Source organism: Devosia equisanguinis (assembly GCF_900631955.1).
Lineage (GTDB): Bacteria > Pseudomonadota > Alphaproteobacteria > Rhizobiales > Devosiaceae > Devosia > Devosia equisanguinis.
The window spans coordinates 1-57671 of record NZ_UZWD01000043.1; the positions used below are offsets into that span (position 1 = coordinate 1).

A 57671-nucleotide genomic window follows, 5' to 3' on the forward strand; every position below is an offset into this window, starting at 1 on the left:
GGCCTTTTCTCTTCAAATCTCTCCAGTGGAGAGATTTGAAGAGAAAAGGCCGGGGTGGGGTCGTTTAGCGATCCACTGATGGACCCCTCCCTCAATTCCCTCCCTCAAGGGGGAGGGAGGCGAAAGAGCCAAGAGTCCACCTCAAGTTGAAATGATCTAGAAGGCCATTTGAGCTACGCTCGAATGGCCTGGGAATGAGGGAGGGGGTCCTCACCCCAACCGCGATGCCACCCCTCCCCCTCCTTCAGGGGGAGGCTGGGTGGGGGTTCCGCAGGCCCAGCAAACTCCCAATGGCAAACGGTTTCCCGGATGGTCCCCCCGCTTCAAAGGCTTTCGCAAGCCTGCCCCTCACCGCACCGCTCTCGGGCTCAACTCGGGGGCCTGTCAGCGCGCCACAACCACAGCATCGCGCCTCAGCGCCGGACATGCCCTCGCAGCACCGCCAGCACCTCATCCGCCGGGTCCTGCCGTCCGTAATCCGCCTCGCCCGCCTGCATCAGCGTATAAAGCTCGGCAAATGCCGCCACCTGCGCTTGCCGTACCTGCTGATCCCGCACCAGAGCGAACGCAGCCCCTCCGACCGCCTCCGCGCTCAGCGATTGCGAAACCATTTCGGGCACCGCCTCGCGGCCGAGAATGATATTGGGCAGCGACACCTGCGGCCGCCCGATCTGCTCATAGACCCGCGCCTGCGGCCCATCGAGCGCGTAGATCACCAGCATTGGCACGCGGGCGAGAGCCAGCTCCAGCGTCACCGTGCCGGAGACGCAGATGGCCGCCACGGCCTGACCATAGAGCGCCTTGCGTTCGGCCCGCCGATCCTCGATGCGCACCGGCACCGGCCAGTTGGCCACCGCCTTCTCGAGCCGCCCGCGGAGCGCCGGCAATGTCGGGATCACCAGTTCAGTCACCGCCGCCTCCGCCAATAGAGAAGGCGCAATCGCCGCGAGCAAAGGCAGATGTCGACGTAACTCGCCCTTGCGGCTGCCCGGCAGCAGAACGAGCGGCCCCTGTTTCGGCGCCGTCTCGGTCAGCAGCGCCTCTCCGAGCGCCGGATGGCCGACATAGCGTGTCGGCGGCCCGCCAAGACGCTGCATCACCGCAGGCTCGAAGGGCAAGACCGCCAGCGTCGCATCGAACAACGGCCGCAGCTTGGCCGCGCGCTCGGGATGGCGCGCCCATACGGAAGGGGCAACGTAGAGGATGATCGGACCAGAATAGCCCTTGGCCCGCAAGCGTGCTGCCAATAGACGCGAAAAATCCTGCGCGTCGACCAGAACCACCATGTCCGGCTGGCTGCGCAGGATGGCACGCGCCGCCTGGCCGATGCGCCACAACAGTTTCGGCAGGTTGAGGATCACGTCGGTGACGCCCATCACCGCCAGGTCCGACATCGGGAACAGCGGCACCAGTCCCTGCCCGATCAACTCGTCACCGCCAACACCGGACAGCGCCACATCAACCTTCTGGCGCAGGCGTCCGACCAGATCTGCAGCGATCCGGTCGCCGGATGGTTCACCGGCAAGAATGAAGAGACGAAGACTCTCCCTCATGCCACCTCCGCGGCGTTCAGAATCCGTTCATTTAGCGGTCAGACTCGTGCCCGTTCTTGGGAAGCAGGATCGGCCGGTCACCGCCATCGGCGATGAACTGCACCACGTCCTGCACCAGCGCATCGTCCTTGAACAGCGCCGCCGCATCCTCGACGCGCTCGCGCAACGTGCCCTCGCTGGCAAAAATCTGCCGATAAGCGGCTCGCAGGCGATGGATAGCCTCGCGATCGAACTTGCGACGCTTGAGTCCCACCAGGTTAAGTCCAGTCAGCACCGCGCGATTTCCGACTGCCATGCCATAAGGAATGACGTCGCCATCGACCATGGACTGCGCGCCGATAAAGGCATGCGAGCCGATGCGGGTAAACTGGTGAATGACGCAGGTACCGCCGAAAATGACGTTGTCACCCACATGAACATGGCCGGCAATGCCAACATAATTGGCCATGACCACATTATTGCCGATGATTGCATCATGCGCCACATGTGCATTGGCCATGATCAGGCAGTCATTCCCAACCTTGGTCAGCATTCCGCCGCCCTCGGTTCCAGGATTGATTGTCACCGCCTCACGAATAGTGCAGCGCTCGCCGATTTCGAGGCGCGAATTCTCGCCATGATACTTTAGATCTTGCGGCTCATGACCGATAGACGCAAACGGAAAGATGCGCGATCCGGCGCCAATCGTGGTGTTGCCGTCGATCACGGCATGCGACACCAGCTCGACATTGTCGCCCAGAACCACGTTCTTTCCGACCATGCTATAGGGCCCGATGCGGACCCCACGGCCCAGCGTCGCGCCCTCGGCAACGATCGCCGTCGGGTGAACGACGGGCTCGGTCACGAATCCGCCCCGACAATCATGGCGGTGATCTCGGCCTCGGCGACCACCTTGCCATCGACAATCGCCTTGGCCTCGTACCGGCCCACATTGCGCCGGCGGTGCATCTTGGTGATGTGGAATTCCAGCCGATCACCAGGCCCTGCAGGCTTGCGGAAGCGAGCATTGTCCACGCCCAGCATCATGACGATCTTCTTGCCGTTCGCATTGCCGTCATGCTTGATGACGATGGCGCCGGCCGTCTGCGCCATGCCCTCGATGATCAGCACGCCTGGGAAGATTGGATTTCCCGGGAAGTGTCCCTGAAAGATCGGCTCGTTGAAGGTGATGTTCTTGATTCCAACGGCAGATTCGTCGCCGTTGATATCAATGATCTTGTCGATCATTAGGAACGGATACCGATGCGGCAAAGCCTCAAGGATTTCCGCAATGCTCATCGCATCGAGTTCAGTGGCTTCGGTGACGGTATCGTTCATCCCCGCTTGTCCCCCTTAGACAATTTGCGCATCACGGCGATCTCTCGCCAAAAATCTCTTATATCCTGCGCCGGTGCCCCGGCAAGTTTCGAACCGGCGGGCCAGTTCTTGGTCACCGCCGCGCGCCCATGTACGACGGAACCGGCGCCAATGGTGACATGACCCGATGTCCCCACGCCGCCGCCCATAAGCACCCCATCCTCGACAATGGTAGAGCCCGAAAGCCCGCTCATCGCCGCGATAAGGCAGTTTCGACCGATCCGGCAATTGTGCCCGATCTGCACGAGATTATCGATCTTGGTGCCGTCGCCAATGACGGTGTCACCCAAGGCACCGCGGTCGATAGTACTGTTGGCGCCAACCTCGACACGATCCTGGATGATTACCCGGCCCAGCTGCGGAATCTTGCGGTTAGAGCTGCCGAAATCGAGCCAACCAAAGCCTTCCGTGCCAATGCGGGCGCCGGAATGCAACACCACGTCATTGCCGATATGAGCACAGTCGATCGTGCAATTGGCGGCAATTGTGCAATTGCGCCCGATGGTTACGCCTGCACCGATGACCGTATTGGCGCCGATGATGGTACCGCGCCCAATCTCCACACCGGCACCGATCACCACATTGGAGCCAATGGTAACGTCGCGCTCGAAAATCGGCGCACCCAGATCATCACGACCAGCCGCAATGATCGAGCGCGTACTGGACGGATAGAGGAAATCGAGGACATCGGCGAAGGCATTGTGGGCCTTGTCGACAGCGACACCGACCGTTCCGGCAGGCACGACATCGCGCAGCGCCCCGGAAACGAAGACAGCGCCGGCATTCGTGCGGCGCAGCTCCTCGATATAGCTGGTGTGAGCGGCCAGGGCGAGATCATTGGGGCCAGCCAGATCCAATTCGGCAACGCCGGAAATGATCAGCTCGGCCTCGGAGCCATCAACCAACCCAGGAAGGCCGATCTGCTCCAGCAGGGCTCCGAGGGCAACGGGGCCCGCAAAGCGGTGAAAACGGGTATCGACCATGGTGCCACTTAAATAACGAGAGCCGCGGCGCTACCGCCCCGCGGCTCTTCAAACTCTGTCACGCGCCTTGCACTAGAGCAAGGTGGAGATGGTGAACTGGAACACCTGCGTCCGGTCGTCGGTGGACTTGTTCAGCACATGCGCCACGTCGCCGCGGAGCGGGCCGAACGGCGAGTCCCAGATGAGCGAAGCACCCACCGAGGTACGCCACGGCTGGTCCACGGATCCGGCCGAAACGCCAACCGGAGCAGCAGCGCCGGTATTGATGTTCGGCAGGTTCGAACCGTCGATCCAAGCCGCATCGGCCCAGATAGCGCCGCTCAGGCCGTAGCTTTCCGGCAGGCCGGGGATCGGAAACTCGATTTCGGCCGACACGCCAGCATACATGGTGGCGCCAAGATATTCGCCACTGGTCAGGCGCGGACCAATACCACGCGGCTGGAAGCCGCGGATCAGCTGCGAACCAGGGGTGAAAGCCTCGACGGCATGCACACCGGTATTGTTCATGCTGTTGACGACACCAGCCTGACCGCGAACGCTGGCCACGATGCCGCTGTCGTCGAGGAGCGGCATGAAGTAGCGTGCGCGCGCCTCGGTCTTCAGCAGGTTGTGGTCCCAACCGATATACTGCTGGGAGAACGTCGCATAGAGACCCTCGGTCGGGTTCTTGACGCTATCGACGCCATTCCAGACCAGGTTGTAACCGATGAATGCCTTGTTGAATTCCTGCTTGTCGGTAACCAGCGAAGACCTATACTGCGGATTGTCCTTGGTATCGGAGATGATCTTGCGCTCGTAACCAGCGAAGAGCCCAGCATTCAGCGTGCTGGTGATCGGAACGCCCAGGCGCACCTGGCCGCCAGTCACCTGCGAACCGTAGAAGGTCGTGGTCGTCTCGTCATAGATGCGGTGATACGCGTCCACGCCAGCCGACACCTTCATGCCCATAAAGCGAGGCTCGGTGAACGAGAAATCGAAAGTACGGCCAGACTGCGTCGCGCCGATGGCAGCACGCAAATACTGGCCACGCCCGAGGAAATTGCGCTCGGTGAGCGACACTTCACCCAGAATACCGTCGACCGTCGAATAACCGGCAGTCGCACCATATTCACCGGTCGAGGTCTCGGTCACATTGACGTTGAGCACGACCTTGTCGGGCGAAGATCCCGGAGCGGTGGAAATTTCCACCTTCGAGAAGAAGCCAAGTGCTTCGACCTTGCTGCGGCCACGGATAACCATGGAGCGGTTGAACGGGTCGCCTTCGCCGAATTCGAATTCGCGACGAATGACGAAGTCACGCGTCTTGGTATTGCCGGTGATATTGATGCGTTCAACATAGACGCGAGCGCCTTCATCTACCAGGTAGGTGATGTTGAACGTGCCGGTCGCGACATCACGATCCAGACGAGCGCGGACGTCAGCGAAGGAATAACCCTGCGCCGTGGCTTCGTAAGCCATGTCTTCCAGCGTCTTCTGCAGATCGGCAACCGAGTAACGACCACCCTGCCCGGTCTTCACCGTGCCCTTGAGCACATTGGTATTGAGACCGTTGATGCTGGTTTCGATATTGACGTTGCCAAATTCGTAGGGCTGGCCTTCATTCACCGTGAAATTGATGAAGTAGGCATTGCGCGAGGCATCATACTCGGCAACCGAGTTTACCTGCGCATCGGGATAGCCGCGATTGGCGTAGTAGAGACGGATACGCTCGCGATCAACCGCCAGCTTCTGCTCGTCATAGGTATCGTCGCGGAGCAACCAGCTGAGAACGCCAGTTTCCTTGGTGAGCATGGCGCCCTTGAGACTGCCGGCACCAATCGCGTTATTGCCAGTGAAGTTGATCGCCGCAATGCCTGCGCGCTCGCCCTCATTGACCTGGAAAACCACTCGCACGCGACCATCGGCAGTTGCCTCGGTCCGCGCCGTCACACCGACGGACATGAAGCCATCGCGGTCGTAAGCCTGACGGATGCTTTCGATATCAGCAGCCAGTCGCTGCTGCGAGAACACCCCGGACGAACTCAGATCGACCATTGCCAGCAATTGCTTGTCGGAGAAGCGACGATTGCCCTCGAACAAGACAGAACCGACCAATTGCTCCTGAGCGTAGGCACTTACGACACCGAAAACCGGCACACCGCCTGCGACCAGGGGTGCAGCCCCCATAAGGGCAATCGCGGAAACCGCTCCACGCATCAGCTTGGTGGGGTTGATCATATTGTTATTGCCTTCTGCGACCTGCCCAGGGAATCGCGAACACACCGCTCCCCCAAGCCAACTCCATTGAAGTGTTTTACTGTTTTTTTAACCAGGGACAAGGCGTTCATCCCGACGCGGTTAGTAATTCATTGGCGATCTGGCATTCGTGCAACACCTTGCGAACCAAGGTTAATGGCGGGTTACCGCAGAATTCCAAAGTACGAGAACACCGTATCGTTGAATACGGTGAACACCATCAGCGCCAAGACCAGGGCAAAGCCGAAGCGATACCCTATTTCCTGTACCCGCATGCTGAGCGGGCGACCACGAACGGCCTCAACGAGATAGTACATTAGGTGGCCGCCGTCGAGCATCGGCACCGGCAAAAGATTGAATATACCGATATTTAGGGAGAGCAGCGCCATGAGGTTGATCAGGGCGACAATCCCCAGCGTTGCCACTTCCCCGGAAACCTTGGCCACTTTCACCGGACCGCCCAGCTGCTCGACGTCCCCGCGTCCCACAAAGAAGTCTCCGAGGAACGCAGCCGTCCGCTGGATGATGAAGCGAATCTCCTCGAAGGTCATGCCGATCGCTTCCACCGGACCCGGCCGGTAGAGCGTGATGTCGGTATCATCGACATTGCGCGTCACCCCGATACGGCCGATGCGCTGCAAATTGCCAAACCGATCTTCGACCTGCACGGCTTCGGGCGTCAGAGTCAGTGTTTGCTCGGCACCATTGCGAACCAGGTCAACCACCACTTCGCGCGAGGGGCTGGTCGCTACATAGCGCTGAAAATCCTCGAAGCCGCGGACTGCGTAGCCATCAACCGATACGATCGTGTCGCCCGCCTGCAGCCCTGCCTCTTCGGCCACCGAACCGGCGATCACCTCGCCGACTACCGGCGGAATGGTGTAGCGCCCATAGCCAAGGAGCAGCGCATAGAGGATGAAGAAAGTCAGCAGAATATTGGCGATGGGACCGGCCGCTACGATGGCGATGCGCTGCCACACCGACTTGTTGACGAAAAGGCGCGGCGCCAGTTCTGGCGGCAGGTTCTGCGTCGCCTCAAGATCCGGCATACTGGCCGCATTCATATCGCCGACGAAGCGAACATAGCCACCCAGGGGAATCGCCGAGATACGCCAGCGCGTGCCGTGCTTGTCGTTCCAGCCGACAAGCTCCCGCCCAAAACCAACCGAAAAGGTTTGAATGGCCACGCCATTCCATCGTGCCACTAGATAGTGCCCCATCTCGTGTACGAACACGATGACGGTCAGGACAGCCAGGAACGGAACGACGTAGGACAGGAGCCAGAAGGCAAAATCAAACATGGGTCTTCCAAGCTCTGCACATCACCCGCTGGGCGCACGTGCTACCAATATAGCAGGCCCTCGGCGATCGCTCCGAATCCGGCATGCAGACTGCCCACGATCACAACGAAGATGACGCCGAATGTAAGGCTGTCGAGACGGTCCATGAGACCGCCATGGCCGGGAATGATATCGCCGCTATCCTTGATGCGGAAATGACGTTTCAGCGCGCTTTCGGCCAGATCACCCGATTGGCCCAGCACGCTGATGACGGCGGACAGTAAAAGACCGATCCAGATCGGAGAATCGGTGACCAGGAGCCAGACCACCAGGCCCGCGCCGGTACCGAGCGCCAGCCCTCCGAGGGCTCCCGACCAGGTCTTTGACGGCGAAATCTCTGGCGCCAGCTTTTCGCCACCGATCTGCCGGCCGGTGAAGAAGGCCGCCGAATCCGTCATCCAGATCACCGTACCGAGATAGACGCCTGCCCAGATACCAACCGTGCCTTCCCCGCGCATCATCAGGATGAGAAGGATCAGGCCGCCGAACAACCCGAGGCCGGCAAACCGCCAGACCAGAAGCTTTCGGTCCATGAACAGCGCCACCACACAGGCCACGAGGATAGTTGCAACGGCCCCCAACACGCCAAACAGCGGATAGGCCAGACCGGACAGCGCCACGAGACCGATCAGCACCATGCCCATGGGTGTCAGCGGCGCGCGGGAAATCATCGTTTCCCACTCCCGATAGACGCCGCCATAAACCGCGCCCACCACCGCCGCGAAGAGGTAGCTGCCGATGTAAAGCGCCGTAGCGGTCAGCGCGATGAGCACCAGAGCCGAAATGAGCCGCGGTCCGACATCTGCCCAGTTACGGCGAGTCACTGTTTTCTCGGGAGGGGGACCGTCCGGCATGCTCACGACCCTGTCGCGCCTATGCCGCCAAAGCGTCTGTCCCGCAACGAGAAGGCCTCGAGCACGCGCAGGAAGCTGGCTTCGTTGAAATCGGGCCAATGCTCGTCAACGAACACGAATTCGGAATATGCCGCCTGCCAGAGCAGGAAGTTGGAGAGCCGCTGCTCGCCGCTGGTCCGGATGATCAGATCGGGATCCGGCATGCCTTCGGTGAACAGCGAACGGGCGATGGCAGCTTCGTCGATTGCGTCCGGGTCCAGTCGCCCCGCGGCCACTTCATGCGCCAGCTGACGCGCAGCAGCTGCGAGCTCGGCCCGGCCTCCATAATTGAACGCAACCACCAGCGTCAGCCCGGTATTTCCGGCAGTCTTGGCTTCGACATCGTCGATGAGCCGCACCAGGGAGGGGTCGAGCCCCTCGCGCGTGCCGATGATCCGCACCTTGACATTGTTGCGGATCAATCGCTGCAGATCGGAAGCGACGAAGCGCCGCAAAAGATTGAAAATGAAGGAAATCTCGTCAGGAGGACGCGACCAGTTCTCGGAGGAGAAGCTGAATACGGTCAGGTACGAGACGCCGTAAGTGATGCAAAGCTCGACCATGCCGCGCAGGGCACCAACGCCCTGCACATGCCCTTCGGTGCGCCGCTTGCCGCGCGCCTTGGCCCAGCGTCCATTGCCATCCATGATTACGCCGAGATGCACCGGAATGCGCAATCCCGACGCCATCCGCGGTGTCATGCTGGCGGCCGGTTCCCCTGCCATCGACGCCCTCCCGGCGTGGATCAGCCGGTCCTTAGACCTGCATGATCTCCTGTTCCTTCTGTGCCACGATCGTATCGATCTCGGCGACGGCATCATCGGTGGCCTTCTGCACCAGATCCGACTGCTTCTTGGCGTCGTCCTGGCTCATGTCGCCGTCTTTCTCAGCCTTTTTCAAGGCATCCATGCCGTCACGGCGAATGTGGCGCACGGCCACACGAGCCTGCTCTGCATAGTTATGGGCGACCTTGGCCAGCTCCTTGCGGCGCTGCTCATTGAGCTCGGGCAGCGGCACGCGGATAACCTGGCCCTCGCCCATCGGGTTGAGGCCGAGGCCGCTATCGCGGATGGCCTTTTCGACGGCATTGGCCATGGAGCGATCCCAGACCTGCACCGACAGCATGCGCGGCTCGGGGACGGTGACCGTGGCAACCTGGTTGAGCGGCATGCGCGAACCATAGGCTTCGACGACCACCGGCTCCAGCAGGCTGGCGCTGGCCCGGCCCGTGCGCAGGCCGCCAAGCTCGTCTTTCAACGACGCGACGGTCTTCTGCATGCGGGTCTTGAGTTCCTTGAGATCGTAGTTGGCCATTGCCTGCTTCCTTCCAGTCCCTCGTCGGGCGTCGCAGAAACTGACACCCAACCTAAACTTGTTATCTTTCCGGCTGACTAATAGTGCCGAATTTTTGGTGCCTGTCAGGCATCCTTGCCGACGCGCGTGGAAAGGCCCCTGCCTTCCAGAACGCCGGAAAGCCCTGCCTGATCGTCCAGGGCATATACAATTATCGGCATGGAGTTGTCGCGGGCAAGCGCGAAGGCCGCCGTATCCATGACCTTGAGATTATCGGAGATGACCTTGTCATAGCCGATGCTGGAATAGCGCACCGCATCGGGATTGGTCTTGGGGTCTGCGGAATAGACACCGTCGACCTTGGTACCCTTGAGCACCACATCGCACTCCAGCTCGATGGCGCGCAGGGTAGCGGCCGTATCGGTGGTAAAAAACGGATTGCCGGTGCCGCCACCAAGCACAACGACAAACCCTTCTTCGAGAGCCTGCTTTGCATCGCGCGCCGTGAAGGTATCGGCCACAGACGGCATTGTCGCGGCGCTGAAGGGCTTGGACTTCATGCCCTGGCGGCTGATGGCATTGGAAAGGGCGAGGGCATTGATCATCGTGCCCAGCATGCCCATGAGATCGGCGGTAACGCGATCAGTACCATCGGCAGCGCCGGCCATGCCGCGGAAAATATTGCCGCCACCGACGACAATAGCCACTTGCGTTCCGCCGCGCGCCACATCGGCGATCTGCTTGGCGACACCCTGGAGAAAGGGTGGCTCGATGCCGAAGGAATTGTCTCCCGCCAGCGCCTCGCCCGAAACCTTGAGCAATATGCGCTTATAGGCAGACGACATTGGCGGACCTCTCGACATGTATGAGTACGGCCACCGAATCCAGCGGGGACCCGGCCGACCCTAGTGCAAAAACGCCCCACAAAGAAGGCGAAGTTGCGGATGATGAAGTTTAGGCTACAGAAATCTCGATCCGGAAATCTGCGATCCGGAGAGGAGCGGGTGGGCCATGGCCCACCCGAAACGGGTCTTACTTGACGCCTGCAGTGGCAGCGACTTCAGCCGCAAAGTCGGTCTCGACCTTTTCGATGCCTTCGCCCAGGGCAAAGCGCACGAACTTGGTCAGCTTTACCGGCGCGCCGACTTCCTTTTCGGCATTCTTGATGGCGTCGCCCACGCGGGTCTCGCCGTCGATCACGAACACCTGGCTGAGCAGCGTGACTTCTTCGAAGTACTTGCGCATGCGGCCTTCGACCATCTTCTCGGCGATGTCGGCGGACTTGCCGCTTTCCTTGACCTGCTCAAGAATGATGGCGCGCTCACGGGCAACCACTTCCTGGTCCAGCTCTTCGGGAGCAATGGCCTGCGGCTGCGCGGCAGCGATGTGCATGGCCAGCTGCTTGCCGAGTGCCGACAGGGCAGCCTTGTCACCAGTGGATTCGAGCGCGACCAGGATACCGATCTTGCCCATGCCCGCCTTGACGGCATTGTGGATATAGCTTTCCACCACGCCATCGGCAACGGTCACGGTCTGCGTACGGCGCAGGTTCATGTTCTCGCCGATCTTGGCGATAGCCTCGGTCAGTTCAGCCGAAACCGAGTGGCCGGTACCCGGGTACGGCATTTCGCCCAGCTTGACGACATCGCCATCGGCGTCGAGCGCCAGCTTGGCAATGTTGCCGACGATGGTCTGGAACTGCTCGTTGCGGGCGACGAAGTCGGTTTCGGAATTGACTTCAACGACGGCGGCCTTGGTGCCGGCAGTGGCAACGCCAACCAGACCTTCGGCAGCAACGCGATCTGCTTTCTTGGCAGCCTTGGCGAGGCCGCGCGTGCGCAGCCAGTCGACTGCAGCTTCCATGTCGCCATTGGTTTCAGCGAGGGCCTTCTTGCAGTCCATCATGCCGACGCCAGTCGACTCGCGGAGCTGCTTAACCATTGCGGCAGTGATTTCCATGGTTCACCTCTTGGCGGCCCCTCGCGGGGCTGCAATGTTCAATTGGGTTTGGCCCGAATGTCCGGGCCACGGAACGCTTTCGGGAAAGGTGGAGACCACCTTTCCCATTATCAAGCGCAACTAGACGAAGATCAGTTGACGGCGGCTTCCGCGTCGGAAGGCAGATCTTCAGCCGGAGTCTCCGCGCCGGCACCGAGATCGGCACCCAGAGCGCTCGACGAACGGCCGATGCCGTCAATGGCGGCGCGCGAGATCAGCGAGACATAGAGCTCGAGAGCGCGGCTGGCGTCGTCATTGCCCGGAATGGCGTAGTCGACGGTGTCCGGATCGCAGTTGGTATCGACGATGGCCACCACCGGGATGCCCAGACGACGGGCTTCCTTGATCGCGTTGGCTTCCTTGTTGGTGTCGATTACGAACAGGAGGCTCGGCAGGTTGCCCATGTCCTTGATGCCGCCCAGGTCGCGCTCAAGACGCTCCTGCTCGCGGGACATCATCAGGCGTTCCTTCTTGGTGCGCAGCGCCAGGTCGGCATCGCTCATAGACTCGAGCTCACGCAGGCGTGCGATCGAGTTGGAGATGGTCTGCCAGTTGGTCAGCGTGCCGCCGAGCCAACGCGAGTTCACGTAGTACTGAGCGGACTGCTTGGCAGCATCGGCAACCAGCGGAGCGGCCTGGCGCTTGGTACCAACGAACAGCACGCGGCCGCCATCGGCAACGGTGTCGGATACGAGCTGCAGAGCGCGGCTCAGGGCCGGGACGGTCTGCGACAGGTCGAGAATGTGGATATCGTTGCGCACGCCGAAGATGTAGCGTTCCATCTTCGGGTTCCAGCGGTGCTTCTGGTGGCCGAAATGGACGCCTGCTTCGAGAAGCTGACGCATGGAGAATTCTGGCAGTGCCATGATGGGCTGCTCCTTTACCGGTTTATGCCGCCACGAAGCCTTGCGACGATGCTCGTCACCGGATGGATTTCTGAACGACAGAAAGCCTGCTTCGTGTGTGTGATTGCGCCGGATCACGCCGAACGCGTGCGCCATATAGGCGAACAATGGCCCCGACGCAACCCACCTGCACCACTTCGAACTGGACGAATTTCACGGAATCGTCAGGGAACAAAGCGCTTTGGCCACGATTGACTATGCATAGACCCGCGCCTGGCACGCGGGGACAAGGGTGAAAACCCCTGAGCGGGAGAGGAAGGGCCAAGGCTCGCCTCTTCCGCGTTGTTATGTGATGCGCTCACGCGAACCGAACATCCATCACGCCATCGAGCGCTTTGATCCCGCCGGCTACCTCGGCGGTCAGCTGGTATTTTCCAGGCAATTCCAGCTCGTACTCTCGAGCGCCGCCATCCCGGATCACCACGAAACTGACGGTGCCATTACCGCCGCGCTTGAGCTGCGCACTGGTCGGCTCCAATGCTTTGGCGTCGGCCATGAAGACGGTCATCTGCCGATCCACGCGCTCAGCCATGCCCTCGATGGGCTTGGCCGAAACCAGACGCAGGCTGATACCTTCCGCCCGCTCGTCAGCACCGACCTCCAGGATCACCGAATTGCCCGGCTGCAGAATTGCGCCGAACTCGTTGATCTGCTCGGAGAAGGCAATGCATTCGAACGTGCCGCTCTGATCCGAGAGCGACAGGATCATCATCGGCGTGCCTTTTCGCGTTCGCCGATCATTGCGCCCAGAAATCGTGCCGGCGAGACGACCGGCACCCGCCCCATCCTTCACAGCCCGCTCGAAGTCGCTCCAGCGCTGCACCCGCAATTTTTCGAAAAGATCGGCATAGGCATCGAGCGGGTGCGCCGAAAGATGGAAGCCGATGGCGGCCAGTTCGCGATCCGCCCGCTCGGTCGAGCTCCAGGCCGGCACGCCGGATGGCAGCCTGAACGGCTCAGGCTCGGCGCTAGCGAACATGTTCCATTGGCCTTCATTACGCTCCGAGGTCAGCGCCTGCGCCGTGCCGATCACCGACTCGACCGCTGCAAAGGCAACTTCCCGACGCGGCACCAAGCCATCGAAGGCCCCGGCATTGACCAGTGTCTCCAGCGTCCGCTTGTTGAGGACCCGCGGGTCGACCCGACGTGCGAAATCGCCGAGATCCTTGAACGGCTCGTTGCCTCGTACCTCGACGATGTGTTCCGCCATCGCCCGGCCCACGCCCTTCACCGCCGAAAGCCCGTAATGGATGCGGTCTTCCTTGACGGAGAACACCACTTCCGAGCGATTGACGCAGGGCGGCACCACTTCAATACCCTTTTTGCCCGCTTCGCGACGGAAGTCGCTGAGTTTGTCGGTCTGCGCCATGTCGAGCGTCATCGAAGCGGCATAGAATTCGTGCGGAAAGTGCTCCTTGAGATAAGCGGTCTGGTAGGAGACCCAGGCATAGGCCGCCGCGTGGCTCTTGTTGAAGCCGTAATTGGCGAACTTTGCGAGCAGGTCGAAGATTTCGTCGGCGAGGGTTTCGCTCACCCCCTGCGGCCCTGAGCCTTCGCGGAATCGGACGCGCTGGGCATCCATTTCCGCCTTGATTTTCTTACCCATGGCGCGGCGCAACATGTCCGCCTCGCCCAGCGAGTAGCCGGACAGAAGCTGGGCGATCTGCATCACCTGCTCCTGGTAGACGATGATGCCATAGGTCTCGTCCAGCACCGTCGACAGCGCCGGATGCGGATAGCTCACCTCTTCGGTGCCATGCTTGCGATTGATGAAGCTCGGGATATTGTCCATCGGGCCAGGCCGATAGAGCGCGTTCATGGCGATAAGGTCTTCGATACGGTCGGGCTTGAGCTCCATCAGAGCCCGGCGCATGCCCGCCGATTCAAACTGGAAAATGCCGTAGGTATCGCCCCGGGCGTAGAGCTTGTAAGTGGCGGCGTCTTCAATCGGAATGGCGTCGATATCGAGGTTGATCCCGCGATTAGCCACCATCTCAACGGCATAGCGGATCGTCGTCAGCGTCTTGAGGCCTAGGAAGTCGAACTTCACCAGGCCTGCCGGTTCCACCCATTTAAGGTTGTACTGCGTAACCGGCATTTCCGAGCGCGGATCGCGGTAGAGCGGCAGCAGTTTTTGCAGTGGACGGTCGCCGATCACGATGCCCGCGGCGTGGGTCGAGGCGTGGCGGAAGAGCCCCTCGAGAGCCTGAGCAATCTCCACCAGTTGGCCGACGGTCTCGTCCTCGTCCGCCATCTGCTTGAACTGCGGCACCTCCTTCATGGTCCGTTCGATGGACCAGGGATCGGCCGGATTGGCGGGCACGAGCTTGCAGATGCGATCCACCTGCCCATAGGGCATCTGCAGAACGCGACCGACGTCGCGCAACACGGCGCGCGCCTGCAGCGTTCCGAAGGTGATGATCTGCGCCACCTGTTCGGCGCCATACTTCTTCTGGACGTAGTCGATGACCTCTTCACGACGATCCTGGCAGAAGTCGATATCGAAGTCGGGCATCGACACGCGTTCCGGATTGAGGAAGCGTTCGAACAGCAGATTGTAGCGCAGCGGATCGAGGTCGGTGATGGTCGTGGCATAGGCCACGAGCGAACCGGCACCAGAACCGCGCCCCGGTCCCACCGGGATGCCATGAGCCTTTGACCACTGAATAAAATCAGCAACAATAAGGAAATAGCCAGGGAACTTCATCTTTTCGATGATAGAAAGCTCGAAAGCCAGCCGTTCCCTGTACTCGGCTTCTGTCTTGCCCGGCGCGATGCCAGTCGTTGCCAGGCGCGCATTAAGACCGGTCTCGGCCATCTCGCGCAATGCCAATGCTTCGGCCGCAACAACAGCATCTTCGGTGTCGTGTGACCCGGCAGCGAACTTGGGCAGGATCGGGCCCCGCGTCCTCGGACGGAAGGCGATGCGCTGCGCAATCTCGATGGTGGAATCAAGCGCCTCGGGCAGATCGGCGAACAGCTCGATCATTTCGGCCCGGGTCTTGAAATAATACTGGTCGTTGAGCTTGCGCCGCTCGGTCTGTGCCAGCACGGTGCCGCCGGCGATCGCCAGCAGCGCGTCATGCGCCTCGAATTCCTTGGCCGTCTTAAAAAACGGCTCATTGGCCGCGACCAGCGGGATACCCTTGCGATAGGCGTAGTCGATGAGGCGGGGCTCAACAACCGCCTCTTGCGGCCGACCATGCCGCTGCAACTCAATATAGAGGCGATCATCGAAGAGCTCGGCCAAGCGGTCGAGCCGGCGGATGGCGTTGGCGTCCTGCCCTTGCGCGAAGGCCATATCGATGGCGCCCTCGGGACCACCTGAGAGGCAGATCACTCCCGCCAGGCCTTCGCGGGACAGCCAATCCAGCTTGACACGCGCCAACCCGTCTTCGCCTTCGAGATAGGCGCGTGACACCAGGCCGGAGAGATTGGCAAACCCCTCCTCCGACTGCGCCATCAAGACGACACTGGACTTGCCCGTCCAGGCCACGTGCCCGCGCTCACTGACGCGTTCTTCGGCAGCAGCGAAGTCGAAGGGCAGTTCCACCCCGATCAGAGGCTGGATGCCCTTCTTGGTCGCCTTTTCGGAAAACTCCAACGCGCCAAACAGATTGCCGGTATCGGCGATTCCGATCGCCGGCTGGGCATCGGCCGCTGCCAGCTTCAGAATGGTTTCGAGCTGCAGAGCGCCTTCGAGCAGAGAGAAGGCAGAATGGACATGTAGGTGAATATAGCCGGGGCCGCGCATAAGCATCTCCTGGCCGGAACATGGGCTCCTGGCGAGCCAGGGTCAAACCTTTCTCGGCCCACAATCCACAAGTGATCACGCCAAATGCGTGATGAGGTCCATCCAGGTGAGCGAGCCGATAGTGAACGCACCCAGCGTGACGAAAGCGGCGAAGTCCTTGATGAAATCGAGCATTCTTGCCTCCTGTGTTTCTGTATTGTTCTTATGCGTTCTATTTTTGTTCACGTCTAGACGGGAACAGCGGTGAAACCGGGGACAGGGGTTAACTGGTTAGGAAAGCGTTAGGACAGGTTGTTGGTCGTTAAGATTCGGCGCTGTGCGGCCCCCGGCGCGCGCTCGACGAAATTGGGATCGTGAGGGGCCGTGGAAACCGCAAAGCAGAACACCGCCCCCTTTCAGGCGCGGTGCCAAACTGCAGGTCCGGATCGACGATGCGGCCGCCACTTTGAGACGCTAGGCATTCTTCACGAACCCTAGAGGGTGTGTGGAACCACCAGACCATTACGGATCGTGACGATCCGATCCGCGCGTCGCGCGAGGTCATAATTATGCGTCGCGATAAGCGCAGCGGCGCCTTCATTGCGGATGAGGCTCTTGAGGGCCTCAAACACGCGGTCGCTCGTCTCCGGGTCGAGATTGCCGGTCGGCTCATCAGCGAGAATGACACGCGGATGATTGGCGGCGGCGCGGGCGATAGCGACACGCTGCTGCTCCCCACCGGACAGTTCAGCGGGGCGATGGGTGGCGCGCGGAGCGACACCCAAGAGGTCCAGCAGTTCCATGGCCCTGCCCTCCGCCGGCTTTTGCGTCTGACCGGCGATCAATTGCGGCATCACCACGTTTTCGAGCGCGGTAAATTCGGGCAGCAGATGATGGAATTGATAGACATAGCCAACCGTCGAGCGCCGTAATTGGGTGCGTGCGCGATCGCCCATCTGGCTGGTTTTTTGCCCGACAATTTCGATCTCGCCCGATTGCGGCGATTCCAGCAGACCGCACAAATGCAGCAATGTGGATTTGCCTGCGCCTGATGGCGCGACGAGGGCAACCATCTCACCACTGTCGACGGTCAGATTGGCAGATTCGAGCACGCGCACGATGCGCTCGCCTTCGCCATAATGCCGGTGGACGTCCTGCAGCAGCAGATGCGGCTTACTCATAGCGCAGGGCCTCCACCGGGTCATATTGGGCCGCACGCCAGGCCGGGTAAATGGTGGCCAGGAAGCTCAGTCCCAGTGCCATGCACACCACCACCGTCACCTCCACCGGATCGGTGCGGCTGGGCAGAGACGACAGGAAAAACACCTCTGGAGGGAACAGCGTCACCCCGAGGAAATCGGAGATTGCCGCGCGGATGGTTTCGGCGTTGGCCGCCACGATCAGGCCGATCACCGTGCCGGCAAGCGTGCCGATGACGCCGATCGTCGTGCCGGTGATCGAGAAGATGCGCATGATTGACCCGCGGGTCGCACCCATAGTGCGTAGCACAGCGATATCAGCGCCCTTGTCCTTCACCAGCATGATGAGGCTGGAGATGATGTTGAACGCCGCCACCAGGATGATCATCGAGAGGATAGTGAACATCACGACACGCTCGACCTGCAGCGCCGAGAAGAAGGTCTCGTTGCGCTGTTGCCAACTGGTCAGGATCATTGGCCGCAGATTGGGCATGGCCTCAATCCGCTCGCGCATCATGTTGACCGAGTCGGGATTGTCGATGAACACTTCTACGCCGCTGGCGCGCGGCACCCGGTCATAGGCGGCGTCGATTTCAGCGTCGCTCGCCATGATATCGAGCGGCGCCTGGCCAGGCTTCAGCACGTCATCGATGAGCTTGAAGTAATCCTGCGCAGGCTCGAGCGGCATGAAGATGTAGAAACTGTCGAACTCGACCATGCCCAGATTGTAGATGGCATTGACCGGATAGGACCGGATCTGTGGCGTCGAGCCGAAGGGCGTCATCGCCCCATCGGGATTGATCAACTGGACCTGGTCGCCGATGCCGACACCCAGGGTCTGCGCAAGGCGGTAGCCAATGGCCACCCCGGTGCTGTCGTCCCAGCTGTCGAACCCGCCCTGCTCAGCCGAATTGTAGAGCAGATCGAGTTTCTTGAGATTTGCCTCGTCCATGCCGCGGACAGTGGCCCCGGTCGAACTGCCCCGGCCGGACGCCAGAACCTGACCTTCGACGAAATAGACAGCAAACTTGACGCCATCGACCTGTTCGAGCGCCGACACAGTTTCCTTATAGTCGGTGAACTGGCTCTCGATGGGATAGCCGGTGAAATGACCGTTGAGCCCCAGAATCTTGTCGAGGAGCTCGCCGCGGAAACCGTTCATCACCGACATGACGACGATGAGCGTCGCCACGCCGATGGCCACACCAACCATGGTGAGGCTGGCGATGACCGATATAAAGGCTTCCTTGCGTCTGGCGCGTAAATAGCGCCCAGCAATCATCCATTCGAAACGGGCGAAAGGCCCGGTGCTCCGGCCGCCCGCTGCTTGCTGTGCGCTCTCGGTCAAATGTCGTTCATCCGCTGGGGTTCGATCAGGGCCCGCAGGCGTGCAACCGCCTCGGACAGCGGCAGCGTCTCCCGCTCACCACTTTTGCGATGCTTGATCTCGACTTCGCCGGATTTAAGGCCACGCGGCCCCAAAATCAGCTGATAGGGAATGCCTACGAGATCGGCGGTGGCAAACTTGCTGCCAGCCGGCTGGTCGCGATCGTCATAGAGCAGGTCAATACCGGCCGCGGAAAGTTCCGCATAGAGAGCATCGCATGCAGCATCAGTGTCGGCATCGCCGGCCTTGAGGTTGATCAGCACGGCTTCGAAGGGCGCCACGGATACCGGCCAGACAATACCGTTTTCATCATGGCTGGCCTCGATGATCGCCGGGACCACGCGGGTCAGGCCGATGCCATAGGAGCCCATATGCACCACGGTTTCCTTGCCATCCTGCCCGGTGACGCTGGCCTTCATCGGCTCCGAATATTTGGTGCCGAAATAGAAGATGTGCCCCACCTCGATACCGCGCGCCGACACCCGCTTGTCCGCGGGAACTGCGGCTTCATACTCGGCCTGGTCCACCATCTCTTCGGTGGCAGCGTAGAGCGACGTCCAATCGTTGAAGATCGGCTTGAGATCCCCCCGGAAATCTACATCCTTGGACGGGATCGGCTTGTCGAGCAGGTCGCGATGACAGAACACCTGGCTTTCGCCCGTTTCCGCAAGGATGATCCATTCATGGCTGAGGTCGCCACCGATGGGGCCGGTATCGGCGCGCATCGGAATGGCGGTCAGACCCATGCGGGCATAGGTGCGCAGATAGGCCACGAACATTCGCTCATAGGCGGCGACAGCACGATCCTTGTCGAGATCGAAGGAATAGGCATCCTTCATCAGGAATTCTCTGGAGCGCATGGTCCCGAACCGCGGACGCACCTCGTCGCGGAACTTCCACTGAATGTGATAAAGGTTCAGCGGCAGGTCCTTGTAGGACTTCACATAGGTGCGGAAGATGTCGGTGATCATCTCTTCATTGGTCGGGCCGTAGAGGAATTCGCGCTCGTGGCGATCCTCGATGCGCAGCATTTCCTTGCCATAAGCGTCATAGCGCCCTGACTCGCGCCAAAGGTCGGCCGACTGGATGGTCGGCATCAGCAATTCAATCGCGCCGGAGCGGTTCTGCTCCTCTTCGATGATCTTCTGCACCTTCATCAGCACTTTGTAGCCAAGCGGCAGCCAGGAATAGAGACCGGACGCCTGCTGACGGATCATGCCTGCACGCAGCATCAGCCGGTGCGAAACGATCTCTGCCTCCTTGGGCACGTCGCGCAGCACCGGCAGGAAATAGCGGGAAAGGCGCATGGGAACTCCGAAACTCGTGCTCGACTCGTAGAATTTGCTCGTGCCCACTCAAATCCTAACCGTCCATTCGATGCAAGCATGCAAGCTATGCAGAATCTACTTGGCAGACCCCAAAACTGTTGTTAGGTTCCCTCGCAATAAAGCAAAGGCGGTCTAAACCGCCGGACGTCGACAACGTCAAGGGAGGAGCGTTGGCTGCCGCTTTGTAGCGTGCCTAAGACCAGCGTATTGTCGAACAAACTCAATTCAGCAGGGCCTTAGTGCCCTGCTTTTTTGTTTGATTTCAAACAATTGTGGCTAAATTCGCGTTCGAAGCATGAGAATGCCGAACAAGGCACCACGGCACTATGACCAGCGGCCTCATACCAACGATCTATGTAGGTTTTGCGACAGACATCGAAGGCCGTCGCCTCAGGCCGTCAAAACAACTTTTGAGGTCCAGCGGAGCGAAAATCGCTCAACGATTCCAGTAAGCGTGCAGCGTCTCGTTCGACAGACCCCACAGGAGCAGGCCTGTGAACACAATGGAGAGACCGGTGGTCAAGAGTATCTTCCTGACCAGATGTGGCTTCAGCGGCGCGCCGGGATCGCTGCCCGCGACCACTTCCACGCCCGCCTCATGATGGCTGCGCGCGCCAATGGGTAATACGGCGACAAAGGTGAGCCACCAGACCACGAAGTAAACAGCGATGATCGAACCGTATTGCATGACTTGTCCTAGCCCAGAAGGCGACCGGCGCGAAAGAAGCCAACTTGTCGCGCCGGATGCAATTAAACGCGATGGACGAAGACGCTCACATTCGGCTTGCGGCCCCAGAAAGCATTGACTTCACCGCGAATGGCCTTGAACAGCGCCGAGTTCAGCACCTCGGTGTCGCTGCGGCGCTTCGGCGGCATGGACTTGATCACCCCGGCAACCGTCTGCTCGACCAGTTCGACCACGGACTCATCCTCGGTCTCAGGCAAGCCTTCAACGACGAGATCGGGCCCAGCAACAACATGGCCGCTGGAATTGACGCAGAGGCTCACCACGATCATGCCGCCGAAGGACAGGCGGCGCCGTCCCTTGACACCACTTTCTTCGGGCGTGCACAGCACGAGGCCATCCAGATAGAGTTCACCGGTCCGCACCTCGGCCGGATAGGCCATCGGTTCAGGGAAAAGACGCACCAGGTCGCCATTGCGCGCCTCGCAGACGTCGGGAATGCCTTCCTGTCGGCCGAGCTTGGCATGGGCGTCGAGATGCATCGCTTCGCCATGCACCGGCACCAGCACCTGCGGCTTCACCCAGGAATAGAGCTTGCGCAATTCGTCACGGCGCGGATGGCCGGTGACGTGGACCAAGGCGTCGTTCTGAGTGATTACCTCGACGCCCTTGTCGATCAGCAGGTTCTGGATATCGATGACTTCGCGCTCATTGCCAGGAATGGCCCATGAGGAGAAGATCATCCGATCGCCGGCATTGAGATCGATCACCGGGTGATCGCCGCGAGCAATGCGGGCAATGGCGGCCCGCGCCTCGCCCTGGCTGCCCGTGCAGACCAGCACGCACTTGTTGCGTGGGATAGACTTGTAGGCGTCCTGGTCATGGACCTGCGGCAGGCCCTCAAGCATGCCCAGCTCCTTGGCAATACCCATGATGCGGTGCAGCGAGCGCCCGGACATCACCACCTGCCGGCCGGCCTGATGCGCGGCCCGCACGATCGAGACGACGCGGCCGACATTGGAGGCAAAGGTGGTCACGGCAACGCGATTGGGGGCCTCGGCGATCAGCGCGGCCAGATTGGCGCCGACATCGGCTTCGCTCGGGCTTTCGCCGTCCTTGAGCGCATTGGTCGAGTCGCAAATCAGGGCCAGTGGCAGGCTGGTATCGGCACCGATGGCCTGAAAGCGGGCAACATCCGTGGGTGCATTGAGCACCGGAGTGGGATCGAGCTTCCAGTCACCGGTATGCAGCGCCCGCCCAACCGGCGTGGTAATAAGCAGGCTGTTAGATTCTGGAATTGAGTGGGCGACGTTGATCGCCTCGATTGTGAACGGACCGACCGTGAACGGCTTGCCTGGCTGCATGATGGTAATGTCGACATTTTCGACAATACCGTCCCCTGCCCGCTTTGCGGCCAGCATGGCAGCGGTGAATGGCGTCGCATAGACCGGCTTGTCAAACACCGGCCACAAATCAAGCACGGCACCATAATGGTCTTCGTGGCTGTGCGTCAGGATAAGGGCCAGCACGTCGTCGGCGTTTTCTTCGAGGAACTCCGGATTGGCCATGATCAGCTCAATGCCCGGCAGGTCCGGCCCGCCAAAGCTGACGCCGCAATCCACCACGATCCATTTGCGCGACCGCTCCGGACCAAAGCCGTAGGCGGCCATGTTCATGCCGATTTCGCCAACGCCGCCAAGCGGCACGAAGACGAGTTCATCCCTTTGGTTCTGAGCCATGGGTCGTTATGTCCTATCTGTCGGCGCGACGCCTAGCGAACTCTGGTCGCCGGTCGCCACGCATCATGTTGTGGTCAGCTTCGGGCGCTGGCCGTTGCCCCAAAATGCACATCGCCCGCCGTGATCGGAAAGCGCGAACCGTCATCGTCGCGAATGATCAGCCGTCCCGAGGAGTCGATGGTTTCAAAAATGCCGCGTCGGATAACACCATCCTGCTGAACCGCGACCGGCGCACCGAGCCCCGCCGCAGAACCACGCCACAGTTCGAGCACGGCGGCAACGCCCCGCCCGTCATCCCAAAGGCCGAATACTTCGACCCACGCGTCGGAAAGCGCTTCGAAGACTTCTGCGGCGCTCTTTTCCACCCCGAGAGCCCGCAAAGAGGTTGCAGGATATGGCGTGCCTTCAGGCGCCGACACGACATTGACGCCGCAGCCGACGACGATGGCGCTGCGCCCATCTGGCGTCTTGGACGCTTCGAGCAGGATACCCGACAACTTCTGGCCATCGGCCAAAACGTCATTGGGCCATTTGAGCGCAATGCGGGAACGCCCGTCAGCGCCATCCGCACCGTCTATGCCAATCCGGAACGTACCGCTTGGCAGCACAGCAGAAAGGCCCCGATTGAGCGCGACACCGGCGACAAAGCCGAGGGTTGCAATCAGTTCTGCCGACGCGTCCGGAACGATCAAAAGGCTGGCGGCAAGGTTGCCGGGCACACTGTGCCACTGACGTCCGCGCCGACCGCGACCCGCAGTCTGGTGAAGCGAGGCAAACCACACGCCGCCCGGGTCGCCCGCGGCAGCAGCCGCGAGCGCTTCATTATTGGTCGATCCGATTTCCTCAAAGCCGACCAGCCGATAACCGGCGGCCTTTGCTTTGGGGCCGAGCGCGAAGTCGGACACCTAGAACAGGCTTCCCGCAGCACTATGCGCAAAGCTGGAGAGCGGATTACCCACAGTGAAGAAATAGGTCACTATAAGGAAGCCAAACACCACCATCACGACGTTCAGCTCGGCCGGCACCGCCACGAACTCTTTTACCGGCTCGTCGAAATACATCACCTTGACGACGCGCAGGTAATAGAAGGCGCTGATGGCGGAGGCGAGCATGCCGATGACAGCCAGCACATAGAGATGCGCTTCAATGGCCGCAAGGAACACTTGCCACTTGGCGAAGAACCCAGCGAGCGGAGGCAATCCGATCAGCGAGAACATCACGATGGCCATGATCCCGGCGACGACTGGACGAGTCCGCGATGCGCCTGCCAGGTCGGCAATAGTTTCGACATAGCCGGTCTCAGTGCGCAGCGACAGGATGCAGGCGAACAGGGCGACAGTCATGCCAACATAAATCGCCATATAGATCGCCACGCCTTCGACGCCAACCTGGGTCCCAGAGGAAAGGCCGACCAGAGCAAAGCCCACATGACCGATGGACGAGTAGGCGATCAGGCGCTTGATTGACTGCTGCCCGATGGCGGCGAATGCGGCGAGCACCATGGAGGCGATCGACAGGAACACCACGATCTGCTGCCAATCCTGCGTCAGTGGCGCAAAGCTGACCATGACGAGACGGATCATCAGCGTCATCGCCGCCACCTTCGGCGCCATGGCGAAGAAGGCCGTGACCGGCGTCGGCGCGCCTTCATAGACGTCCGGCGTCCACATGTGGAACGGCACGGCCGAAATCTTGAACGCGACACCGGCCAGGAGGAACACCATGCCGAAAATGAGGCCGATCGAGCGACCTTCGCTGGCAATGGCAACCACGATCTCGGAGAGATTGGTGTGGCCGGTAAAGCCATAAACCATCGAGGCCCCGTAAAGCAGCATGCCCGATGACAAGGCGCCCAGCACGAAATATTTGAGGCCCGCCTCGGTGGCGCGGCTGTCGTCGCGCTTGATCGCAGCCATCACGTAAAGCGACAGGGATTGCAGCTCGAGACCGATATAGAGGCTCATCAGATCATTGGCGGAAACCATGATCATCATGCCCAGCGTGGCCAGCACTGCGAGGACGGAATACTCGTATTTATGCAGGCCGTTCTCTTCATCGTTGTGATGCGAAAGAACCAGTGCGAGCACCGCACCCACGATCACCAGCACCTTCATGAACCGGCCGAAGCTGTCAACGATGAAGAGCCCGTTGAACAACACCCCATCGACCGGATTGAACAACAGCACGAGGCCGGCCACGGCCAGAAGGACGATGGCACCGATAGAGACGAGCAGCGAGCGCTCCTTGTTGAGCACGATGCCCACCACAAGCAGCACCAGGGCACCGACCGCAACGATCAGTTCCGGATAAGCGGGAGCCAGGCTCGCGAAATCAGTAACGTCAGAGTTCACGTCAGTCTCCTAGTGCGAAGCAGGCGCGGGGGCCGGCTGGCTCTCGCCCGTAGGCGCGGCATAATCAAGTGGAGCGCGGGCATCAGCCAGCGAGACGGCCGGGTCAAGACCAACCGAAGCCGCATAGTGCTCGACCAGGTTGTTCACGGCGGCCGCCGTCGTATCGAGGATCGGGGCCGGATAGAAACCGAACACCACGGTCAGCACGATCAGGGGATAAAGGACGATCTTCTCACGCAGGTTGAGATCGAGAATGCCCTTGAGGCTTTCCTTGGTCAGCGCACCGAAAATGACGCGGCGATAGAGCCACAGCGCGTAGCAGGCCGAGAAAATCACACCGAACGCGGCGCCGACACCCACCCAGGTATTGACCTGGAATACACCGATCATGGTGAGGAACTCACCGACGAAGCCGGACGTGCCTGGCAGGCCGACATTGGCCATGGTGAACACCATGAAGGCGAATGCGTATTGCGGCATGCGCTCGACCAGACCGCCATAGGCGTCGATCTCACGGGTATGCATGCGGTCATAGATGACGCCAACGCAAAGGAAGAGCGCACCCGACACGATGCCGTGCGAAATCATCTGGAACATCGCGCCTTGGATACCCAGGGCATTGCCCGCAAAGATACCCATGGTCACGAAACCCATATGGGCAACGGAGGAATAGGCGATCAGCTTCTTCATGTCGGTCTGCACCAGCGCCACCAGCGAGGTGAGGATGATGGCGGCGATCGACAACACGAAGATGAAGTTGGCGAACTGCGCCGACGCATCGGGGAACATGGGCAGGCTGAAGCGCAGGAAACCGTAACCGCCAAGCTTGAGCAGAATTGCGGCCAGGATCACCGAGCCGGCGGTCGGCGCCTGCACGTGCGCTTCCGGCAGCCAGCGATGGAACGGCCACATCGGCATCTTGACGGCAAGTGAGGCGAAGAAGGCCAGCCACAGCCAGGTCTGCATGCCCACCGGGAAGTCATGAGTGAGCAGGCGCGCAATGTCGGTGGTGCCGGCGTCCCAATACATCGCCATCATGGCGAGCAGCATCAGGACCGAGCCGACAAAGGTGTAGAAGAAGAACTTGTAGGCCGCCTGAATGCGCGCCGAACCACCCCAGATCCCGATGATCAGGAACATCGGCAGCAGCGTGCCTTCAAAGAACACGTAGAACATGGCCAGATCGAGCGTGGTGAACACGCCGATCATCAGCGTCTCGAGCACCAGGAACACAATCATGTATTCCTTGAAGCGGGTCTCGACTTCCCAGCTTGCTATGACTACGGCCGGCATCAGCAGCGCCGTCAGCACCACGAATAGCACCGAAATACCGTCGACGCCGACACGATAGCCGATGCTTTCGCCGATCCAGGGCATGTTGACGACGAACTGGAAGCCGGCATCCGATGGATCGAATGCCTGCCACAAGGCCAGGGACAGACCGAACACCACGAGGGTCACCAGCAGCGAAATCCAACGGATTGCGCCGATGGCGGTCTTTGGCATGACCAGGAGGATCGCCGCACCGACGACCGGAAGCCAGGTGATGATAGTCAGAATTGAATTGGCGAAGGTCATTAGAGGAGCCCCCCGACCGTAATGGCCCAGGTCAGCAGCGCCGCAATGCCGATCAGCATGGCGAAGGCATAGTGATAGAGATAGCCGGACTGCAACTTGACCACCCAGCTGGTGACGTTCTGGACGCGACGGCCCAGGCCTTCGGCGACCTTGCCGTCGACCAGCCAGTCATCGAAGCCCTTCCAGACGGCATTGCCGATCCAGAGTGCGGGACGCACGAAGATCGTGTTGTAGAGCTCGTCGAAGTACCACTTGTTGAGCAGGAACTTGTAGAGCCCAGGATTGGCGGCTGCCAGCTTGCCCGGCAGGTCAGGACGCTTGATATACATGAACCAGGCCGACACAAAGCCAATGATCATGGCAATGGTGGCGCTCCACTTCACCCAGGTCGGCACGTGATGCGCGTCCTCGATGATCTGGTGATCGACATAGATCGAGCCAGCGAAGAAGTGCTCGATGTGCTCCACCTCGTGGAAGAACATGCCGTAGAACACCACGCCGGCCAACACTGCGCCGACAGCCAGCACATAAAGCGGCACCAGCATGACGTTGGGCGATTCATGGGCATGGTCATAGGCCGAACCGTGGTGGTGAGCATCGTCATGCGACACTGCAGCATGAGCATGATCGTCGAGATTGCTGTCGTCGATCGGCTCGTCATGGGTTTCGGCAGCGGCATGGGCCGGGTCCGGATGGGCTGTATGGCTATGCTGCGCATCGCGCGGCGAACCGTGGAATGTCAGGTGGACCAGACGCCAGGAATAGAAGCTGGTGAACAGGGCCGCGATGACGAGCATCCAGAAGGCGAAGCTGCCAATATTGCCACCGAAAGCATAGGCGCTTTCGATAATGGAATCCTTGGAGAAGAACCCCGCAAAACCGAAATTTGTACCCGGAATGCCGACGCCGGTCAGAGCCAGCGTACCGATCATCATCATTGCATAGGTGATGGGGATCTTCTTGCGCAGGCCGCCCATGTTCCGCATGTCCTGCTCATGGTGCATTGCATGGATGACCGAGCCGGCGCCCAGGAACAGCAGAGCCTTGAAGAAGGCGTGGGTGAACAGGTGGAAAACACCGGCCGAATAGGCCCCTGCCCCCAGTGCCACGAACATGTAGCCGAGCTGCGAACAGGTGGAGTAGGCGATCACGCGCTTGATATCGTTCTGCACCAGGCCAACCGTCGCCGCAAAGAACGCCGTGATGGCGCCGATGACGATAACGACCATAAGCGCGGTCTGCGAAGTTTCGAACAGCGGCGACAGACGCGCAACCATGAAGACACCGGCGGTCACCATGGTGGCCGCGTGGATGAGCGCCGACACCGGGGTCGGGCCTTCCATGGCGTCCGGCAGCCAGGTGTGCAGCAGGAACTGCGCTGACTTGCCCATGGCGCCCATGAACAACAGCAGGCAGATGACCGTCATGGCGTCCACGTCCCAAGACAGGAAGCGGATGATCGGCAGGCCGGTGGTCGCGAACTCGTCCACGGCATGGAAAGCGCCGTCGAAGTCGATGTGACCCAACACCATGAAGGCACCGAAGATGCCCAGGGCAAAACCGAAGTCGCCCACTCGGTTGACGATGAAGGCCTTCATCGCCGCTGCAGTGGCGGAGGGACGGGTATACCAGAAGCCGATCAGCAGATAGGAGGCCAGCCCCACCCCTTCCCAGCCGAAGAACATCTGCAGGAAGTTGTCGGCGGTCACCAGCATCAGCATGGCGAAGGTGAAAAGCGAGAGATAGGCGAAGAAGCGCGAACGGTGCGGATCTTCGTTCATGTAGCCGATGGAATAGAGGTGTACGAGGGCAGACACGGTATTGACCACGACCAGCATGATGGCAGTCAGCGTATCGACACGCAGCGTCCAGCGCAGGTCCATGTCGCCCACCTGGATCCAGCGCATCACCTCGACCTTGAGGACAGCCGCATGACCGTCGCCTACGGCGCCGACCAGGCCATCACCAAAGGCGACGGGGATGAACACGACCCAGCTCAGGACCGCCGAAATCAGCAGCAGCCCCGTGGTGATGAATTCAGACGGACGGTGCCCGATCTGTCGGCCCAACAGGCCGGCAATGAGCGCCCCGATCAGGGGCAAGAAGACAATCGCTTGAATAATCATAGCGGGTGCTCTCAGCCCTTCATCATGTTGACGTCCTCAACCGCGATGGTCCCACGGTTGCGGTAGAAAATAACCAGAATGGCGAGACCGATGGCGGCCTCGGCGGCAGCCACGGTGAGGATCAGCAGCGCGAACACCTGACCCTGAAGGTCCTGCAGATGCGCGCTGAACGCCACGAAGTTCAGATTGACGGCCAGAAGGATCAACTCGACCGACATCAGGATGACGATGATGTTCTTGCGATTGATGAAGATGCCGAACACGCCGAGCGTGAACAGAATGGCCGCTACGGTCAGGTAATGACCGAGCCCGATTTCCAGACCCATGATAACCCCCTATAGCCCCTGACCGCTTTTGACCTTGACGACCTTGAGCGTCTCGCCGGCCTTGCGCGCCACCTGATCGACAGGGTTCTGGCGCTTGGCATTGGTCTTGTGACGCAAGGTGAGAACGATGGCGCCGATCATGGCGACCAGAAGTACCGCCCCGGCGCCCTGGAACAGGAAGACGTAGCGGGTGTAGAGCACATTGCCGAGCTGGCGCGTGTTTTCCATCGTGTTGTCGATGGGGAGCGCCGAACCACCGGCAATATCGGGCGATATCATCGCGCTGCCAGCCACCAGCAACAGCTCAAGCAAAAGGATGGCCCCGACAAGGATGCCGATCGGCGCATATTGCAGAAGGCCCGATTTCAATTCGGCGAAATCGATGTCCAGCATCATCACGACGAACAGGAACAGCACAGCGACCGCGCCCACATAGACCACGATCAGCAGCAGCGCCAGGAACTCGGCGCCGGTGAGCATGAACAGGCCCGCGGCGTTGACGAAGGTCAGGATGAGAAACAGCACCGAGTGCACCGGATTGCGCGACGAAATGACCATGAAGGCCGAAGCCACGGCAATCGCCGAGAAAACATAGAAGAAGAACAGTGGAAGGGTCATGCTCTTCCCTCTCAGCGGTACGGCGCGTCAGCGGCCAGATTGGAGGCGATTTCACGCTCCCAACGATCGCCATTGCTCAGGAGCTTTTCCTTGGAGAAGTAGAGCTCTTCGCGCGTTTCGGTTGCAAATTCGAAGTTCGGGCCTTCGACGATGGCGTCGACCGGGCAGGCTTCCTGGCAGAAGCCGCAATAAATGCACTTCACCATGTCGATGTCGTAACGCACCGTGCGGCGCGTGCCGTCGTTCTGGCGCGGGCCAGCTTCGATGGTAATGGCCTGTGCCGGACAGATGGCTTCGCACAGCTTGCAGGCGATGCAGCGTTCTTCCCCATTCGGATAACGACGCAAGGCATGCTCACCGCGGAAACGCGGGCTGACCGGCCCCTTCTCGAACGGATAGTTGATGGTAGGTTTGGGCGCAAAGAAGTAGCGCATGGCCAGGAAAAAGGCCGAAACGAATTCCTTGAGCAGCAGCGTGTTGACGAGCTGAGTGGCGCGCATCAGGCAACTCCTCCATGCCAGCCCCAGCCGGTGAGCTGCAGGACGAAGGCAACGATGACAACCATGATCAGGGAAATCGGCAGGAACACCTTCCAACCAATCCGCATGAGCTGGTCATAGCGGTAACGGGGCACGATGGCCTTGGCCATGGCGAACATGAAGAACACCAGCGTGACCTTGACGAAGAACCAGATCACGCCCGGGATCCAAGTGAACGGCGGTAGGTCGATCGGCGACGACCAGCCTCCCAGGAACAGGATCGTGGTCATGGCGCACATCAGAAGGATCGAGATGTATTCGCCGAGCATGAAAAGGAGGTACGGCGTGGCCGAATATTCGGTCATGAAGCCGGCCACCAGTTCGGATTCGCCTTCGGCCATATCAAATGGCGGGCGGTTGGTCTCGGCCAATGCCGAGATGTAGAAGATCACGAACATCGGGAACAGCGGCAGCCAGAACCAGTTGAGGAAGCTGAGCCACGGCACGCCAAGCGCATGGGCCAGACCCATTTCGCGCTGGGCGAGGACGATGTCATTGAGGTTGAGCGAACCGACACAGAGCAGGACGGTAATGATCACGAGGCCAATGGAGACTTCGTAGGACACCATCTGCGCCGCAGAACGCACCGAACCAAGGAACGGATACTTCGAGTTCGAAGCCCAGCCGCCGATGATAACGCCATAGACGCCGAGCGAGGAAATGCCGAGCAGGTAGAGAATGCCGACATTGATGTTGGCCATGGCCCAGCCGTTATCGACCGGAATGACCGCCCAGCCGGCAAGCGCCAGGGTCGCAGTGATCAAAGGCGCCAAAAGGAACAGAACCTTGTCCGACCCGGCCGGCAGCACCGGCTCCTTGAAGACGAACTTCAAAAGGTCGGCAAAAGACTGCAGCAGCCCGAAGGGGCCAACCACGTTCGGGCCGCGACGCATCTGCACAGCAGCCCAGACCTTGCGGTCTCCCAGCAGGATGAAGGCGGTGAAGATCAGCAGGCCGACCAGCAGCGCCAGAGCCTTATAGACGAACCCGATATGCACGCCCCAACCGAGGAAGGGGATGCCCAGGAGATAATCGAGAGCAGCGAGAAGAAAGTCCATTGTGCTCCCCTACTCCGCCGCCTGCTGCAGGCCAGTGGCCAGCTGCGCGCATTCGGCCATAGTGGCCGAGGCGCGGGCAATCGGATTGCTGAGATAGAAATCGGTCACCGGCGATGCGAATGCCGCCGACTTGGTCTTGATCGCTGCCTTGGCCAGCTTGGCCACGTCACCGACAGATCCCGGCGCGACCTGATCGACGCGGGCAAGATGGGGGAATTCGGCATAGATGGCGGCACGCAGCTGGGTCAGCGAGTTGAACGCCAGCGGCTTACCCAGTGCGCCCGAAAGCGCCCGGATGATGGCCCAGTCTTCCTTGGCATCGCCGGGCGGGAACACAGCGCGGCTGGCGACCTGCACACGACCTTCCGTGTTCACATAGGTGCCGGACTTCTCTGTGTAAGCCGCACCCGGCAGGATGACATCGGCGCGATGCGCACCGCGATCACCATGGCTGCCGATATAAACCACGAAAGCCTTGCCCATCGCGGAGGTGTCATACTCGTCGGCACCGAGCAGGAAGAGAACATCGAGCTCTCCCTTGCCCGCCAGAGCAATCTGGTCGGCCGAGCAAACGCCACCGGCATGCGGCACGAACCCAATATCCATGCCACCGACCCGGCTCGCCGCATTATGCAGCATTGCAAAGCCATTCCAGCCTTCGGCGACGGTGGCGCCGGTCGCAAGCTTGACGGCGAGCGCGATAACATCGCGGCCGACCTGTTTGCCCAGCTGGGCGTTGGACACTGCGCCTTCGCCTACGATGACAAGCGGGCGCTGAGCCTTGGACAGCACCTCGGCGAAGCTACCCTTGCCCGCAGCCAATTCGGCCAGGCTCTCGAAGCCCTCGCCCAGATACTGGTACGAATAGGTGAGGTCGGCCTGTTCCCCGATTACGGCGATCGGGACGTTCTTGGCGCGCCAGGTCTTGCGAATACGTGCATTGAGCACGGCGGCTTCACGACGCGGATTGGACCCGATGATCAGGATCGCGTCGGCCTCTTCGATCCCGGCAATGGTCGGGTTGAACAGATAGGCAGAGCGCGGCATGGACGGATCGATACCGGACATGGCTGGGCGCACATCGGTCATCCCCGAGCCGATCGAGGTCAGCAGCGCCTTGAGCGCGTACATTTCCTCGACCGCGCTGAGGTCACCGGCAATGGCGCCGACCTTGTTGCCGGCCTTCTTGATGCGCGCAGCAACAGCGGACAGGGCTTCGTCCCAGCTCGCCGGCTGCAGCTTGCCGCCCTTACGGACATAGGGACGATCGAGACGCTGGCTCTTGAGCCCATCCCAGACGAAACGCGTCTTGTCCGAAATCCACTCTTCGTTAATCGCTTCATTGATACGCGGCAGGATGCGCATCACTTCGCGCCCACGGCTATCGACCCGGATGGCGGAACCGACGGCATCCATCACGTCGATAGATTCGGTCTTGTTCAGTTCCCAGGGTCGCGCGTGAAACGCGTAGGGCTTGGAGGTCAGCGCCCCAACCGGGCAGAGATCGATGACATTGCCCTGCAATTCGCTGGTCAGCGCGCGCTCGAGATACGGGGTGATCTCTGCATCTTCGCCACGGCCAAGCAAACCCAGCTCAGAAATGCCGGCCACTTCGGTGGTAAAGCGCACGCAACGGGTACAGTGAATGCAGCGGTTCATCGAAGTCTTGATGAGCGCGCCCATATACTTGTCTTCGACGGCGCGCTTGTTCTCGTGGAACCGCGAACCGGACACGCCATAGGCCATAGCCTGGTCCTGCAGATCGCATTCGCCGCCCTGATCGCAGATCGGGCAATCGAGCGGATGGTTGATCAGCAGAAATTCCATCACGCCTTCGCGGGCCTTCTTGACCATAGGCGTGTTGGTAAACATCTCGGGCGGCTCGCCATTCGGGCCGGGACGCAGGTCCTTGACCGACATGGCGCAGCTAGCCTGCGGCTTGGGCGGACCGCCCTTCACTTCGACCAGGCACATGCGGCAATTGCCCGCGACCGAAAGGCGCTCGTGATAGCAGAAGCGCGGGATCTCAGCGCCGGCCGCTTCGGCCGCCTGCATCAGCGTGTAGTAATCTGGAACTTCGACGAGCTGGCCGTCGACCTTGATGGAAGCCATAGCCCTACTCCGCAGCGATCGACGGCACGGCGCCGTCGCTGGTGGATGAATATGTATACTGCTCGATCCGCGCCTCGATGGTCGGGCGGAAATTGCGGATGAGACCCTGGATCGGCCAGGCGGCAGCGTCGCCGAGCGCACAGATAGTGTGGCCTTCGATCTGCTTGGTCACCTCGAACAGCATGTCGATTTCGCGCTTCTGGGCGCGGCCTTCGACCATGCGCTCCATGACGCGCATCATCCAGCCGGTGCCTTCGCGGCACGGCGTACACTGGCCGCAGCTCTCATGCTTGAAGAATGCCGAAATGCGCCAGATGGCTTTGATGATGTCGGTCGACTTGTCCATAATGATCATGCCGCCGGTGCCAAACGAGCTCTTCTTCTCGCGCAGCCCGTCAAAGTCCATGACGGCATCCATCATGTCCTCGGCCTTCACCACCGGACAGGAAGCACCACCTGGAATGACTGCGAGGAAATTGTCCCAGCCGCCGCGAATGCCGCCGCAATGCTTTTCGATAATGTCCTTGAAGCTCTCGCCCAGGGCTTCCTCGAAGGTCGCGGGCTTGTTCACATGGCCCGAGACCATGAACAGCTTGGTGCCGACATTGTTCGGACGGCCGATGCCCGCAAACCACCCTGCCCCGCGACGGAGAATTTCCGGCACGACGGCAATGGATTCGACATTGTTGACGGTGGTCGGGTTGCCATAGACGCCCATGCCGGCCGGGAATGGCGGCTTGAGGCGCGGCTGGCCCTTCTTGCCTTCGAGCGATTCCATCAGCGCGGTTTCTTCACCACAGATATAGGCGCCGGCGCCGTGATGAACGATGATATCCAGGTCCCAGCCGTGGATATTGTCCTTGCCGATCAGCTTGGCGTCATAGGCTTCCTGCACGGCTTCTTCGAGGCGCTGACGCTCGCGCACGAACTCGCCACGCACATAGATGAAAGCCAGATGCGCGTCCATGGCGCGGCAAGCGATCAGGCAGCCCTCGATCAGGTGATGCGGATCGTGACGCAGGATCTCGCGGTCCTTGCAGGTGCCGGGCTCGGATTCGTCGGCATTGACCAGTAGGTAATGCGGACGACCATCGCTCTGCTTGGGCATGAACGACCACTTGAGGCCGGTGGGGAAGCCCGCACCGCCGCGGCCACGCAGACCCGAAGCCTTCACCTCATTGGTGATCCAGTCGCGCCCTTGGTCGAGGAACTCCTTGGTTCCGACCCACGAGCCGCGCTCACGTGCACCTTCCAGCCGCCAGTCGTGGTGGCCATAGAGGTTGGTGAAAATGCGATCCTTGTCAGCGAGCATGATCAGCTTTTCCGCTTCAACAGATAAAAGAACCAGGCGGCAACACCAATCGCCGCCCCAGCCGCCGAAGCCAGAAAGCTCGGCAGCGCAATATTGAAAGCCGCTTCAAGACCGGACAGGACTGCTGTAGCCACCAGGGCAAAGGCCACGCCAATGGCGTAGTCTTTGAGGGTCAGCGATCCGAAGTCGATCTTGCTCTCGGCCATTTAGCGGGGGTCCTTCCCAAACACCTTGCGGTATTCTTCGACCCCGCCCTTGGCTAGCGCCTTGGCCTGCTTGACCCATTCATCGCGATCAATGCGGCCCTTGAAGTTCAGCACCTCGTCGACGCGCGTAATATCAGCCTTCTTGAACTTGGCGATCTGCTCGAAACGGGTGATGCCCAGAGCGTGCAGCTTGCCTTCAAGCACTGGACCAACGCCGGAGATCAGCTTGAGGTCGTCCGGTTCGCCCGCAGGGCGCTCGAACAGTGGCTGCAAGACATCGCCCTTCTCGGCAGTCGGCGTCACTTCCTTGGGGTTGGCGGCAGCCGCCTCAACCACGGGCTTGGACTTCTTCACCGATGCCGACGCACCGCCTTCGGCGGGCTCAGCAACCTTGGCCTTGCCGGGCGCCTTGCCCCCGTCGACCTTGGCCGCATCTGATTCAGCGCCGCTCGCACCTTCACGCATAGCCTGGTTCGGGGCGCCATCGGCCTTCGCCTCGACCGCAGCAGCCTTGCGCTCGCCCTCGGCCTTGGCTTCGGACACCTTGGCTTCCTGCGGTGTCCCCTTGAGGGCCGGAGCGTTCTCTTCGGCAACATCCTTGGGCTTGGCAGCCGTGGTAGGCGCCGGCGATGCGGCGGGCGCAGCAGCAGGCTGCTCAGCAGGAGCCGGAGGCACGAATTTCTCCCGCTTCGCCGTCGGCTTTTCGGTGAGCGTGGTCATGCCACCCTCAGCAGCGGCGTTCTGGCGGTCGATCTGCGTACCCGGCTTGATCGTGTCGCCCTTGCCCGCCGCAAAGGCGTCAATGATTTCTTCCATGCGCTGGGGCGTCAGGTCTTCATAGGTGTCATGATAGATCATGATCATCGGCGCATTGACGCAGGCGCCAAGGCACTCGACCTCTTCCCAGCTCATCGTGCCATCTTCATTGCGATGGTGCGGCTCAGGGTGGATCTTGTTCATGCAGACGTCGATGAGCTCACCGGCGCCGCGCAGCATGCACGGCGTAGTGCCGCAGACCTGCACATGCGCGCGGGTGCCGACGGGCTGCAACTGGAACTGGGTGTAGAACGTCGCCACCTCCAGAACCCGAATATAGGGCATATCCAGCATCTGGGCGACCTTTTCGATGGTCGCGCGGGTCACCCAACCATCCTGATCCTGTGCCCGCATGAGCAGAGGAATGACGGCTGATTGCTGCCGCCCGGCCGGATAAAGCGCAATACGCTTCTTCGCCCAGGCCAGGTTTTCAGCATTGAAGGCGAAACTTGCCGGCTGCACCGACTCGTCTGCAAGGCGTCGCGTAGACATCAGCGATCCACCTCTCCGAACACAATATCAATCGACCCAAGGATTGCCGTGACGTCAGCCAGCATGTGGCCGCGGCACAGATGATCCATGGCACTGAGGTGCGCAAAGCCCGGAGCGCGGATGTGGCAGCGATAGGGCTTGTTGGTGCCATCGGAAACCACATACACACCGAACTCGCCCTTCGGCGCTTCCACGGCGGCGTAGATTTCGCCAGCGGGCACCTTGTAGCCTTCGGTGTAGAGCTTGAAGTGATGGATAAGCGCTTCCATCGACTGCTTCATCTCACCGCGCTTGGGCGGCACGACCTTGCCATCGCTCGAAGCAACGGGTCCCTTGCCGTCAGGCGCATTCAGCTTGGCCACGCACTGCTTAATGATGGCATTGGCCTGGCGCATTTCTTCCATGCGGATCAGGTAACGATCGTAGCAGTCGCCATGCGAGCCGACTGGCACGTCGAATTCCATTTCGGCGTATGCGTCATAGGGCTGGCTTTTGCGCAGGTCCCAGGCCGCGCCCGAAGCGCGAACCATCACACCCGAAAAGCCCCTGCCCCACGCCTCTTCCAGCGACACGACACCGATATCGACATTGCGCTGCTTGAAGATGCGGTTCTCGGTCAAAAGCCGATCAATATCGGCGAGCGCCTTGGGGAATTCCTCACAGAAAACGCCAATGTCGTCGACCAGTGCCTGCGGCAGGTCCTGATGGACTCCGCCGGGCCGGAAATAGGCGGCATGCATGCGCGCGCCCGAAGCGCGCTCATAGAACACCATCAGCTTTTCGCGCTGCTCGAAGCCCCAGAGCGGCGGAGTCAGCGCGCCGATGTCCATGGCCTGGGTGGTCACGTTCATCAAATGCGCCAGCAGACGACCGATCTCGGAATAAAGCACGCGGATCAGCTGACCACGGCGCGGCACCTCGATGCCGAGCATGCGCTCTACGGCCAGGGCAAAGGCATGCTCCTGGTTCATCGGCGCCACATAATCGAGGCGATCGAAATACGGCACGGCCTGCAGATAGGTCTTCGCCTCGATCAGCTTTTCGGTGCCGCGATGGAGCAACCCAACATGCGGATCGACGCGCTCCACCAGCTCGCCATCGAGCTCGAGGATCATGCGCAGCACGCCGTGCGCGGAGGGGTGCACGGGGCCGAAATTGATGGTGAAATTGCGAACGTCGACTTCAGACATCAGTTCTTCGCCTTCTCGTCGCCCGGCAGCACATAGTCGGTGCCTTCCCATGGCGACAGATAATCGAACGAGCGGAATTCCTGGGTCAGCTTGACCGGCTCATAGACAACGCGCTTGCGCTCTTCGTCGTAGCGAACCTCGACAAAGCCCGTCATCGGGAAGTCCTTGCGCAACGGGTGACCGTCAAAACCATAGTCGGTCAGGATGCGGCGCAGATCCGGGTGACCGGAAAACAGCACGCCGTAGAGATCGTAGGTCTCGCGCTCGAACCAGTTCGCACCGGGATAGACGTCGCAGATCGATGGGACTGGCGTCGTGTCATCGGCCTCGAGCTTTATACGAATGCGATGGTTCAGGTGCGGGCTGAGGAAATGATAGACCACATCGAACCGCTGTTCGCGCGCGGGATAGTCCGCACCACAGACGTCGACAAACGCGATGAACCGGCACTTCGGATCGTCGCGGAGGAATGTCGCCACAGAAACGATCGAATCGCGCTGCACGGTCACGGTGAGGTCGCCATACGCCACCTCGAACCCGACGACTGCATCGCCAAGGGCGGATGCAACATGCTCGCCCAGGGTCACCAACGGATCAACTACTAGTGCTTCGTCCATGACCGGCCCTATCGCTCAATGGTTCCGTCACGGCGAATCTTCTTCTGCAGCAGCAAAATGCCATACAGAAGTGCTTCGGCCGTCGGCGGGCAGCCCGGAACATAGACGTCTACCGGCAGCACGCGATCGCAACCACGCACCACAGAATAGGAATAATGATAGTAGCCGCCGCCATTGGCGCAGCTACCCATCGAAATGACGTAACGCGGCTCTGGCATCTGGTCATAGACCTTGCGCAGCGCGGGAGCCATCTTGTTTGTCAGCGTACCAGCGACAATCAGCACGTCGGACTGGCGCGGCGATGCGCGTGGCGCCGTGCCGAAGCGTTCGATGTCGTAACGCGGCATCGACATCTGCATCATTTCCACGGCGCAACAGGCCAGACCGGTCTGCATCCACATCAGCGAGCCAGTACGGGCCCAGGTGATCAGTTGCGAAACCGTGGTCACGAGGAAGCCCTTGTCGGCCAGCTCGTTATTGACGCCCGTAAAGAACGGATCGTCCGCACCAAAAGGCTTGCCGGTCGCCGGATCAATGGCACCGGTCGGACGCGGGGTAACCAGCGTCGAAGAAGACGGGCTCAATCCCATTCCAGAGCTCCCTTGCGCCATTCATAGATAAAGCCGACGGTCAGCACGCCGAGGAAGATCATCATCGACCAGAAGCCGAACCAGCCCACGTCGTGGAACGCCACGGCCCACGGGAAAAGAAAGGCGACTTCGAGATCAAAGATGATGAAGAGAATCGACACCAGGTAGAACCGGACATCGACCTTCATGCGCGCGTCGTCGAACGCATCGAAGCCAGCCTCGAAAGCTGAGACCTTCTCAGGGTCGGGACGTCGGAAAGAAACCAGGAACGGCGCAATCAACAGCGCCAAGCCAATAACGGCAGACAACCCAATGAATAGAACTATGGGCAGGTAATCGCTGAGCAAATCAGTCATGCGGCAGCCTAACGTTCGGTCCAGCAAGGAGCCGGAAGCGCGTGAGCAAAGCAAGCAATTGGGGCGAGCGAGCCGACGCACAGGTGATGCGAAACGGCTTAGACCTTCCCCCATGACGTTTCAAGGGAAAGAAAATATGAGCAAAATAATCATATAACAACTACAGCGGTTCGGCACGGATTTCCCACAATTGGCTCGCAGGAAGCACATTCTGTTTCGCCACAAGCGCTGTTTTTGGAACGGACAGAAGAATCAACACCCCAAAACCAAAACGGCGAACCGTTGCCGGTTCGCCGAGTTGGGTTGCAAGATTAGACGCCCCGTGTTCCGGGGCGAAGAACCTTAGAAGTGGAAGCTGACGCCCACGGTCGCCTTGGTGGCGTCGAAGAAGTTAGCGTTGTTGTAGTAGCCGAGGCCAACAACCTGACCGCGAACCGAGATGGAATCGGTCACGGCGAATTCAACACCACCACCGAGCTGGTAGATGCCGTTCGAAGCGCCGCCGGTGTTCTCGATGCCGGTACCGCCGATGGCGTACACGAGCACGGAGTCGGTGACGACAGCACCGATACGGGCGTTGATCAGGAACTCGCTGCCGGAGACAGCATTGTTCCACCAGTATTCGCCGGTAGCTTCGACGCCGAGCAGGATCGGGTCAGCCGGGATGAAGTTCACGCCGACATGGCCGCCAATGACGCCGTAGGTGGTGCCGTTGAAGAACTCACCGCCGCCCTGGACGCCTGCATAGAGGCCTTCCCAGTTGAAGCCAGCCGGAGCGTAGATCGGCTGCGGGGTGGTCGGGATGATGAGGTCAGCGGCCTGAGCGCCACCAACCATGAGAGCAGCGGCTGCAACGCCGAGCGACAGAGAACGTACAAACATATCTTGCACTCCCAATAGAGTTAACCGTAGTCGGCCGATAGATGCCCCACAGGCGCGCGGCTGACAAGGTGGCAGAAAGCCATTTTCCATAGTGCGGATAAGATTTGATGACCATTTCGGGGCAGGTGTTGCGCGAATGCCCCGCAATTGGTTCAATTTGAGACAAATGCCACTTGCGAGCCGGCGAAATGCGTGCGCCCGGAGGGCCAAGGCGCCCGGATTCCCACTGTCGGCAAACGGAAATCGGGAATCACAACCAATGCAAAACGGCCCCACGAGAATACTCGCGGGGCCGTCTCAGGATGAGAATGACGGTCAGGACTAGAAGTGGAAGTTAGCCCCGACAGTGAACTGATTCTTCGGATTGCCACCCTGATTGGGGAATCCATGCAGATATTGTGCGCGCACCGAGATCGCATCCGTGACGGCGACTTCCACGCCACCACCGAGCAGGAAGTCTTCTTCCGCGGGCGGACCCAGATCGATTCCATAACCACCGGCTGCATAAACGACGACATCGTCTGTGACCACCAGACCGGCACGACCAAGGATCTGGCCATAGCTGGTATCGAGTGCGCCTCCGGTGAGACCATGCACGGCCACTTCGGCGCCAAGCAGATAGAAGTCAAACTGGGCATTCACGCCAGCCTGGATACCCAAGCCATATTGCGTGCCACCTGCGGCACTATCCTGAACGCCACCATAGACACCGGCATAAAACCCGTTCCAGTCAAACCCCGGCTCTTCATAGATCGGCATTTCGACAGGTGTGGACGTTGGGACCGTGATGAGATCGGCTGCCGTGGCGACACCCATGGTTGCGATAGAGGCAATCGCCGATGCGGCGACAATCTTGAACATGCGCATTGCTGTTCTCCTTCGTGCTGGGCCATCTGTTGGGAGGAACGCCGCGCCTCAGCACCAGTTCCCCCCAGGCTTTCAGCGCCCGGAGCGGCGAAACATGGGGTCTCCCCCTGCCCTCGCCATCCGAGCACAGGCCCGGTTTGCCTGGGCTTGCCGGCCAAAAACGGTCTTTGGGAAGGCCATAATATGACGCCAGGCAAGCGTTGCCGGATGGCAACACCTAGATATCGCCTATCTCAAAGCGTCCCGACTAGCACCGGATCGGCGCGGTATTCGGCTGGGAACATGCGCTCGAGCGAATAGATTTTCGGCAGGTCGTGGACCACGATATAGGGCCAGTCCGGGTTCAGCGTCAGGAAGTCCTGATGATATTGCTCAGCCGGATAGAACGCTTTGAAGGGTTCAAGCGTGGTGACGATCGGGCCTTCGAACAGTCCGGTGGCGTCGAGCTGAGCGATATAGGCCCGCGCTACGTCCTCCTGATCCTTGTTCAAAGGGAAAATTGTCGAACGATACTGGGTGCCGTGGTCCGGGCCCTGGTAGTTCAGCTGCGTCGGGTTGTGAGCGACGGAAAAGTAAATCTGCAGCAGCGTGCCGAAGCTGACGACAGAGGGATCGTAAGTGATCTCGACGGTTTCGGCGTGGCCGGTGTCTCCGCGCGTCGTCCGATCATAAGTGGCGGTCTCGGCTGCTCCGCCGGAGTAACCGGACACGGCATTTGTGACACCCTTGACCCGCTGAAACACGCCTTGCACTCCCCAGAAGCAGCCACCGGCCAGCACAGCGACGGCAGTCGGGCCCTTTTCGACCAGGTCCTGATCAGGCGGTGGAATCTCGACCGGCTTTTCCTGGGCAAACGCCGGGCGCGCCAGAAGCGGCATGCCGAGAATCGGCAGAACCGCCATGCCCAGCAGCAATTTGCGTCGGCCCGTGACCAGTGTTGTAAGGGATTCGGAGGAAGCCTCGGCCATGATCAGCACCTTCTGCTCAAACTCAGTTACAGCAGATACGGTAGAAAGGCGTCAAACGTTACAGCGCAACGTGCAGATCACGAGGATATGAAAGTAACAATGACCGCTCGGTCAAAAGCCAACCCAAACCGGAAACTTCAACGGTGAAGGGTGGCGCGAGAGACGGGGCTCGAACCCGCGACCTCCGGCGTGACAGGCCGGCGCTCTAACCAACTGAGCTACTCCCGCATCGGCGAACTGCTTGGCTGTTCGCTGAACGTGACGCTCATATAGCCAGCGCTTTTCGGCAGGTCAAGCGCTCGATCTGCGAATGTCGCAAAAACTTCTCACGACCCCCGTCACCTGTGGAAAACTCAAATAGCTCAACCCACAAGCTGAAAAAGCTCATGCGACGGATAAGAATTAAGGGCGGAGGGAGAAATCGGCGGGCAAACGAGAAAATGGTGGGCGATGACGGACTCGAACCGCCGACATCCTCGGTGTAAACGAGGCGCTCTACCAACTGAGCTAATCGCCCTTGCCAGACCCGGCCGGGATGGCGCCCTGATTAGGGTGCCCGATGCGCAACGTCAACAGACATTTCGCGAAACAAAAACGGCCCCGGCGTGAAACGCTCGGAGCCGATGGAGCCGCAAAGGCCGCACACGATCTTAGTTGATCGCGTCCTTGAGACCCTTGCCGGGCTTGAACTTTGCCTGGTTCGAGGCCGGAATCTGGATTTCAGCACCGGTGGCCGGGTTGCGACCCGTGGAAGCCTTGCGCTGGGAAACGGCGAAGGTGCCGAAACCAACCAGACGAACTTCGTCGCCGCTCTTCAGGGCAGCGGTAATAGCCTCGAACACTGCGTCAACCGCTTCGGCGGCCTGTGCCTTGGTGATCGTAGCCTTGTCGGCAACGACGCCAACCAGATCGTTTTTGTTCATAGCGTTTCCTCACAGTGAAAGCCCGCCTTCGCTGGCGAACCAGAATGCCGTCAACCTTTTTCGATTCTGCGCGATACGCAAGGAAATCCGGGGGTTTTCGGCGACCTGACGGTGCAAAGCTGTTAATGGACCGGAAAAATGGCCCCAGCAAGCCCACAAGTCTAGTTTCGCCCGGTTTTCCGGGAAATTGTGAACCAGATGCGGCCCTATGTCTCCGATACGCCCATGGCCGGGCGAGAGCGGCCGATGCCCAGCATGATTGGCAGGGCGAGCAGGTAAATCCCGATTGCTACCAGCCAGATCGCGCCTGGCCAGCTCCCGCGCACGCCATAATAGACGAAGCTGAACAGTAGCGGCCCGAATACCGAGGCCAGGCTCACAAGGCTGGCGAGAACCCCCTGCAATTGCCCCTGACGATCGGCATCGACCTGCCGCGTGGTCAGGGATTGCAGCGCCGGCATACCAATTCCGCCCAGCGCAAACACCGGCGCCATGACGAACAGAATCCAGCCATGGGTTGCAAAAGCCAGTGTCAACATCGCACCGACCTCGAACGCCATGCCGACGACCAGCGCCCAACGCTCACCCAGCCGCGCCACGGCCGGGCCGGTCAAAAACGCCTGCGCCAAGGCGTGGAAGACGCCAAAAGCACCAAGCGACAGGCCGATCATCAAGCCATTCCACTGGAAGCTGTCCTCGCTGAAAATGGCCCATGTCGTGCCATAGACGGTGCCGACGAGATTCATGATGAGATAAAGCGCCATCAGCGGAATCAACGCCTTGAACGTCAGCGCCCAGCGCAAAGGCTTGAAGGGGTTAAGCGTATCCCAGGTGAAGTTGGCCTCCTTCCGTCCAGGCCGCGATTCGGGCAAGACGAACAGCGCTAGGGCAAAATTCACCGCATTGAGCGCCGCAGCCACGAGAAATGGCGAGCGTACCCAGATGTCTCCCAAAATCCCGCCAAGCACCGGCCCGATAATAAATCCGATGCCGAACATAGCATGAAACAGGCCAAATCGCTTGGCGCGCTCATCTTCGCTGGAGATGTCAGTGATGTACGCAGTGGCCACCGCCATATTGGCGCTGGTGATCCCGGCAATCGCCCGCCCCACCACCAACATCCACAACTGTGGCGCAAACGCCATGATCAGATAGTCGAGCGCCGCCCCCGCCAAGGAGACCAGCAATACGGGCCGCCGGCCAAACCGGTCACTGAGCACGCCGAGAATCGGAGAAAACAGGAACTGGCACGCCGAGTAGAGCGCCAGCATGATCCCCAGCAATGTCGCAATTTCAGTGGTGTGCCCGACATCGCGCAATAGCGCCGGCAGAATGGGGAAGATGAGGCCGATGCCCACGGCATCGAGCATCACTGCGGCGAGTATGACGACAAGCGCCTTGTTCATCTTGGGCTCCGAAGGGAAAACGGCGCGCTGCACGCAGCGCCAAGGGGCGGAAGCGCATCAGCGGCAGAACTTTGCTGGTCGCCCACCGGCAACCTTAAAAGGAAAATGGATGCGCCATGCGACAGTCTCTGACAGCAGACAGGTGCTTGCCGTCCATCAAAGGCTGGCAAGCACGCCGGGGAGCAGTAGCGGCAAATCCTCGCTCATGAGACCGGGACCGCCGAAGCGGTTGGCTGCCTCGGCATGCAGCCATACACCGGCACAGGCGGCCGAAAAGCCGTCCATGCCCTGCCCCATAAGCCCGGCGATGATGCCCGCAAGGACATCACCGGAACCCGCTGTGCCAAGCCATGCCGGCGCATTGACGTTGATGGCGGCGCGACCGTCCGGCGACGCAATGACGGTGTCACTGCCTTTGAGCACGATCACCGCCCCGGAGTGAGCGGCTGCCGCCCGCGCACGCTCCAGCTTGCCACCTGGCACCTGCCCGAACAGCCGAGCGAACTCACCGTCGTGCGGCGTCAGCACCACCGGGCGATTCTTTGCCTTTATCGCAGTGAACAGACGCTCGCTGGAACTGGCGAAACTGGTGATCCCGTCGGCATCGAGCACCACCGCGGCCCCCGACGCAAGCACGGCCAGCACGCCCTGGATAGTAGTGTCACCGACCCCGGCAGCCGGGCCGATGACGACACTATTGATACGCCTATCCTCGAGCAGACTGGCCAGGTCTGCTGGCGATTCGGCGGGTTTGAGCATGATGGCAGTCACATGCGCTGCATGCACAGCAAGTGCCTCACGGCTGCCGACCAGCGACACCACCCCTGCCCCCGACCGAAAAGCGCCGAGCGCCGACAACCGCGCCGCGCCGGTTTCCAGCGGCCCGCCCGACACCACGGCGACGTGGCCACGGTCAAATTTGTGCCCATCGGCCAGCGCCGTTGGCACGGACCAGCTGCCCTGGCTGTTCTTCCAAGCCTTGGCGTCGATCCGCTCGAGGACCGATTCGGGAATACCGATCTCGGCCAGCACCACTTCGCCGCAATGCTGTCGACCCGGCAACAGGAGGTGGCCGGGCTTGAGGCGGAAGAACGTTACCGTCATATCGGCGATCATGGCCACGCCGCGCACGTCGCCCGTCGCACCATCAATGCCACTGGGGACGTCGACGCTGACTACCGGCAGGCTCGAAGCGTTCACTGCCTCGATCATTTCAGCGAATTCACCATCCACGTCGCGGTCCAGGCCCGCGCCCAGCAACGCGTCGACGACGAGATCGGCGTTCTCGATATCCTTGGCGGTCGGCGGGTCTGCCCGGCCGGTCCACTGTGCCGCCGCAGCAGCGGCATCGCCCCGCAGCGATTCGCGCTCACCGATCAGCCGAAGCTGCACTGGCCAACCTTTTTGCTTGAGCAGGCGCGCAATCACAAAGCCATCGCCGCCATTGTTCCCCGGACCACACAGCACCAGCACCGAACGCTGGTAGTAATGCTCGACGATCGCGTCGGCGACCGCCTTGCCGGCCGCATCCATCAAACGAAAGGACTTGATGCCGCTTTCCACCGCCAGCCGGTCGGCTTCCGCCATCTGCTGGGGGGTAAGGAGAATATCCGGCTGCACAGTCATCGATCGGCCTCACAAGCACCGGCGCTACGGCACGCCGACCATCCCAGTTGACGCAATTGCGCGCTCAACTCAAGCATTTGGTGACGATGCAGGCGCTGTTCCATAGGCTCCCGGGGAGAAGCGCACACTCGGCGGCGCTGCCAATTCGCCGCATATACAAACAATGCCTCAAAACAAAAAAAGGGGCCCCGCAGGGCCCCTTCTCTTTTCCGCTCTCGCGATTAGGCGGAGTAGTACATTTCGTATTCGACAGGATGCGGGGTCATTTCGACGCGGTGAACTTCCTGCATCTTGAGCTCGATATAGGCATCGATGAAATCATCGTCCATCACACCGCCAACCTTGAGGAAGTCGCGGTTCTTGTCGAGGTTTTCCAGGGCTTCACGCAGCGAACCGGAGACGGTCGGGATTTCCTTGAGCTCTTCCTTGGGCAGCTCGTACAGATCCTTGTCCATCGGGTCGCCCGGGTGGATCTTGTTCTTGATGCCATCGAGACCAGCCATCAGCAGCGCCGTGTAGGCCAGGTACGGGTTGGCCAGCGGATCCGGGAAACGCACTTCGACGCGCTTTGCCTTCGGCGACTGGCCGAAGGGGATACGGCAAGAAGCCGAGCGGTTGCGGGCCGAGTAAGCCAGCAGCACCGGCGCTTCGAAACCCGGCACCAGACGCTTGTACGAATTGGTGGTCGGGTTGGTGAAGGCATTGATGGCCTTGGCGTGCTTGATCACGCCGCCGATATACCACAGGCATTCCTGCGACAGACCGGCATACTGGTCACCGGCGAACAGCGGCTTACCGTCCTTCCAGATCGACATATGGCAGTGCATGCCCGAACCGTTGTCGCCATAAACCGGCTTCGGCAGGAAGGTTGCTGTCTTGCCATAGGAGTTGGCGACCTGCTGAACGGCGTACTTGTAGATCAGCACGTCGTCGGCCGACGCGATCATCTGCTTGTACTTGAGGCCGAGCTCATGCTGGGCGGAAGCCACTTCGTGGTGGTGCTTCTCGATGATGACGCCCATCTGGCCCATGGCTTCGAGCATTTCACCGCGCATATCCTGCGCACTGTCCAGCGGCGGAACCGGGAAATAACCCTTCTTGAGACCAATATGGTGACCGTTATTGCCGCCTTCATAGGAAGCGTCATTGTTGGTCGGCAGCTCGGCGGCGTCGATCTCGAAACCGACCTTGTAGGTGGTGGTGGAGTACTTGACGTCGTCGAAGATGAAGAATTCGGGCTCGGGACCGAATACGACGGTGTCGCCGACACCGGACGACTTCACCAGGCCTTCGGCCTTCTTGGCGATCGAGCGCGGGTCGCGGTTATAGGGCTGGTAGGTCGACGGCTCGAGAATGTCGCAGTTGATAGCGAGGGTCGAGGCGGCAAAGAACGGGTCGATATAGGCCGAGTTCGGATCGGGCATCAGAACCATGTCGGACTCATTGATGGCCTTCCAGCCGGCAATCGATGAACCGTCGAACATCACGCCATCTTCGAACAGGTCGGCGTCGACGACGGAGGCATCCATCGTCACGTGCTGCAGCTTGCCGCGCAGGTCGGTGAAGCGCACGTCGAGATACTTGATGTTCTCGTCCTTCATGCGCTGGATAATTTCGGCTCCGGTGGTCATTAGGTCTTCCCCTGTCTAATTCGGAGTTTGTTTCTGGTTGTGCAGTGCCGGCGCCTAGAGCGCGTCGTCACCGAATTCGCCCGTACGGATACGGATGGCCTGCTCGATGGAATAGACGAAAATCTTGCCATCCCCGATGCGGCCGGTTTGCGCAGCGGTGCGGATGGCCTCGATGGCCTTTTCGGCGAGCTCGTCGGGGCAAACCACCTCGACCTTCACCTTGGGCAGGAAATCCACCACATATTCAGCGCCGCGATAGAGCTCTGTATGGCCCTTCTGGCGGCCGAAACCCTTGGCCTCGGTCACGGTGATGCCCTGCAGGCCAACTTCCTGCAGCGCTTCTTTGACTTCGTCGAGCTTGAACGGCTTTACGATAGCCTCGATTTTTTTCACTTGCGCCTCCACTGGCCGTTTTCGGCAGTTACCGCCAATCGGTATGCACAGCCTATGCCAGGGTGCCAAAAATAAGAAAAGATGTTATATGAGAAAGTCTTAGCGCCAAGCACTGAGCAACAGGAAACGGCGCATACCTATGTGAGTGTCCAATTTCCGTGCGTAATGCACATTATTGAGGCAAAACATGCGAGACTTGGGTTGGAGACGGGCCAATTATGACGCTTATGACGCCACTTGAGGCGGTTCATCTGCAATTCGATGCCTACAATCAGCGCGACTTGCCGCGCTTCCTTTCGGCTTTCGCAGAAGAGGTCCGGGGCTATAGCCTTCCGGAGATGACATTGCTGCTGGACGGCAAACCGGCATTCGCCGACTTCTATGCCAACCGCCGCTTCGTGCATGAGGGCCTGCGCGCAGAGCTGGTCAGCCGTATGGAGGTTGGGGACACTGTGATCGATCACGAGCTCATCCACGGCCTGTCGTCGGAGCCGCTGGAGACTGCGGTTATGTTCGTCACGAAGGGCGGGCTCATCACCACGGTGTTCTCAATCGCCGCCAAATCGCCAAGCTAGGCTTTGACTGGCCTGCACTCTTCATATAGATGCAACCCCAACCCGGCCAACGGGGACCCAAGCGGGTGTGGCGGAACTGGTAGACGCACTGGATTTAGGTTCCAGCGCCGCAAGGCGTGGAGGTTCGAGTCCTCTCACCCGCACCATCGTGGCCCCGGCCCATAAGATCAATCATTACGGGAATAGACCCCCATGCAGGTTACCGAAACCCTCAACGAAGGTCTGAAGCGCAAGCTCAGCGTCACCATCCCGGCCCAGGATCTCGCCTCGCGCCTCGACGCCAAGCTCGAAGAGCTCAAGGGCCAGGCCAACATTAAGGGCTTCCGTCCCGGCAAGGTGCCGACCGCGCATCTCAAGAAGATGTACGGCCGTTCGGCGATGTCCGAGGTCATGACCGACGCGATCAACACCACCGTGTCCGATACCCTGGACAAGCGCGAAGAGCGCGCTGCCGCCCAGCCCAAGGTCGACCTGCCTCAGGACCAGGCCATCATCAACGACGTCCTGGACGGCAAGGCCGACCTGGCATTCGAAGTCGAATATGAAGTCCTGCCGGCTGTCACCCTGATGGACGTCAAGGGTGTCAAGCTGACCAAGCCAGTCGTCGACATCTCCGACGAAGAACTCGACGCCGAAGTAAACCGTGTCTTCGCCCAGAACCGTGGCTACACGGACAAGGGTGATGGTGCTGTCGTCGAAGACGGCGACCGCCTCGGCCTCAGCTTCGTCGGCAAGATCGACGGCAAGGAATTCGACGGCGGAAAGTCCGACCACGCTCACCTGACCGTCGGCTCCGGCGAATTCATCCCCGGCTTCGAAGAGCAGCTGGTTGGCATGAAGAAGGGCGAGACCAAGACCATCGAAGTCACCTTCCCGGCCGACTACGGCAATGCCGAGCTCGCCGGCAAGGCCGCAACCTTCGACGTCACCATCTTGCACGCCGACGGCCCGAACCAGGGCGAGCTGGATGACGATTTCGCCAAGCGCCTCGGCCTCGACAGTGTCCAGGCGCTGCGTGACGCCGTGAAGTCGCAGATGGAAGCCGCTCTCGACTCGATGAGCCGCCAGCACATCAAGCGCCAGATTCTCGATGCTCTCGATGACGGCCACAAGTTTGACGTTCCGGCTCAACTGGTCGAAGCCGAGTTCAACACCATCTGGCAGCGCGTTCAGCACGAAGTGCAGAGCCACGGCCGTTCCTTCGAAGACGAAGGCACGACCGAGGAAGAAGCCAAGGCGCAGTATCAGCGCATCGCCGAGCGCCGCGTGCGCCTGGGCCTCGTGGTCGCCGAAATCGGCAACCAGAACGAAGTCAACGTGACCGACGAAGAGCACCAGCAGGCGCTGATCGCCGAGGTTCGTCGTTTCCCGGGCCAGGAACAGCAGGTTTACGACTACTACCGCAAGAACCCGCAGGCCCTGGCTTCGCTGCGCGCTCCCATCTTCGAGAACAAGGTCGTTGACTACGTGGCCGGTCTTGGCGACATCAGCGAAAAGAAGATGAGCCGCGACGACCTCGCCAAGCTGATCCAGGCCGACGAGGACAATGTCCCCGAGGAACACCACCACTAAGGTCCAAAGGATCTGGCTGGAAATTCAAAAGCCGCCCTTTGGGGCGGCTTTTTTATTGGGCCGGCATCGGCGTGCTGTAGGCTGCGCCGCTGGCGTCTGATCAGGAATCAATCCAGTGGGCGGCGCGACGCATGGCGGCAAGGTCGCTGTCCGCCTCCATCGCCTTCTCCGCCCTTCTCACCAGGTCTCGCGCCACTGCAATTGCCGCATCGGCGAAGCCCGGCTTGCAGGCGGCGACGGTCTCGAGGCTTTTCAACATCCGCGCCACGACCTCGATGATCTGCGCGCCATCGCGGGCTATCGGGCGATAGAAATCTTCGAGCACGTCGCGCGGCAGCAGTGGAGCCACAAGAACGCGATCATTCTCGCCGCTTTTGGTTTCGTCTTCCCATTCCAGCAGCAGCCGCGTCACCGTGTCGATGACCACGATTGCCGTGCCCGGATCGTTGATACTCGCCGACATCGCCTTGTCGGCGATCTCGCCCAGCACGATGAAACCGAAACGTGGATCGGTGTCATAGGCGCGCTGATCTCCGAGGACGAAGCAATCGAGCAAAGCATCCCGCAGCTCTTCGTCGACCTGTCCCTGCACCCGCATCAATGCCCTTACCGGGGTCGCATAGGTCCCCGGACGCGCCAGAACCGCCACCGTCAATTCATGCTCCTCGGCCAGCTTCTGGATGGCACGAGCATCACAATGCTGCACATAGCCCGGTCTAGCGGCGCTGATCGGCTCCCCCTCAGCGTCGCCCTCGAGGCGTCGGCAATCCAGCAACGGGTGCTCGCTCATGCTGAGAAGCGAGCGTCGCGTCGCCGTCTCGACCACGCCGATCGTGTGTCCGACGCGACCAATAGCCGAAATATGGCCGATCCAGCGGATCAGGGAAGTCACCACCAGCACCAGCACGCCAATAGTCATGACAAACAGGAAAAGCCGGCCTGCGTCGCTGTAGAGACCAGCAGACAGCCCGATGATCCCGACGATTGAATAAAGAAACGCCCCGATGAATACAGAGATTGAAGTCTGCGCCTGCAGGTCGCCGGCAATCAGCGGAACGGCGCGTGGCGTGGTGGCACTTGAGGCCGCTGAGAACGCCCCAACCACCGTGGAAAGCGCGAACACAGCCACAGTGAGTAGGCTAGACGCCAGAATTTGCAGGATCGACTGCACCGCATTCGACGGCAGAACGAACGGCAATTCGTCGGGCGCAAAGCGCGCCAGTACATAGGCAACCACCACTGTCAGCACGGCGGCCAGGGAAAAGGCGGCGGGCAAGAACCACATGCGCTGCAGCAATTGACCAAGCTTAAATCTGAGATAGCTCACGCGCCGTCCTGGCTTGTTGAACGAGGCAAACAGGGTGAAGTGGGAGATGAACTGCCAGCACACACCGATCGTTGCATGCGGCGCTGTGAAAGCCCACTACAATCGCTGAGGAAGTGTACCGATGCGGGGATGGCGGGTAGGGAGGGATTCGAACCCCCGGAAGGCTTTCACCTTCGCCGGTTTTCAAGACCGGAGCAATCAACCGCTCTGCCACCTACCCGTTGGTGTGGCTTTAGACGTGTGCGGTGCGGCTGTCCAGAGGCAGGGCCGCACCCCACACATTTATGGCAAGAGCACCACCGAGCCGGATGTCTCCCGACCTTCCAGGGCGCGATGAGCGTCGGCAGCGTCTGACAAGGCGAAGCGGCGGCTTATCTCGACCTTGATCGCACCACTCTTGATCGCGTCGAACAAAGCTGCCGCTCCCTCAAGCAGATCTTCGCGACGAGCATAGTAGTGCACGCCGGTCGGTCGTGTGACGAATAGCGAGCCCTTGCGCGCCAGAATGCCGAGGTCGGGCACGCTTACAGGCCCCGAGGCATTACCGAAGCTGGCAAGCAGCCCCCGCGGCCTGAGACTGTCCAGAGACCCCTCGAACGTGGCCTTGCCCACTCCGTCATAAACGACATCGACGCCCCTGCCCCCCGTCAGGTCGCGGACACGAGCGGCAAAATCTTCCTGACGATAATTGATCACATGGTCGCAGCCATGCGCGCGAGCCATATCGGCTTTTTCGCTGCTGCCCACCGTTCCGATCACCGTTGCTCCAAGCGCCTTGGCCCACTGCGTGGCAATCAGACCGGTGCCGCCGGCCGCAGCGTGCCAGAGAATGGTCTCACCACGCTGCACCGCCCAGGTTTTGAACAGCAGGTAATAGGCCGTAAGGCCCTTGAGCATGACGGCTGCAGCCGTCTGTTCATCCACGCCGTCCGGCAGCGGCACCAGCTTCTCTGCCGCGATCAGCCGTTCGCTGGCATAAGCGCCGGGCACGCCCTGATAGGCCACGCGATCGCCCGGCCGGAACTCGCTGACGCCCTCGCCCACAGCATCGACAATGCCTGCGCCTTCATTTCCGGCAACAAAGGGCATTGGCAGAGGGTAGAGGCCCGAGCGTTGATAGGTGTCGATAAAGTTCAGCCCGATTGCGGTTTGGCGTAGCCGCACCTGCCCCGGACCGGGCGCAGCGACGTCCCAGTCTTCAAGCGACAGAACCTCGGGGCCACCGGTCTCGCGAACAACTATAGCTTTGGTCATTTAGGGCTCCTGGGCTTGCGAGGCGCCGATTTGGGGCGCGACTGCGCGCCGCCCGTCGGCTTGGGTCGAGGCTTGGGGCCGACAGGCGCAGGCGTCGCGAGGGCGCCAGACGTTGCCGGGGAAACGCCCCGGCCGCTCACCGCCGCGATGGCGACCTCCGGCGACACCGAGCCGGTATCCCCGGTAAATGGCGTAAAGCCGGGTTTCTGCGCAACAGCACCGGAATGACTTAGCTTGCGCTGCTTGGCGAAGATGTTGACCGCCTCGACCAGCACCGAAAAAGCCATTGCAGAATAGATATAGCCCTTGGGAATGTGGAAACCCAGACCATCGGCCACCAGGGTCACACCAATCAGCAGGAGGAAGGCGAGCGCCAGCATTTTGGTGGTGGGATGGTCAGCCACGAAGCGGGCAATCGGGCCGGACGCCACGAACATGACACCAACGGCAACCAGCACGGCGGCGATCATCACCGCGACCTGATCCGCCGGCACCATCCCCACCGCTGTGATGATGGAATCGATCGAGAACACCATATCGATGATCACGATCTGAATGAGAATGGCCTGCAGCGTCGCCTTGGCGGCATCAGCAAGCCCCACCTCGTGCGGCTCCTCGATGGCCGCATGCATTTCATGCGTGGCCTTGTAGATCAGGAAGCCACCACCGGCGATGAGGATGATGTCCTTCCAGGAAAAGTCATGCCCGAAGGCGGCAAAGACAGGGTCCTTCAGCTGTACGATCAGGCTGATCAGGAACAAAAGAATGATCCGGAAGACCAGAGCCAGACCAATGCCCAGCTTGCGGGCAAATTCGGCCTGCTCGCGGGGCAGTCGCGAAACCAGCACTGATATGAACACGATATTGTCGATGCCCAGCACGATCTCCATGATCGTGAGCGTGGCAAAGGCTACCCACACATTCGGGTCGGCCAGCAATTCCAGCATGGATAGCTCCAATTCCGATTCTCGGATCCGGGTTAATTTAGGAAGCACGCGTCAGGCGGTGAAGAGGCGCAGCAGACAAATTCGCTGCCTGCGGCAGGCCGCGGAATGGCGCTCGATCCACCCCGCTGCTATGCCGAGAACAACACATCCCGGAATCTGGTTCCTTGAGATTGGAGGCGCGCCATGAATTCCTCAAACCTTCTCCGTCTGGCAATCTCGGCCATTCAGCGCCGTTCTGCGCAAACCAATCCGGAAAGGCGCTGACGCCATGGACGAACAATCGGATGTCATCGTCGTCGGCGGCGGGCTGGCCGGGATTGCCGCCGCGGTCTGCCTGGCTCGTGCCGGGCTGGAGACTCTGCACCTCGCACCGCCTTCCCCGCCGGATCGACGCACCTCGGCGCTGATGATGCCCAGCGTCGATTTTCTCGTGGCGCAGGGGTTGATCAGCGCACCGGAAGATATCGGCCATGCTCTCACAGCCATTCGGATCATCGACGCGACGGGTCGGCTGATCAGGGCCCCGGAAACCCTGTTCGATTCCACAGAAATCGGCATGAACGCCTTTGGCTGGAATTTTGCGAACACCGTGCTGCTCGAACAATTCCAGAAGGCAGCGCCCACAACGGGCCTCACCACCGTCGATGGCGTGGTCAACACCCTTCGGCGCGAGGACGGCTTAGGCGTGGTCACCCTGTCATCGGGAGCCACTTATCGTGCCAAACTGGTCGTGGGCGCCGACGGCAAGAAATCGCTGATCCGCGCCGCCTCGGCCATAGGCACGCATGAGCACCAGTTTGAAGAGGCGGCGCTCGTCTGCGACCTCGAACTGTCACGACCAATCGGCGGGACCTCGGTAGAATTTCATTATCCGCATGGTCCTTTCACCCTCGTACCGGCGGGCGGACGAAAGGCAAATCTGGTCTGGATTGATGAAGAACCGGTATTGCGGCGCGTGCAGGCCGGCGGCCCGGAAGCACTCATCCAAGCCTTGCATCAGAAGTCCCAGCGGCTCTTCGGCAATATCTCTTTGCTGTCCCCCAGCGTCGTTTTCCCGCTTAGCTCGCTCAGCGTCGACGTCGCCGGCAAGGACGGCGTGGCCCTGGTGGGCGAAGCCGCCCACGCTTTCCCACCGATTGGCGCCCAGGGCCTCAATCTCGGCCTGCGTGACGTGTCTGATTTGGTCGACGCCGTGACCAGATCAGACCGCCGGCAACCCGATTGGGCACGGGAGGCGAGCCAAACCTATGCCGAGCTTCGCGCCGACGATCTCGCGCGCACCGGTGGCTTCGTCGACACGCTTTTCCGCTCCCTTTTGACCGAGATGATCCCCAGCCAGACTGCTCGCGCCAGCGGTCTTTGGGCGCTAAAGCTGCTTCCGCCCTTGCGGCGAAAGGCCTTTGCCCTCGGCATGGGCGAACGCAAGCTGCTCTAGAATACGAAAAAGGCGCGGTCTCCCGCGCCTTTTGGTTGTTCTGCCGTGGCAGAAGCTCTTACTGAGCCGGCGGCGGCGCAGGCTGTTCGCCAGCGGCAGGCGCAGGGGCATTCGGGGTGGCGGCGCCATCGCCGGCACTCAACTGCTGACGCAGCTGCTCGGCTCGATCCTGAAGCACCTGCTCCAGAGCATTCTCACCCGAAGTTTCCTGACGGAACTGCTCGAAAGTAAGCGCAGCTTCACCATCATAGGTCGACGTGAAGCCAGAGAGGTTGATCTCGATGGTGAGATCCTGGTTCTGGCGATTCTTGGCGGTGAGCTTGAGCACGTTGCCGCGCTTAAGCGAATTCACATACTGTTCGTTGATCACCAGCTGCGTGGCGCAGGAGGTCGGGTCGCAGAGCATGTAGGGCACGCGCACCGGCTTGGCACCGTCGATCTGCCAGGTCAGGCCGAATGGCAGCAGCACCCCGAGCGGCACGGCGGCAACGGCGAGCAGGCGGCTTTCCTGGCCCGGATCATCACGCAGCAGGAACGAGCCTAGGAACTGGCCATTGGCCAGAACCACCTGGCGCATGATGCAAGCCTGCTGGCCATCGGGCAGCGGATCGCAAACCTTGAGCCAGTTCTGCGACGCCACGCCGCCCGGTGCGGCAGCTGCTGGCGCTGCGGCGCCATCGGCAGCGGGTGTTGCCGGCGCTTCGGCGGCGGGAGCGTCGGGGGCTGGTGCAGTGGTATCCTGGGCATAAGCCGACAGCGGCGACATCATCAGCGCAGCCACCGTAAAACCGGCGACGAGGGGTTTCCTGAAATCCATTGAGTGTCCTTGCCTTCCTTGGCGGTCCAGGCGGCGTTCCGCCACCCTAGAAACTGTAATGCCCTTCAAGGGCGCAATTCGGGCAATAACATGACCGGAACCCCTTGCCAAAAGATTATGCTTTCCTGCGGCAGAGCTGCATCTGCCGAGCCTATGCTTCCGCCAGTTTCGCCAGCTTTGCCAGGATTGCCGCCGTTCCCTTCAGCCGCGCTTCCGGGGTCGGCCAGTTGCGCACGAACACGAGTTTCTGATCGGGTTTGACGCGCACCTGATTGGCCAGATCGCTCACGAGCTTCACGAGACCCGCCGGATTGGGGAACTGGTTGTTGCGCAGCGTCAGCACGGCACCCTTGGGGCCGGCATCGACCTTTTCGACATTGGCCTGGCGACACAGCGCCTTGACCAGAATGACCTTAAGCAACGCTTCGACCTCCTCCGGCAAAGGGCCGAAACGGTCGATCAACTCGGCGCCGGCCGCGTCGATATCGCGAATATCCACGAGATCGCCGAGGCGTCGATAGAGCTGCATGCGCAGCTGCAGGTCCGGCACATAGTGTTCCGGGATCATCACTGGCATGCCGAGCGAGATATTCGGGCTCCACTCGTTGCGGTCCTCGTACTCTTCCTCGCCGTTTTTGAGATTGGCGACCGCCTCCTCGAGCATGGCCTGGTAAAGCTCGTAGCCCACCTCGCGAATATGGCCCGACTGCTCGTCGCCCAGGAGGTTCCCTGCCCCGCGAATGTCGAGGTCATGGCTGGCCAGCTGGAAGCCGGCACCCAGGCTTTCGAGCGATTGCAGCACGCCCAGGCGGCGTTCGGCCGTGTCGGTGAGCTTGCGATCTGGCGGCACCGTAAAGAGCGCATAAGCGCGCGCCTTGGCCCGGCCGATGCGACCGCGGATCTGATAAAGCTGTGCCAGGCCGAAATTGTCTGCCCGGTGCACGATCAGCGTATTTGCGTTGGGAATATCGAGCCCCGACTCCACGATCGTGGTCGCCAAGAGCACGTCGAACTTGTTGTCGTAGAAGGCGTTCATGATGTCGTCGAGCTCGCCCGGCGGCATCTGGCCATTGGCCACGACGAAGCTGACTTCCGGCACCTGTTGACGCAGGAACTCGGCGATATCGGCCTGATCCTTGATGCGCGGCACGACATAAAAACTCTGCCCACCGCGATATTTCTCGCGCAGCAGAGCCTCGCGGATGGAGAGCGGATCGAAGGGCGAGATGAAGGTACGGATGGCCAGGCGGTCGACCGGCGGCGTTGCCAGGAGGCTGAGATCGCGCACCCCGGTCAGCGCCAGCTGCAGCGTGCGCGGAATTGGCGTCGCCGTTAGCGTCAGCACATGCACATTAGCCTTGAGTTCCTTGAGGCGCTCCTTGTGACCGACACCGAAATGCTGCTCTTCATCGATGATCAGAAGGCCAAGATCCTTGAACTTGATCGACTTGCTCAGCAGGGCATGGGTGCCGACGACAATATCCACCTGCCCGTCGGCCATGCCCTCCTTGGTCGCCTTAAGTTCGGCCGCAGGCACCATGCGCGAAGCATGGCGCACGCGAACCGGCAATCCTTGGAAGCGTTCGGCGAAAGTCTTGAAATGCTGGCGCGCCAATAGAGTGGTCGGCACCACCACGGCAACCTGCTTGCCGCTGAGCGCCACCGCAAAGGCGGCGCGCAGGGCCACTTCGGTCTTGCCGAAGCCCACATCGCCGCAAACCAGCCGGTCCATGACCTTGCCCGAGGTCAGGTCGTCGAATATCGCACCGATGGCGTTAAGCTGGTCCTCGGTCTCCTCATAGGGGAAGCGCGCCGCAAATTCCTCGTAGGCGCCGGGATTGAGATCGACCACATCGGCCTTGACCAGGAGACGCTGCGCCGCAAGCTTGATGAGCTGCTCGGCCATTTCGCGGATGCGCTGCTTGAGCTTGCTCTTCTTGGCCTGCCAGGCGACGCCGCCCAGCTTGTCCAATGCTACCGAAGAATCGTCCGAGCCGTAGCGGGTCAGAAGCTCGATATTTTCGACAGGCAGATAAAGTTTGGTGTCGCCGGCATATTGCAGTTCGACGCATTCATGCGGCGCACCACCGGCTTCGATCACCTTGAGCCCGATAAAGCGGCCGATGCCGTGATC

General features: G+C 60.7%; 50 protein-coding genes and 4 tRNA genes (1 of these 54 running past the window's edge). 4 read left to right on the plus strand and 50 right to left on the minus strand.

Annotated elements, in window-relative coordinates:
• Window positions 1–413: 413 nt before the first annotated feature.
• The 44 genes from DEVEQU_RS17205 to DEVEQU_RS17420 all read right to left on the minus strand — a co-directional run bounded on the left by DEVEQU_RS17205 (window position 414) and on the right by DEVEQU_RS17420 (window position 47610).
• Entirely contained in the window at window positions 414–1553 is a 1140-nt protein-coding gene (locus DEVEQU_RS17205; protein WP_126151836.1) for a lipid-A-disaccharide synthase, read from the minus strand.
• Window positions 1554–1584: 31 nt separating this feature from the next.
• Window positions 1585–2397, minus strand: a complete 813-nt coding sequence (gene lpxA, locus DEVEQU_RS17210; RefSeq protein WP_126151837.1) for an acyl-ACP--UDP-N-acetylglucosamine O-acyltransferase — start codon at window positions 2395–2397, stop codon at window positions 1585–1587.
• Complete coding sequence (gene fabZ, locus DEVEQU_RS17215) at window positions 2394–2870, minus strand: 3-hydroxyacyl-ACP dehydratase FabZ (protein WP_164550468.1); 477 nt, start codon at window positions 2868–2870, stop codon at window positions 2394–2396. Before fabZ ends, lpxA begins: the two co-directional genes overlap by 4 nt.
• Window positions 2867–3892 (minus strand): UDP-3-O-(3-hydroxymyristoyl)glucosamine N-acyltransferase, encoded by a 1026-nt coding sequence (gene lpxD / locus DEVEQU_RS17220; protein WP_126151838.1) that lies wholly within the window; start codon window positions 3890–3892, stop codon window positions 2867–2869. Before lpxD ends, fabZ begins: the two co-directional genes overlap by 4 nt.
• Before the next feature lie 72 nt (window positions 3893–3964).
• Complete coding sequence (bamA, locus tag DEVEQU_RS17225; protein WP_126151839.1) at window positions 3965–6109, minus strand: outer membrane protein assembly factor BamA; 2145 nt, start codon at window positions 6107–6109, stop codon at window positions 3965–3967.
• 182 nt (window positions 6110–6291) lie between these two features.
• Complete coding sequence (rseP, locus tag DEVEQU_RS17230; RefSeq protein ID WP_126151840.1) at window positions 6292–7428, minus strand: RIP metalloprotease RseP; 1137 nt, start codon at window positions 7426–7428, stop codon at window positions 6292–6294.
• Between the two features lie 41 nt (window positions 7429–7469).
• Window positions 7470–8291: a phosphatidate cytidylyltransferase gene (locus DEVEQU_RS17235; RefSeq protein WP_164550469.1), complete on the minus strand. Its 822-nt coding sequence runs from the start codon at window positions 8289–8291 to the stop codon at window positions 7470–7472.
• 32 nt (window positions 8292–8323) lie between these two features.
• Entirely contained in the window at window positions 8324–9085 is a 762-nt protein-coding gene (locus DEVEQU_RS17240) for an isoprenyl transferase (RefSeq protein ID WP_126151842.1), read from the minus strand.
• Window positions 9086–9116: 31 nt separating this feature from the next.
• The gene (gene frr / locus DEVEQU_RS17245; RefSeq protein ID WP_126151843.1) at window positions 9117–9674 is read right to left on the minus strand and encodes a ribosome recycling factor; all 558 of its coding nucleotides are present in this window, start codon (window positions 9672–9674) and stop codon (window positions 9117–9119) included.
• A gap of 104 nt (window positions 9675–9778) precedes the next feature.
• Window positions 9779–10498: a UMP kinase gene (pyrH, locus tag DEVEQU_RS17250; RefSeq protein ID WP_223214281.1), complete on the minus strand. Its 720-nt coding sequence runs from the start codon at window positions 10496–10498 to the stop codon at window positions 9779–9781.
• A gap of 187 nt (window positions 10499–10685) precedes the next feature.
• Window positions 10686–11612 (minus strand): translation elongation factor Ts, encoded by a 927-nt coding sequence (gene tsf / locus DEVEQU_RS17255; RefSeq protein WP_126151845.1) that lies wholly within the window; start codon window positions 11610–11612, stop codon window positions 10686–10688.
• A 131-nt stretch (window positions 11613–11743) separates the two neighbouring features.
• Window positions 11744–12517, minus strand: a complete 774-nt coding sequence (rpsB, locus tag DEVEQU_RS17260) for a 30S ribosomal protein S2 (RefSeq protein ID WP_126151846.1) — start codon at window positions 12515–12517, stop codon at window positions 11744–11746.
• 337 nt (window positions 12518–12854) lie between these two features.
• Window positions 12855–16310 carry a DNA polymerase III subunit alpha gene (gene dnaE / locus DEVEQU_RS17265; protein ID WP_126151847.1) on the minus strand — a complete coding sequence of 1152 codons (3456 nt, stop codon included), beginning with the start codon at window positions 16308–16310 and terminating at the stop codon, window positions 12855–12857.
• A gap of 473 nt (window positions 16311–16783) precedes the next feature.
• Window positions 16784–17470 (minus strand): ABC transporter ATP-binding protein, encoded by a 687-nt coding sequence (locus tag DEVEQU_RS17270; RefSeq protein WP_126151848.1) that lies wholly within the window; start codon window positions 17468–17470, stop codon window positions 16784–16786.
• A complete protein-coding gene (locus DEVEQU_RS17275; protein ID WP_126151895.1) occupies window positions 17463–18770 on the minus strand; it encodes an ABC transporter permease in 1308 nt (435 codons plus the stop codon). Before DEVEQU_RS17275 ends, DEVEQU_RS17270 begins: the two co-directional genes overlap by 8 nt.
• A 62-nt stretch (window positions 18771–18832) precedes the next feature.
• A complete protein-coding gene (proS, locus tag DEVEQU_RS17280; protein ID WP_126151849.1) occupies window positions 18833–20182 on the minus strand; it encodes a proline--tRNA ligase in 1350 nt (449 codons plus the stop codon).
• A 457-nt stretch (window positions 20183–20639) separates the two neighbouring features.
• Window positions 20640–20891 carry a DUF1467 family protein gene (locus DEVEQU_RS17285; RefSeq protein ID WP_126151850.1) on the minus strand — a complete coding sequence of 84 codons (252 nt, stop codon included), beginning with the start codon at window positions 20889–20891 and terminating at the stop codon, window positions 20640–20642.
• 62 nt (window positions 20892–20953) lie between these two features.
• Complete coding sequence (locus DEVEQU_RS17290; protein ID WP_126151851.1) at window positions 20954–22627, minus strand: ribonuclease J; 1674 nt, start codon at window positions 22625–22627, stop codon at window positions 20954–20956.
• A 74-nt stretch (window positions 22628–22701) separates the two neighbouring features.
• The gene (locus tag DEVEQU_RS17295; protein ID WP_126151852.1) at window positions 22702–23532 is read right to left on the minus strand and encodes a biotin--[acetyl-CoA-carboxylase] ligase; all 831 of its coding nucleotides are present in this window, start codon (window positions 23530–23532) and stop codon (window positions 22702–22704) included.
• Window positions 23533–24978, minus strand: a complete 1446-nt coding sequence (gene nuoN / locus DEVEQU_RS17300) for an NADH-quinone oxidoreductase subunit NuoN (protein ID WP_126151853.1) — start codon at window positions 24976–24978, stop codon at window positions 23533–23535.
• Window positions 24979–24987: 9 nt separating this feature from the next.
• Window positions 24988–26556, minus strand: a complete 1569-nt coding sequence (locus tag DEVEQU_RS17305; RefSeq protein ID WP_126151854.1) for an NADH-quinone oxidoreductase subunit M — start codon at window positions 26554–26556, stop codon at window positions 24988–24990.
• Window positions 26556–28682 carry an NADH-quinone oxidoreductase subunit L gene (nuoL, locus tag DEVEQU_RS17310; RefSeq protein ID WP_126151855.1) on the minus strand — a complete coding sequence of 709 codons (2127 nt, stop codon included), beginning with the start codon at window positions 28680–28682 and terminating at the stop codon, window positions 26556–26558. The genes DEVEQU_RS17305 and nuoL overlap by 1 nt, the downstream gene beginning before the upstream one ends.
• Window positions 28683–28693: 11 nt before the next feature.
• Complete coding sequence (nuoK, locus tag DEVEQU_RS17315; protein ID WP_126151896.1) at window positions 28694–29002, minus strand: NADH-quinone oxidoreductase subunit NuoK; 309 nt, start codon at window positions 29000–29002, stop codon at window positions 28694–28696.
• 15 nt (window positions 29003–29017) lie between these two features.
• Window positions 29018–29626, minus strand: a complete 609-nt coding sequence (locus DEVEQU_RS17320; protein ID WP_126151856.1) for an NADH-quinone oxidoreductase subunit J — start codon at window positions 29624–29626, stop codon at window positions 29018–29020.
• Between the two features lie 11 nt (window positions 29627–29637).
• Window positions 29638–30126, minus strand: a complete 489-nt coding sequence (gene nuoI, locus DEVEQU_RS17325; RefSeq protein WP_126151857.1) for an NADH-quinone oxidoreductase subunit NuoI — start codon at window positions 30124–30126, stop codon at window positions 29638–29640.
• The gene (nuoH, locus tag DEVEQU_RS17330; protein ID WP_126151858.1) at window positions 30126–31223 is read right to left on the minus strand and encodes an NADH-quinone oxidoreductase subunit NuoH; all 1098 of its coding nucleotides are present in this window, start codon (window positions 31221–31223) and stop codon (window positions 30126–30128) included. The genes nuoI and nuoH overlap by 1 nt, the downstream gene beginning before the upstream one ends.
• A 9-nt stretch (window positions 31224–31232) precedes the next feature.
• Window positions 31233–33335 carry an NADH-quinone oxidoreductase subunit NuoG gene (nuoG, locus tag DEVEQU_RS17335; protein ID WP_126151859.1) on the minus strand — a complete coding sequence of 701 codons (2103 nt, stop codon included), beginning with the start codon at window positions 33333–33335 and terminating at the stop codon, window positions 31233–31235.
• Between the two features lie 4 nt (window positions 33336–33339).
• A complete protein-coding gene (gene nuoF, locus DEVEQU_RS17340) occupies window positions 33340–34647 on the minus strand; it encodes an NADH-quinone oxidoreductase subunit NuoF (protein ID WP_126151860.1) in 1308 nt (435 codons plus the stop codon).
• 2 nt (window positions 34648–34649) lie between these two features.
• Window positions 34650–34853 carry a hypothetical protein gene (locus tag DEVEQU_RS17345; RefSeq protein WP_126151861.1) on the minus strand — a complete coding sequence of 68 codons (204 nt, stop codon included), beginning with the start codon at window positions 34851–34853 and terminating at the stop codon, window positions 34650–34652.
• A complete protein-coding gene (nuoE, locus tag DEVEQU_RS17350) occupies window positions 34854–36161 on the minus strand; it encodes an NADH-quinone oxidoreductase subunit NuoE (RefSeq protein ID WP_126151862.1) in 1308 nt (435 codons plus the stop codon).
• Window positions 36161–37351: an NADH-quinone oxidoreductase subunit D gene (locus DEVEQU_RS17355; protein WP_126151863.1), complete on the minus strand. Its 1191-nt coding sequence runs from the start codon at window positions 37349–37351 to the stop codon at window positions 36161–36163. Before DEVEQU_RS17355 ends, nuoE begins: the two co-directional genes overlap by 1 nt.
• On the minus strand, window positions 37351–37968 hold the full coding sequence (locus DEVEQU_RS17360) for an NADH-quinone oxidoreductase subunit C (RefSeq protein WP_126151864.1): 618 nt from the start codon (window positions 37966–37968) through the stop codon (window positions 37351–37353). The genes DEVEQU_RS17355 and DEVEQU_RS17360 overlap by 1 nt, the downstream gene beginning before the upstream one ends.
• Window positions 37969–37976: 8 nt before the next feature.
• Window positions 37977–38558, minus strand: a complete 582-nt coding sequence (locus tag DEVEQU_RS17365; RefSeq protein ID WP_126151865.1) for a NuoB/complex I 20 kDa subunit family protein — start codon at window positions 38556–38558, stop codon at window positions 37977–37979.
• The gene (locus tag DEVEQU_RS17370; RefSeq protein ID WP_126151866.1) at window positions 38549–38914 is read right to left on the minus strand and encodes an NADH-quinone oxidoreductase subunit A; all 366 of its coding nucleotides are present in this window, start codon (window positions 38912–38914) and stop codon (window positions 38549–38551) included. The genes DEVEQU_RS17365 and DEVEQU_RS17370 overlap by 10 nt, the downstream gene beginning before the upstream one ends.
• 342 nt (window positions 38915–39256) lie before the next feature.
• Window positions 39257–39796: an outer membrane protein gene (locus DEVEQU_RS17375; protein WP_126151867.1), complete on the minus strand. Its 540-nt coding sequence runs from the start codon at window positions 39794–39796 to the stop codon at window positions 39257–39259.
• A gap of 321 nt (window positions 39797–40117) precedes the next feature.
• On the minus strand, window positions 40118–40663 hold the full coding sequence (locus tag DEVEQU_RS17380) for an outer membrane protein (RefSeq protein WP_126151868.1): 546 nt from the start codon (window positions 40661–40663) through the stop codon (window positions 40118–40120).
• A 233-nt stretch (window positions 40664–40896) separates the two neighbouring features.
• A complete protein-coding gene (gene msrA, locus DEVEQU_RS17385) occupies window positions 40897–41631 on the minus strand; it encodes a peptide-methionine (S)-S-oxide reductase MsrA (protein WP_126151869.1) in 735 nt (244 codons plus the stop codon).
• A gap of 151 nt (window positions 41632–41782) precedes the next feature.
• Window positions 41783–41859: transfer RNA gene (locus tag DEVEQU_RS17390), tRNA-Asp, on the minus strand.
• 213 nt (window positions 41860–42072) lie between these two features.
• Window positions 42073–42148, minus strand: a tRNA-Val gene (locus tag DEVEQU_RS17395).
• Between the two features lie 133 nt (window positions 42149–42281).
• A complete protein-coding gene (locus DEVEQU_RS17400; protein WP_035079006.1) occupies window positions 42282–42554 on the minus strand; it encodes an HU family DNA-binding protein in 273 nt (90 codons plus the stop codon).
• 206 nt (window positions 42555–42760) lie between these two features.
• Complete coding sequence (tet, locus tag DEVEQU_RS17405) at window positions 42761–43960, minus strand: Tet(A)/Tet(B)/Tet(C) family tetracycline efflux MFS transporter (protein WP_126151870.1); 1200 nt, start codon at window positions 43958–43960, stop codon at window positions 42761–42763.
• A 156-nt stretch (window positions 43961–44116) separates the two neighbouring features.
• Window positions 44117–45586, minus strand: coding sequence for an NAD(P)H-hydrate dehydratase (locus DEVEQU_RS17410; protein ID WP_126151871.1), 1470 nt, complete (start codon window positions 45584–45586; stop codon window positions 44117–44119).
• Window positions 45587–45807: 221 nt separating this feature from the next.
• Window positions 45808–47217 (minus strand): type I glutamate--ammonia ligase, encoded by a 1410-nt coding sequence (glnA, locus tag DEVEQU_RS17415; protein WP_126151872.1) that lies wholly within the window; start codon window positions 47215–47217, stop codon window positions 45808–45810.
• A gap of 54 nt (window positions 47218–47271) precedes the next feature.
• A complete protein-coding gene (locus tag DEVEQU_RS17420) occupies window positions 47272–47610 on the minus strand; it encodes a P-II family nitrogen regulator (protein WP_126151873.1) in 339 nt (112 codons plus the stop codon).
• Between the two features lie 218 nt (window positions 47611–47828).
• Between DEVEQU_RS17420 and DEVEQU_RS17425 the strand changes: the two genes are divergently transcribed.
• The 3 genes from DEVEQU_RS17425 to tig all read left to right on the plus strand — a co-directional run bounded on the left by DEVEQU_RS17425 (window position 47829) and on the right by tig (window position 49757).
• A complete protein-coding gene (locus tag DEVEQU_RS17425; protein ID WP_206437878.1) occupies window positions 47829–48185 on the plus strand; it encodes a nuclear transport factor 2 family protein in 357 nt (118 codons plus the stop codon).
• A gap of 61 nt (window positions 48186–48246) precedes the next feature.
• Window positions 48247–48331: transfer RNA gene (locus DEVEQU_RS17430), tRNA-Leu, on the plus strand.
• 46 nt (window positions 48332–48377) lie between these two features.
• Window positions 48378–49757, plus strand: coding sequence for a trigger factor (gene tig / locus DEVEQU_RS17435; protein ID WP_126151874.1), 1380 nt, complete (start codon window positions 48378–48380; stop codon window positions 49755–49757).
• Between the two features lie 100 nt (window positions 49758–49857).
• On the opposite strand, the gene DEVEQU_RS17440 is transcribed toward tig, so the two are convergent.
• The 4 genes from DEVEQU_RS17440 to DEVEQU_RS17455 form a co-directional block, all read right to left on the minus strand.
• Window positions 49858–51084 carry a DUF2254 domain-containing protein gene (locus DEVEQU_RS17440; protein WP_126151875.1) on the minus strand — a complete coding sequence of 409 codons (1227 nt, stop codon included), beginning with the start codon at window positions 51082–51084 and terminating at the stop codon, window positions 49858–49860.
• Window positions 51085–51214: 130 nt separating this feature from the next.
• Window positions 51215–51304 (minus strand) — tRNA-Ser (locus DEVEQU_RS17445).
• A gap of 62 nt (window positions 51305–51366) precedes the next feature.
• Window positions 51367–52338 carry a quinone oxidoreductase family protein gene (locus DEVEQU_RS17450; protein WP_126151876.1) on the minus strand — a complete coding sequence of 324 codons (972 nt, stop codon included), beginning with the start codon at window positions 52336–52338 and terminating at the stop codon, window positions 51367–51369.
• Entirely contained in the window at window positions 52335–53285 is a 951-nt protein-coding gene (locus DEVEQU_RS17455; RefSeq protein WP_126151877.1) for a TerC family protein, read from the minus strand. Before DEVEQU_RS17455 ends, DEVEQU_RS17450 begins: the two co-directional genes overlap by 4 nt.
• Window positions 53286–53553: 268 nt before the next feature.
• Here DEVEQU_RS17455 and DEVEQU_RS17460 point away from each other — a divergent pair, with 268 nt between their 5' ends.
• The gene (locus DEVEQU_RS17460) at window positions 53554–54720 is read left to right on the plus strand and encodes an FAD-dependent monooxygenase (RefSeq protein WP_126151878.1); all 1167 of its coding nucleotides are present in this window, start codon (window positions 53554–53556) and stop codon (window positions 54718–54720) included.
• Window positions 54721–54778: 58 nt separating this feature from the next.
• Here DEVEQU_RS17460 and DEVEQU_RS17465 read toward each other — a convergent pair whose 3' ends face one another.
• Together DEVEQU_RS17465 and mfd are read right to left on the minus strand one after the other, a co-directional pair.
• The gene (locus DEVEQU_RS17465; RefSeq protein WP_126151879.1) at window positions 54779–55537 is read right to left on the minus strand and encodes an invasion associated locus B family protein; all 759 of its coding nucleotides are present in this window, start codon (window positions 55535–55537) and stop codon (window positions 54779–54781) included.
• A 151-nt stretch (window positions 55538–55688) separates the two neighbouring features.
• Window positions 55689–57671 carry the 3' portion of a transcription-repair coupling factor gene (mfd, locus tag DEVEQU_RS17470; RefSeq protein ID WP_126151880.1) on the minus strand. Its footprint extends 1500 nt past the window's final position, so the window shows 1983 of its 3483 coding nt (coding positions 1501–3483); its start codon lies off the right edge, out of view; it ends in the stop codon at window positions 55689–55691.

Excerpts from the sequence above, each read along its gene's own strand:
- DEVEQU_RS17205 (WP_126151836.1), bottom strand. The coding sequence starts at position 1,553 with ATGAGGGAGAGTCTTCGTCTCTTCATTCTTGCCGGTGAACCATCCGGC.
- fabZ (WP_164550468.1), bottom strand. The coding sequence starts at position 2,870 with ATGAACGATACCGTCACCGAAGCCACTGAACTCGATGCGATGAGCATT.
- lpxD (WP_126151838.1), bottom strand. The coding sequence starts at position 3,892 with ATGGTCGATACCCGTTTTCACCGCTTTGCGGGCCCCGTTGCCCTCGGA.
- bamA (WP_126151839.1), bottom strand. The coding sequence starts at position 6,109 with ATGATCAACCCCACCAAGCTGATGCGTGGAGCGGTTTCCGCGATTGCC.
- rseP (WP_126151840.1), bottom strand. The coding sequence starts at position 7,428 with ATGTTTGATTTTGCCTTCTGGCTCCTGTCCTACGTCGTTCCGTTCCTG.
- DEVEQU_RS17240 (WP_126151842.1), bottom strand. The coding sequence starts at position 9,085 with ATGGCAGGGGAACCGGCCGCCAGCATGACACCGCGGATGGCGTCGGGA.
- frr (WP_126151843.1), bottom strand. The coding sequence starts at position 9,674 with ATGGCCAACTACGATCTCAAGGAACTCAAGACCCGCATGCAGAAGACC.
- pyrH (WP_223214281.1), bottom strand. The coding sequence starts at position 10,498 with ATGTCGTCTGCCTATAAGCGCATATTGCTCAAGGTTTCGGGCGAGGCG.
- tsf (WP_126151845.1), bottom strand. The coding sequence starts at position 11,612 with ATGGAAATCACTGCCGCAATGGTTAAGCAGCTCCGCGAGTCGACTGGC.
- rpsB (WP_126151846.1), bottom strand. The coding sequence starts at position 12,517 with ATGGCACTGCCAGAATTCTCCATGCGTCAGCTTCTCGAAGCAGGCGTC.
- dnaE (WP_126151847.1), bottom strand. The coding sequence starts at position 16,310 with ATGCGCGGCCCCGGCTATATTCACCTACATGTCCATTCTGCCTTCTCT.
- DEVEQU_RS17270 (WP_126151848.1), bottom strand. The coding sequence starts at position 17,470 with ATGAGTAAGCCGCATCTGCTGCTGCAGGACGTCCACCGGCATTATGGC.
- DEVEQU_RS17275 (WP_126151895.1), bottom strand. The coding sequence starts at position 18,770 with ATGATTGCTGGGCGCTATTTACGCGCCAGACGCAAGGAAGCCTTTATA.
- proS (WP_126151849.1), bottom strand. The coding sequence starts at position 20,182 with ATGCGCCTTTCCCGCTATTTCCTGCCGGTGCTGCGCGACGTGCCCAAG.
- DEVEQU_RS17285 (WP_126151850.1), bottom strand. The coding sequence starts at position 20,891 with ATGCAATACGGTTCGATCATCGCTGTTTACTTCGTGGTCTGGTGGCTC.
- DEVEQU_RS17290 (WP_126151851.1), bottom strand. The coding sequence starts at position 22,627 with ATGGCTCAGAACCAAAGGGATGAACTCGTCTTCGTGCCGCTTGGCGGC.
- DEVEQU_RS17305 (WP_126151854.1), bottom strand. The coding sequence starts at position 26,556 with ATGACCTTCGCCAATTCAATTCTGACTATCATCACCTGGCTTCCGGTC.
- nuoL (WP_126151855.1), bottom strand. The coding sequence starts at position 28,682 with ATGATTATTCAAGCGATTGTCTTCTTGCCCCTGATCGGGGCGCTCATT.
- DEVEQU_RS17320 (WP_126151856.1), bottom strand. The coding sequence starts at position 29,626 with ATGACCCTTCCACTGTTCTTCTTCTATGTTTTCTCGGCGATTGCCGTG.
- nuoI (WP_126151857.1), bottom strand. The coding sequence starts at position 30,126 with ATGCGCGCCACTCAGCTCGTCAACACGCTGCTGCTCAAGGAATTCGTT.
- nuoH (WP_126151858.1), bottom strand. The coding sequence starts at position 31,223 with ATGGACTTTCTTCTCGCTGCTCTCGATTATCTCCTGGGCATCCCCTTC.
- nuoG (WP_126151859.1), bottom strand. The coding sequence starts at position 33,335 with ATGGCTTCCATCAAGGTCGACGGCCAGCTCGTCGAAGTTCCAGATTAC.
- nuoF (WP_126151860.1), bottom strand. The coding sequence starts at position 34,647 with ATGCTCGCTGACAAGGATCGCATTTTCACCAACCTCTATGGCCACCAC.
- DEVEQU_RS17345 (WP_126151861.1), bottom strand. The coding sequence starts at position 34,853 with ATGGCCGAGAGCAAGATCGACTTCGGATCGCTGACCCTCAAAGACTAC.
- nuoE (WP_126151862.1), bottom strand. The coding sequence starts at position 36,161 with ATGTCTACGCGACGCCTTGCAGACGAGTCGGTGCAGCCGGCAAGTTTC.
- DEVEQU_RS17355 (WP_126151863.1), bottom strand. The coding sequence starts at position 37,351 with ATGTCTGAAGTCGACGTTCGCAATTTCACCATCAATTTCGGCCCCGTG.
- DEVEQU_RS17360 (WP_126151864.1), bottom strand. The coding sequence starts at position 37,968 with ATGGACGAAGCACTAGTAGTTGATCCGTTGGTGACCCTGGGCGAGCAT.
- DEVEQU_RS17365 (WP_126151865.1), bottom strand. The coding sequence starts at position 38,558 with ATGGGATTGAGCCCGTCTTCTTCGACGCTGGTTACCCCGCGTCCGACC.
- DEVEQU_RS17370 (WP_126151866.1), bottom strand. The coding sequence starts at position 38,914 with ATGACTGATTTGCTCAGCGATTACCTGCCCATAGTTCTATTCATTGGG.
- DEVEQU_RS17375 (WP_126151867.1), bottom strand. The coding sequence starts at position 39,796 with ATGTTTGTACGTTCTCTGTCGCTCGGCGTTGCAGCCGCTGCTCTCATG.
- DEVEQU_RS17380 (WP_126151868.1), bottom strand. The coding sequence starts at position 40,663 with ATGCGCATGTTCAAGATTGTCGCCGCATCGGCGATTGCCTCTATCGCA.
- msrA (WP_126151869.1), bottom strand. The coding sequence starts at position 41,631 with ATGGCCGAGGCTTCCTCCGAATCCCTTACAACACTGGTCACGGGCCGA.
- DEVEQU_RS17400 (WP_035079006.1), bottom strand. The coding sequence starts at position 42,554 with ATGAACAAAAACGATCTGGTTGGCGTCGTTGCCGACAAGGCTACGATC.
- tet (WP_126151870.1), bottom strand. The coding sequence starts at position 43,960 with ATGAACAAGGCGCTTGTCGTCATACTCGCCGCAGTGATGCTCGATGCC.
- DEVEQU_RS17410 (WP_126151871.1), bottom strand. The coding sequence starts at position 45,586 with ATGACTGTGCAGCCGGATATTCTCCTTACCCCCCAGCAGATGGCGGAA.
- glnA (WP_126151872.1), bottom strand. The coding sequence starts at position 47,217 with ATGACCACCGGAGCCGAAATTATCCAGCGCATGAAGGACGAGAACATC.
- DEVEQU_RS17425 (WP_206437878.1), top strand. The coding sequence starts at position 47,829 with ATGACGCTTATGACGCCACTTGAGGCGGTTCATCTGCAATTCGATGCC.
- tig (WP_126151874.1), top strand. The coding sequence starts at position 48,378 with ATGCAGGTTACCGAAACCCTCAACGAAGGTCTGAAGCGCAAGCTCAGC.
- DEVEQU_RS17450 (WP_126151876.1), bottom strand. The coding sequence starts at position 52,338 with ATGACCAAAGCTATAGTTGTTCGCGAGACCGGTGGCCCCGAGGTTCTG.
- DEVEQU_RS17455 (WP_126151877.1), bottom strand. The coding sequence starts at position 53,285 with ATGCTGGAATTGCTGGCCGACCCGAATGTGTGGGTAGCCTTTGCCACG.
- DEVEQU_RS17460 (WP_126151878.1), top strand. The coding sequence starts at position 53,554 with ATGGACGAACAATCGGATGTCATCGTCGTCGGCGGCGGGCTGGCCGGG.
- DEVEQU_RS17465 (WP_126151879.1), bottom strand. The coding sequence starts at position 55,537 with ATGGATTTCAGGAAACCCCTCGTCGCCGGTTTTACGGTGGCTGCGCTG.